This is a genomic window from Pectinatus haikarae (genome assembly GCF_015732185.1).
Lineage (GTDB): Bacteria > Bacillota > Negativicutes > Selenomonadales > Selenomonadaceae > Pectinatus > Pectinatus haikarae.
The window spans coordinates 461,371-519,041 of record NZ_WIQM01000008.1 but is presented as its reverse complement, the minus strand read 5'-3'; the positions used below and the strand labels follow the sequence as shown (position 1 = coordinate 519,041).

Annotated in this window: 58 protein-coding genes, 1 tRNA gene, 1 riboswitch and 2 other annotated features (2 of these 62 only partly in view); of the genes, 44 read left to right on the top strand and 15 right to left on the bottom strand. The window is 41.5% G+C overall.

From position 1 onward, the window contains the following. The 11 genes from I6758_RS06665 to I6758_RS06620 form a co-directional block, all read left to right on the top strand. Positions 1-123 carry the 3' portion of an energy-coupling factor transporter transmembrane component T gene (locus tag I6758_RS06665; protein ID WP_196604406.1) on the top strand. Its footprint begins 720 nt before the window's first position, so the window shows 123 of its 843 coding nt (coding positions 721-843); the start codon falls outside the window, past its left edge; the stop codon is at positions 121-123. After that, positions 120-794, top strand: a complete 675-nt coding sequence (locus I6758_RS06660) for an energy-coupling factor ABC transporter ATP-binding protein (RefSeq protein ID WP_196604405.1) — start codon at positions 120-122, stop codon at positions 792-794. Before I6758_RS06665 ends, I6758_RS06660 begins: the two co-directional genes overlap by 4 nt. A 50-nt stretch (positions 795-844) precedes the next feature. Then, positions 845-1,060 (top strand): hypothetical protein, encoded by a 216-nt coding sequence (locus I6758_RS06655; protein WP_196604404.1) that lies wholly within the window; start codon positions 845-847, stop codon positions 1,058-1,060. A gap of 165 nt (positions 1,061-1,225) precedes the next feature. Then, on the top strand, positions 1,226-2,836 hold the full coding sequence (gene dcuS / locus I6758_RS06650) for a DcuS/MalK family sensor histidine kinase (protein WP_196604403.1): 1,611 nt from the start codon (positions 1,226-1,228) through the stop codon (positions 2,834-2,836). After that, on the top strand, positions 2,829-3,539 hold the full coding sequence (locus tag I6758_RS06645; protein WP_196604402.1) for a response regulator: 711 nt from the start codon (positions 2,829-2,831) through the stop codon (positions 3,537-3,539). The genes dcuS and I6758_RS06645 overlap by 8 nt, the downstream gene beginning before the upstream one ends. Positions 3,540-3,869: 330 nt before the next feature. Beyond that, positions 3,870-4,127: a hypothetical protein gene (locus I6758_RS06640; protein WP_196604401.1), complete on the top strand. Its 258-nt coding sequence runs from the start codon at positions 3,870-3,872 to the stop codon at positions 4,125-4,127. 7 nt (positions 4,128-4,134) lie between these two features. Continuing rightward, complete coding sequence (locus tag I6758_RS06635; protein WP_196604400.1) at positions 4,135-4,524, top strand: biotin/lipoyl-containing protein; 390 nt, start codon at positions 4,135-4,137, stop codon at positions 4,522-4,524. A 23-nt stretch (positions 4,525-4,547) separates the two neighbouring features. Next, positions 4,548-5,705, top strand: a complete 1,158-nt coding sequence (locus I6758_RS06630) for a sodium ion-translocating decarboxylase subunit beta (protein ID WP_196604399.1) — start codon at positions 4,548-4,550, stop codon at positions 5,703-5,705. Positions 5,706-5,717: 12 nt separating this feature from the next. Continuing rightward, a complete protein-coding gene (locus I6758_RS15055) occupies positions 5,718-5,852 on the top strand; it encodes a hypothetical protein (protein ID WP_269140332.1) in 135 nt (44 codons plus the stop codon). A 58-nt stretch (positions 5,853-5,910) separates the two neighbouring features. Further along, entirely contained in the window at positions 5,911-7,287 is a 1,377-nt protein-coding gene (locus I6758_RS06625; protein ID WP_196604398.1) for an SLC13 family permease, read from the top strand. A 74-nt stretch (positions 7,288-7,361) separates the two neighbouring features. Continuing rightward, positions 7,362-7,904, top strand: coding sequence for a hypothetical protein (locus I6758_RS06620; protein ID WP_196604397.1), 543 nt, complete (start codon positions 7,362-7,364; stop codon positions 7,902-7,904). A 116-nt stretch (positions 7,905-8,020) separates the two neighbouring features. Here the strand turns inward: I6758_RS06620 and I6758_RS06615 are convergent, their stop codons facing one another. The 7 genes from I6758_RS06615 to fucO form a co-directional block, all read right to left on the bottom strand. Beyond that, positions 8,021-8,740, bottom strand: a complete 720-nt coding sequence (locus tag I6758_RS06615) for a phosphatase (RefSeq protein ID WP_196604396.1) — start codon at positions 8,738-8,740, stop codon at positions 8,021-8,023. Between the two features lie 18 nt (positions 8,741-8,758). Then, positions 8,759-9,427: a 4'-phosphopantetheinyl transferase family protein gene (locus I6758_RS06610; RefSeq protein ID WP_231038570.1), complete on the bottom strand. Its 669-nt coding sequence runs from the start codon at positions 9,425-9,427 to the stop codon at positions 8,759-8,761. Beyond that, entirely contained in the window at positions 9,420-10,253 is an 834-nt protein-coding gene (locus I6758_RS06605) for an Mrp/NBP35 family ATP-binding protein (protein ID WP_196604394.1), read from the bottom strand. Before I6758_RS06605 ends, I6758_RS06610 begins: the two co-directional genes overlap by 8 nt. Before the next feature lie 411 nt (positions 10,254-10,664). Next, the gene (gene ilvD, locus I6758_RS06600; protein WP_196604393.1) at positions 10,665-12,317 is read right to left on the bottom strand and encodes a dihydroxy-acid dehydratase; all 1,653 of its coding nucleotides are present in this window, start codon (positions 12,315-12,317) and stop codon (positions 10,665-10,667) included. Between the two features lie 56 nt (positions 12,318-12,373). Then, positions 12,374-13,351, bottom strand: coding sequence for a bile acid:sodium symporter family protein (locus tag I6758_RS06595; protein WP_196604500.1), 978 nt, complete (start codon positions 13,349-13,351; stop codon positions 12,374-12,376). A gap of 105 nt (positions 13,352-13,456) precedes the next feature. Beyond that, positions 13,457-13,692, bottom strand: a binding site (T-box leader). Positions 13,693-13,935: 243 nt separating this feature from the next. Then, positions 13,936-15,594: a 2-isopropylmalate synthase gene (locus tag I6758_RS06590; protein WP_196604499.1), complete on the bottom strand. Its 1,659-nt coding sequence runs from the start codon at positions 15,592-15,594 to the stop codon at positions 13,936-13,938. Between the two features lie 255 nt (positions 15,595-15,849). After that, positions 15,850-16,115, bottom strand: a binding site (T-box leader). Positions 16,116-16,282: 167 nt separating this feature from the next. Next, positions 16,283-17,434, bottom strand: coding sequence for a lactaldehyde reductase (fucO, locus tag I6758_RS06585; RefSeq protein WP_196604392.1), 1,152 nt, complete (start codon positions 17,432-17,434; stop codon positions 16,283-16,285). Positions 17,435-17,705: 271 nt separating this feature from the next. Between fucO and nadA the strand changes: the two genes are divergently transcribed. The 13 genes from nadA to I6758_RS06520 all read left to right on the top strand — a co-directional run bounded on the left by nadA (position 17,706) and on the right by I6758_RS06520 (position 29,802). After that, the gene (gene nadA / locus I6758_RS06580; RefSeq protein ID WP_196604391.1) at positions 17,706-18,608 is read left to right on the top strand and encodes a quinolinate synthase NadA; all 903 of its coding nucleotides are present in this window, start codon (positions 17,706-17,708) and stop codon (positions 18,606-18,608) included. Between the two features lie 14 nt (positions 18,609-18,622). Beyond that, a complete protein-coding gene (locus I6758_RS06575) occupies positions 18,623-19,807 on the top strand; it encodes an L-aspartate oxidase (RefSeq protein WP_196604390.1) in 1,185 nt (394 codons plus the stop codon). Continuing rightward, entirely contained in the window at positions 19,807-20,658 is an 852-nt protein-coding gene (gene nadC / locus I6758_RS06570) for a carboxylating nicotinate-nucleotide diphosphorylase (RefSeq protein WP_196604389.1), read from the top strand. Before I6758_RS06575 ends, nadC begins: the two co-directional genes overlap by 1 nt. A gap of 60 nt (positions 20,659-20,718) precedes the next feature. Next, positions 20,719-21,246, top strand: coding sequence for a transcription repressor NadR (locus I6758_RS06565; protein ID WP_196604388.1), 528 nt, complete (start codon positions 20,719-20,721; stop codon positions 21,244-21,246). 360 nt (positions 21,247-21,606) lie between these two features. Beyond that, positions 21,607-22,344 carry an amino acid ABC transporter ATP-binding protein gene (locus tag I6758_RS06560; protein WP_196604387.1) on the top strand — a complete coding sequence of 246 codons (738 nt, stop codon included), beginning with the start codon at positions 21,607-21,609 and terminating at the stop codon, positions 22,342-22,344. After that, a complete protein-coding gene (locus I6758_RS06555; RefSeq protein ID WP_196604386.1) occupies positions 22,337-23,050 on the top strand; it encodes an amino acid ABC transporter permease in 714 nt (237 codons plus the stop codon). The genes I6758_RS06560 and I6758_RS06555 overlap by 8 nt, the downstream gene beginning before the upstream one ends. Before the next feature lie 43 nt (positions 23,051-23,093). Beyond that, on the top strand, positions 23,094-23,990 hold the full coding sequence (locus I6758_RS06550) for an ABC transporter substrate-binding protein (RefSeq protein WP_196604385.1): 897 nt from the start codon (positions 23,094-23,096) through the stop codon (positions 23,988-23,990). Positions 23,991-24,239: 249 nt separating this feature from the next. Further along, positions 24,240-24,917 carry an amino acid ABC transporter permease gene (locus I6758_RS06545; protein ID WP_196604384.1) on the top strand — a complete coding sequence of 226 codons (678 nt, stop codon included), beginning with the start codon at positions 24,240-24,242 and terminating at the stop codon, positions 24,915-24,917. Next, positions 24,886-25,563, top strand: a complete 678-nt coding sequence (locus I6758_RS06540) for an amino acid ABC transporter permease (protein ID WP_196604383.1) — start codon at positions 24,886-24,888, stop codon at positions 25,561-25,563. Before I6758_RS06545 ends, I6758_RS06540 begins: the two co-directional genes overlap by 32 nt. Positions 25,564-25,579: 16 nt before the next feature. Then, positions 25,580-26,323: an amino acid ABC transporter ATP-binding protein gene (locus I6758_RS06535; RefSeq protein ID WP_231038569.1), complete on the top strand. Its 744-nt coding sequence runs from the start codon at positions 25,580-25,582 to the stop codon at positions 26,321-26,323. A 37-nt stretch (positions 26,324-26,360) separates the two neighbouring features. After that, positions 26,361-27,242, top strand: a complete 882-nt coding sequence (locus I6758_RS06530) for a cysteine ABC transporter substrate-binding protein (RefSeq protein WP_196604381.1) — start codon at positions 26,361-26,363, stop codon at positions 27,240-27,242. 60 nt (positions 27,243-27,302) lie between these two features. Next, positions 27,303-27,402, top strand: a riboswitch (SAM riboswitch). 66 nt (positions 27,403-27,468) lie between these two features. Further along, complete coding sequence (locus tag I6758_RS06525) at positions 27,469-28,602, top strand: trans-sulfuration enzyme family protein (protein WP_196604380.1); 1,134 nt, start codon at positions 27,469-27,471, stop codon at positions 28,600-28,602. Between the two features lie 18 nt (positions 28,603-28,620). After that, complete coding sequence (locus I6758_RS06520; RefSeq protein WP_196604379.1) at positions 28,621-29,802, top strand: MalY/PatB family protein; 1,182 nt, start codon at positions 28,621-28,623, stop codon at positions 29,800-29,802. 141 nt (positions 29,803-29,943) lie between these two features. On the opposite strand, the gene I6758_RS06515 is transcribed toward I6758_RS06520, so the two are convergent. The 4 genes from I6758_RS06515 to I6758_RS06500 form a co-directional block, all read right to left on the bottom strand. Next, positions 29,944-31,203 (bottom strand): aminotransferase class I/II-fold pyridoxal phosphate-dependent enzyme, encoded by a 1,260-nt coding sequence (locus I6758_RS06515; protein WP_196604378.1) that lies wholly within the window; start codon positions 31,201-31,203, stop codon positions 29,944-29,946. A gap of 39 nt (positions 31,204-31,242) precedes the next feature. After that, a complete protein-coding gene (locus I6758_RS06510) occupies positions 31,243-31,569 on the bottom strand; it encodes a DMT family transporter (protein ID WP_196604377.1) in 327 nt (108 codons plus the stop codon). Between the two features lie 244 nt (positions 31,570-31,813). Beyond that, the gene (locus tag I6758_RS06505) at positions 31,814-32,929 is read right to left on the bottom strand and encodes a 4-hydroxybutyrate dehydrogenase (protein WP_196604376.1); all 1,116 of its coding nucleotides are present in this window, start codon (positions 32,927-32,929) and stop codon (positions 31,814-31,816) included. 93 nt (positions 32,930-33,022) lie between these two features. Further along, entirely contained in the window at positions 33,023-34,402 is a 1,380-nt protein-coding gene (locus tag I6758_RS06500; protein WP_196604375.1) for an aspartate aminotransferase family protein, read from the bottom strand. A gap of 246 nt (positions 34,403-34,648) precedes the next feature. Here I6758_RS06500 and I6758_RS06495 point away from each other — a divergent pair, with 246 nt between their 5' ends. From I6758_RS06495 to I6758_RS06460, 8 genes are all read left to right on the top strand, one after another. After that, positions 34,649-35,821, top strand: a complete 1,173-nt coding sequence (locus I6758_RS06495; protein WP_196604374.1) for a PucR family transcriptional regulator — start codon at positions 34,649-34,651, stop codon at positions 35,819-35,821. Between the two features lie 229 nt (positions 35,822-36,050). Then, positions 36,051-37,310 (top strand): 3-isopropylmalate dehydratase large subunit, encoded by a 1,260-nt coding sequence (gene leuC, locus I6758_RS06490; RefSeq protein ID WP_196604373.1) that lies wholly within the window; start codon positions 36,051-36,053, stop codon positions 37,308-37,310. Between the two features lie 75 nt (positions 37,311-37,385). Further along, complete coding sequence (locus I6758_RS06485; protein ID WP_196604498.1) at positions 37,386-37,883, top strand: 3-isopropylmalate dehydratase small subunit; 498 nt, start codon at positions 37,386-37,388, stop codon at positions 37,881-37,883. Next, positions 37,876-38,946 (top strand): 3-isopropylmalate dehydrogenase, encoded by a 1,071-nt coding sequence (gene leuB, locus I6758_RS06480; protein WP_196604372.1) that lies wholly within the window; start codon positions 37,876-37,878, stop codon positions 38,944-38,946. Before I6758_RS06485 ends, leuB begins: the two co-directional genes overlap by 8 nt. A 243-nt stretch (positions 38,947-39,189) precedes the next feature. Beyond that, positions 39,190-39,549: an ArsR/SmtB family transcription factor gene (locus I6758_RS06475; protein ID WP_196604371.1), complete on the top strand. Its 360-nt coding sequence runs from the start codon at positions 39,190-39,192 to the stop codon at positions 39,547-39,549. After that, positions 39,550-39,915, top strand: coding sequence for an arsenite efflux transporter metallochaperone ArsD (gene arsD / locus I6758_RS06470; protein ID WP_196604370.1), 366 nt, complete (start codon positions 39,550-39,552; stop codon positions 39,913-39,915). Between the two features lie 13 nt (positions 39,916-39,928). Next, positions 39,929-41,662, top strand: a complete 1,734-nt coding sequence (arsA, locus tag I6758_RS06465; protein WP_196604497.1) for an arsenical pump-driving ATPase — start codon at positions 39,929-39,931, stop codon at positions 41,660-41,662. Between the two features lie 23 nt (positions 41,663-41,685). Beyond that, positions 41,686-41,871, top strand: coding sequence for a hypothetical protein (locus I6758_RS06460; protein WP_196604369.1), 186 nt, complete (start codon positions 41,686-41,688; stop codon positions 41,869-41,871). Positions 41,872-42,131: 260 nt separating this feature from the next. Here I6758_RS06460 and I6758_RS06455 read toward each other — a convergent pair whose 3' ends face one another. The 4 genes from I6758_RS06455 to alr form a co-directional block, all read right to left on the bottom strand. Next, the gene (locus I6758_RS06455) at positions 42,132-42,539 is read right to left on the bottom strand and encodes an ExbD/TolR family protein (RefSeq protein ID WP_196604368.1); all 408 of its coding nucleotides are present in this window, start codon (positions 42,537-42,539) and stop codon (positions 42,132-42,134) included. Then, positions 42,526-43,155 carry a MotA/TolQ/ExbB proton channel family protein gene (locus I6758_RS06450; RefSeq protein ID WP_196604367.1) on the bottom strand — a complete coding sequence of 210 codons (630 nt, stop codon included), beginning with the start codon at positions 43,153-43,155 and terminating at the stop codon, positions 42,526-42,528. The genes I6758_RS06455 and I6758_RS06450 overlap by 14 nt, the downstream gene beginning before the upstream one ends. A 42-nt stretch (positions 43,156-43,197) precedes the next feature. Next, positions 43,198-43,968 carry an energy transducer TonB gene (locus I6758_RS06445; RefSeq protein ID WP_196604366.1) on the bottom strand — a complete coding sequence of 257 codons (771 nt, stop codon included), beginning with the start codon at positions 43,966-43,968 and terminating at the stop codon, positions 43,198-43,200. A 316-nt stretch (positions 43,969-44,284) separates the two neighbouring features. Next, positions 44,285-45,454 (bottom strand): alanine racemase, encoded by a 1,170-nt coding sequence (gene alr / locus I6758_RS06440; RefSeq protein WP_307223657.1) that lies wholly within the window; start codon positions 45,452-45,454, stop codon positions 44,285-44,287. A gap of 153 nt (positions 45,455-45,607) precedes the next feature. Between alr and I6758_RS06435 the strand changes: the two genes are divergently transcribed. The 12 genes from I6758_RS06435 to I6758_RS06380 all read left to right on the top strand — a co-directional run. Beyond that, positions 45,608-45,684: transfer RNA gene (locus I6758_RS06435), tRNA-Val, on the top strand. Positions 45,685-45,900: 216 nt separating this feature from the next. Beyond that, on the top strand, positions 45,901-47,790 hold the full coding sequence (locus tag I6758_RS06430; protein ID WP_231038537.1) for an ABC-F family ATP-binding cassette domain-containing protein: 1,890 nt from the start codon (positions 45,901-45,903) through the stop codon (positions 47,788-47,790). A gap of 196 nt (positions 47,791-47,986) precedes the next feature. Next, positions 47,987-48,316 (top strand): PTS lactose/cellobiose transporter subunit IIA, encoded by a 330-nt coding sequence (locus tag I6758_RS06425; protein ID WP_196604365.1) that lies wholly within the window; start codon positions 47,987-47,989, stop codon positions 48,314-48,316. A gap of 206 nt (positions 48,317-48,522) precedes the next feature. After that, complete coding sequence (locus I6758_RS06420; protein ID WP_196604364.1) at positions 48,523-50,442, top strand: BglG family transcription antiterminator; 1,920 nt, start codon at positions 48,523-48,525, stop codon at positions 50,440-50,442. 35 nt (positions 50,443-50,477) lie between these two features. Further along, entirely contained in the window at positions 50,478-50,924 is a 447-nt protein-coding gene (locus I6758_RS06415) for a PTS sugar transporter subunit IIA (RefSeq protein WP_196604363.1), read from the top strand. Between the two features lie 141 nt (positions 50,925-51,065). Further along, a complete protein-coding gene (locus I6758_RS06410) occupies positions 51,066-51,368 on the top strand; it encodes a PTS sugar transporter subunit IIB (protein ID WP_196604362.1) in 303 nt (100 codons plus the stop codon). Positions 51,369-51,382: 14 nt separating this feature from the next. Next, positions 51,383-52,804 carry a PTS galactitol transporter subunit IIC gene (locus tag I6758_RS06405; RefSeq protein ID WP_196604361.1) on the top strand — a complete coding sequence of 474 codons (1,422 nt, stop codon included), beginning with the start codon at positions 51,383-51,385 and terminating at the stop codon, positions 52,802-52,804. Positions 52,805-52,837: 33 nt separating this feature from the next. Then, on the top strand, positions 52,838-54,187 hold the full coding sequence (locus I6758_RS06400; protein ID WP_196604360.1) for a sn-glycerol-1-phosphate dehydrogenase: 1,350 nt from the start codon (positions 52,838-52,840) through the stop codon (positions 54,185-54,187). An 86-nt stretch (positions 54,188-54,273) separates the two neighbouring features. Next, the gene (locus I6758_RS06395) at positions 54,274-55,320 is read left to right on the top strand and encodes a 2-hydroxyacid dehydrogenase (protein ID WP_196604359.1); all 1,047 of its coding nucleotides are present in this window, start codon (positions 54,274-54,276) and stop codon (positions 55,318-55,320) included. A gap of 59 nt (positions 55,321-55,379) precedes the next feature. After that, on the top strand, positions 55,380-56,078 hold the full coding sequence (araD, locus tag I6758_RS06390; RefSeq protein ID WP_196604358.1) for an L-ribulose-5-phosphate 4-epimerase: 699 nt from the start codon (positions 55,380-55,382) through the stop codon (positions 56,076-56,078). 235 nt (positions 56,079-56,313) lie between these two features. Then, on the top strand, positions 56,314-57,408 hold the full coding sequence (locus I6758_RS06385; RefSeq protein WP_196604357.1) for a GntR family transcriptional regulator: 1,095 nt from the start codon (positions 56,314-56,316) through the stop codon (positions 57,406-57,408). A 239-nt stretch (positions 57,409-57,647) separates the two neighbouring features. Continuing rightward, positions 57,648-57,671: the start of a xylulokinase gene (locus I6758_RS06380; protein ID WP_196604356.1), read on the top strand. The gene runs 1,596 nt beyond the window's last position; only the first 24 of its 1,620 coding nucleotides appear in the window; its start codon is at positions 57,648-57,650; its stop codon lies off the right edge, out of view.

The following is a 57,671-nucleotide window of genomic DNA, read 5'->3' as shown; positions in this document are numbered from 1 at the left end:
AGATGCTTTACAGGTGATTATCATGTATCGCAGAAGCATCGGCTGGAATCGCGGTATTTTATTTATATGGCAATTATATTGACAATGATCGTTGTGTTTTTATATGCAGAGGAGTATTTATGAATACGCTGGTGGAACTATCTTCAGTCAGTTATAAATATGATAATATCATAGCACTTGAAAATATCTCGCTCACAATAAAAGAGGGAGAATTGATCTTGCTGACGGGACCCAACGGCTGCGGCAAATCAACGTTATTTAAGCTGCTCAATGGACTTGTTTTTCCTTCTTCCGGAAAATATTTTTTTGCGGGTCAGGAAATTACCCCAAAATTACTAAAAGATAATTTGTCCGCCAAAAAATTTCATCAGCAAATAGGGTACGTATTTCAAAATCCTGATTTGCAGCTTTTTAACCCTACTGTTTACGATGAAATAGCTTTCGGTCCGAGACAGATGCAATTTGACGAAGACAAGATCAGGGAAAGAACTGACTCACTGCTTTGTTTTTTACATATAGAACATTTGCGCGACAGAGTACCTTATCATCTTAGCGGCGGTGAGAAGAAAAAAGTTTCCATTGCCGCTGTTTTAGCTCTCAATCCAGATATCATAATGATGGATGAACCGCTGAATGGTCTTGATAAAAAAGCGAGAAAATGGGTAGAGAACTTTATAATTGATTTTTCAGCAGCCGGAAAAACAATGCTCATAGCCAGTCATGAAGAAGAAATATTCACTATGCAAAATCGCAGAACAGTACAGCTTGACGAAAATCATCAATTAGTTTTATAATATATTTTCAGGTTACAGAAAAATATATCATATGAAGGGAACGTGAAAGCATGGAAAGAGTTTTAAAATATGCGGCGGTTCAGCCGCATCCGGGGTTTATTCCGGAAAAAGCTCGGCGCATTCAGCAAAGAGCTGAAGAGCTGCTTAATATGCAGACATTTTCCTGCACAGCAAGTGAGCTGCATCCCGCAAAACCGGCATTGGCCTATTCTGATACGGGAAAACTGCAAAAATTTATAACCTGGTATAAAAATAGAAATAGCTGAATCTAAAATTCCCCCCTACAGATTTTTTTAGGGGGATTTTTTTTATTTAAGGATTTAATATTAAATGATAAACACTCAGAAACAGTATATGTTTATTTTGATAGGAAATTATTTGTAAATATAGAATATTAATATAATAAAAAATCATGAGAGGGAGCATATAATATGCGGAAGAGAAAAAGCCTCATGAGCCTGCAAATGACAATAGCTGTTTTCGCCTGCATGATAGTAGCGGCCGCGCTGATGTTTACTGATCTCATGATCGGTAATAATTTATCTGAGCGGGCAGAAAATGACGCCAAAGAGGAATCTCTGGAAATAGCCCGTGTCGTGGCCAATACACCACTGATAATTGCTGCACTAAATGGCAGCGAAGATCAAAATGACATTCAGCCATTCATTGAAAAAATTTTGCAGGTAAGCAATGTACGCTTTATCACAGTGCTCGATATGCACCGCATCAGAAAATCACATCCCAACAGAGAAATGATAAATACCTATTATGAGGAAAATGATATAGCTCCATCATTAGAAGGAAAAGAAACTGTTTCTGTCAATAAGGGGTCTCTGGGCACTTCTTTACGGGTATTTGTTCCTGTATTTACTGCTGATCAGCGGCAGGTAGGCGCAGTAATGGTAGGGATAATGATCGAGCATGTGCAAGAAGAGATCGCAAACAGCAGAGCCGGTATTTATGCGGGAGTGGGCGTCGGTATGTTGGTCGGGATACTTGGTTCTCTGGTTCTAGCCAGAAAAATCAAGAAAATTTTGTTTGGGTTGGAGCCTGAAGAGATCGCAAAACTATATGAAGAACGCAGTGCAATGCTCCATTCGGTGAGGGAAGGCATCTTAGCGGTTGATAAAGATTCATATGTAACAATGGTAAATGATGAAGCACTGAGACTGTTTGGTCAAGCCGGTATTTACGGTGAACCAGAAGGCTTAAAGGTAGATGAATATATTCCGAATACAAGGCTGCAGAATGTTCTCGATACGGGAAATGCCGAATTGGATCAGGAACAAGATATCAATGGCATTATCATTTTGACCAATCGTGTACCGGTAATAGTAAACAATCGAATTGTCGGCGCTATCGCTACCTTTCGCGATAAAACAGAAATGAAAAATATGGCTGAAAAGATAATAGGTGTCAGTATTTATGCTGAAGCACTCCGGGCACAAACACATGAATTCATGAATAAACTGCATGTCATTCAGGGAATGGTATGTATGAAATATTATGATCAATTGAGCCATTATATAAATGAGGTAGCAAAAAATTATCAGTCTGAAGTCGGTGCGGTTATCCGCAAAATAAGAGATCCTGTATTGGCCGGCTTTATCTTTGGCAAGCTCAGTATGGCAAGAGCAGCCGGAGTAACAATGACGATCAAGCAGGACAGCTTTTTACCGGAGGCCGCCGAAGATGAAGCAGTTCATGAATTGATCACGATTATAGGCAACTTATTGAATAACGCTTTGGAAGCATTGAAGGATTCTTCCATAAAGGAAATAAAGCTGGGAATTTTTTGGGAAAATGATATTTTGACCGTAGAAGTCAATGATACAGGACCCGGAATAGAAAAGGAAAGACAGGCAGACATATTTTTACGAGGTTATTCCACAAAAGGCCTTGAAAGAGGTATGGGGCTTTTTTTGGTAAAACAGAATCTGGAACGATTGGGCGGACAGATAGCGGTAATTTCTGAAAAAGGAAACGGTACATTATTCCGTGTGATCGTTCCTTACTGGAGCAAGGAGGAAAATTTTGATTAAAGTTATGATAGTGGAAGATGACCCTATGGTCGCGGAAATCAATCGCCGTTATGTGGAAATGGTCGGCGGATTCAGCGTGATGGCGATGGCTCATTGCTCAGATGAAGCATTTTCCTTATTGCGGAAAGATGAATTTGATCTTATTCTGCTTGATATTTTTATGCCTGGAATGAATGGCATTGAATTGTTAATGCGCCTGAGACGAATAGGCAAAGGTGCTGATGTTATTATTATTTCTGCGGCATGTGACAGACAGAACATAAAAAAAGCTCTTCAATTCGGGGCTGTGGATTATATAATAAAACCTTTTGAATTTGAAAGATTGAATACAGCACTTTTAGCATACAAAGGATTAGCAGGATTAATGGACGGCCAGGATCACCTCAGTCAGGCTGAATTGGACAAATGTATATTACGCAAAAAGGAACCTGTGTCAGCGCATTTGCCGAAGGGGATTGATAAGAATACATTGAAAAAAGTGTGCGATCAGATAAATACATTGGATCAAAAACTTTTTTCCACAGAAGAAATGGCCGGGTACATAGGCATTTCCAGAGTGTCCATGAGAAAATATTTAGAATTTCTCAGACAAAAAAACTTCTTGAAGCTGGAATTGATCTACGGAGCGGTGGGCAGACCCGTATACAAATACCGCTGTAATAGTGCTGAAAGCAAAATCATCAGGCAATACCTGGATCAATAGGTAATTGACCGGCAGCGGCCAACATATTTATCCGATGATTTAGTCGCTCTACTACTATTGAGGCGGCGTCAAAATGCCATCTGAATTAAGTCTCCATTTATATCTGAAAATGCTTTCTTAAAGCTGTTTCCCATAAGCTGGATTTTATCTTAACTTATGGGGAACAGCTTATTTATGTTCGATCTTATCGATTCATTCTTTAGATTACTTTAGTTACATAACCTTTTTTAAAATTACATAAACTGGATATTTACATGATTATTCCGTATTATATCATTAATCAAATAATTATACAGCTGTACTTCTTTATTCCAGCAGGGAGGTGTGAAAATGGGATTATTTTCATTTCTTTTTGGCTTTAAAAAACCAAAAAAAACAGAAAAATTTTTTAAGCCAGAGGACTCTGTACCAGTGAACAGAATATCTCCGAATGTTGTAGCTGCCATCACTGCGGTCATTTATACAGTGATGAGGGAAAGAAACCCTAACGGATATTTTAAAATCACACATATCAGCAAAATATGGACTGCAGCAGGTCGGGAAAATCTTGCAAACTCCGGTGATTTATCGGCAAAAAAGAAAAGGTGATTTATTTATGGATGATATATATCTAAAAATCACTGTAAACGGTCTGCCCTATGCCGTGAAAATCGAAGAAATGGTTTATGGAAAAAATACCGTTAAAAAAGATATTCCCCCAAAAAAGGAGGTTATATATTCAGAAAAAAAACCTGTACCGGTAAAAGCCAGTGACACAATCATCAAAGCATGTGTCCAGGGCATATTGATCTCGATAATGAAAAGGGAAGGAGATAATGTGCGAGAGGGAGATTTGCTGCTGACAATTAAAACTATGAAAGAGAGAAAAGAAATTGCTGTTCCTGTTGACGGACGAATAAAAATGATCACCGGCAGTATCGGCGATAAGATAATTTGGCATCAGGTATTGGCAATAATAGGTACTGAAGAGGAAGAGTATTTATAGAGAAAATATGAGGAGGAATAATAATGGAATCTTTATTCTTGCAATATCCATGGCTGGATGAACTTTTAATGGGATTTATCGGATTGAGCTGGAAAAATATTGTTATGTGGGGAATAAGTGCTGTCCTTATTTATCTTGCCGTGAAAAAGGACTATGAGCCTGCACTTTTGCTGCCGATAGGGTTTGGCGCATTATTAGCAAATATTCCCCATTCTTCAGCCATTTCCCAGGTTGTCGGAGAAGAAGGTTTTTTATGGGTCTTATATAAAGCGGGCATTTCCAATGAATTGTTTCCCGTGCTGATTTTTATTGCTATAGGCGCTATGTGTGATTTTACACCTCTTATTCGCCGCCCTTCTGTCATGCTGTTTGCAGCGGCAGCTCAGTTCGGTATTTTTGCCACAGCTGTTTTTGCGACAATGCTGGGATTTTCTTTTGAGCAGGCAGCATCTATAGGTATCATCGGTGCTGCCGACGGCCCCACAACAATTTATGTGGCAAGCAGATTTGCCCAGGACCTGCTTGGACCTCTGTCCGTGGCGGCTTACTCCTATATGTCACTGGTACCTGTAATACAGCCGCCGGTGATCAAGGCTATCACCACTAAAGCCGAACGCAGAATAAAAATGGGTTATGAAAATGAAGAACCTGTTTCAAAAACGACGTTATTTCTGTTTCCTGTGATGGTCGTCATTATTTCCGGTATAGTCGCACCGATTTCTGTGGCCCTTATAGGCAGTCTGATGTTTGGAAACTTATTGAGAGTATGCGGCGTAGTGGACAATCTTTCAAATTGTGCGCAAAATGAACTGGCAAACTTAGTGACCCTTCTGCTTGGCATTACAATAGGCGGCACAATGTCTGCCGAATCTTTCCTGACATCTCAGGTTGCAATGATCATGCTTTTGGGCGCCATTGCCTTTGTATTTGATACAGCAGGCGGTGTTCTTTTCGCCAAGATCCTGAATTTATTCAGCAAGAAAAAAATAAATCCAATGATAGGTGCATGCGGCATATCGGCTTTTCCCATGTCCGGCAGAGTAATAGCCAAGATGGCCCTGAAAGAAGATCCGTCGAATTTTATAATTCAGCATGCTATAGGTGTAAATGTGGCCGGCCAAGTGGCTTCGGTAGTAGCAGGAGGCCTGGTGCTGGCGCTCATTCCGGCACTCGCCAAATAAGGAGGAAATAAAATGGACGCAACAGTAATGAAAGCTCTCACGATGATGTTGATCGCTCTGCCGACAATGTTCTTTGTCATAGCGGTTTTTATAGCCGCCACAAAACTGCTGCACAAAACATTCCCCGGCTCACAAGAGGATGAATAGACTGGCAATACAAAAATCATATCTGTATTAAAAAATAATAATGCAAGGAGGGAGTCATATGTTTGAAATGTCTGCTGCAGCTGTTGCTTCGCTGGTTGGTGTTGTTGTTGTAGTCGGAATATCCATGTACAATGAAGATATAAATGTCGGCATTATAGCAATTGCCTTTGCAATCGGAGTAGGTGCATTATTTGCAAACTTATCGGCGGTGGATATCATGCGGGCATGGCCGATAGACCTGTTTATGGTTTTGACAGGAGTTACTTTTCTTTTTGGTATAGCGACGACAAACGGAACAATGGAAAAATTGACGGCAAATGCTATCAGACTGGCGAAGGGAAACACTGCATTAATTCCCTTTATAATTTTTATGCTGATCACAATAATAACCACTATCGGTCCCGGTAACATAGCTACAGTAACACTTATGGCACCGGTGGTCATGGCTATCGCCAGCCGTATAGGCATGAGCGCCTTTCTGATGACACTGCTTGTTGTCGGTGCGGCAAACGGCGCGGCCTTTTCACCTATTTCACCGACGGGAATCATTGCCAATTCTTTAGTAGCAAAAATGGTGCCGCAGTTGGAAGCTCTGGGGCAGCATGTGGGGGATCTGAATATTTTAGCCTGGAGAATTCATTTGAATTCTGAAATTGCACAGCTTGCCGGCAATATAGGCGGTTTTTTACTGCTGGGAGGCTGGTCTTGGATAAAAAATCAACGTCATTCCACTTTGAGTATCGATGATATTGCGCCGAAGCCGGAACCCCTGAATAAAAATCAATGGCTGACAATAGCCTGTATAGGCATACTGGTACTGCTCGTTATTCTGCCAAGTCTTTCTATTACGAAAGATTTTTTCCCGCACGAAATCATGAATCTTATCGGTACGGGAAAAACGGCGAATGTCGGAGCTATAGCCTTCTTATTATCAAGTGTTTTACTTATTGCCAATGCTGGCGACAGTAAGGCAGCCGTTGAGTCAATACCATGGACTGTCATCATCATGGTCGGCGGTATGGGCGTTTTGATAGATGTTATGGACAAAGCAGGCGGGCTTAATGCCCTTGTTGGATTGATTGCCTCAATATCAAATCCTGTAAGCGTCAACGGAATATTGGCTCTGGTAACAGGTGTAATCTCTGCTTATTCAAGCTCATCAGGTGTTGTCATGCCTATGTTCCTACCGTTGGTGCCGGGATTGATCGATCAGCTTGGCGGCGGCAACGCTTTATCAATGATTTCATCTATCAATGTTGGTTCACACATGGTGGATACATCGCCGCTGTCCCTGTTTGGCGCTATCTGTATTGCGTGCGCCGATGACAAAGAGGACAAAGGAAAATTATTTCGCCGCTTGCTTATATGGGGATTTTCAATGTCAGTTGTTGGCGCGATACTCTGCTATATATTTTTTGGGCTGCTCGGTTTATGAACTGTCAGCGGCAAAACAACGCATCATCTACAGGATTCAGTTTTGAATGATTTGCTTTGCGGAGGTGAAACATTATGGAAAAAATAAGCACAGAAACTATTGTAATGAAAAAAAATATGCTGATCATGTTTGCAAGTATAATTTTTTTCACTTTCCTCTTGGCTTTGGATATTATCAAATTCTGGAAGCTGCACATATTTAGTACGACCGGTATTGCCGTAGATATAGGATTTCTTGTTGTCCTATTTAGTCGGATACAGGCAAAATATACCTGCTGTCTTAGTGAAAAACTGTTGATTTTTCAGTGTACTGGTTTATTGGGAAAAAAGAGTTGCAGTATCCCCCTGGCTTCCATCATGGGAGTTTATCATTATCAGCCTGAGCTGGTGGGAATTATGCGTTTCAGACACAGCAGCAGATTTCATTCGGCACTCGACGGCAGAGATGTCTGGACCGTTGCCTATGTGCAAATAAATAAAAAAGGGAAGGAGGAAAACTGCCGCATATTTTTTAAACCCGATGCGTCATTTCTCAAAGAACTGAACCGGCTTCTTCCCGGAAAAGTAACTATGGATAATAAAAAAGTGATTCTTGCCAATATGAGAAAAGCGAATTAATTATACGGCAGAATTCACCGTCCGCAGTTTAAGCAATAAAAAATGTTCCTGTCATTGCATTTTCAGTACAATGACAGGAACTATAAAAAAAGTCATTTCATAAAAGCGTTTACAATCTATCCGCGGACCAGAGAAAATATATGCTTCACTTTATCGACTGAAGTATTAACGACCAGTTCTTCAGGAAAATCGGCCTGTTCCAAGATATCATATATGTACTTGTGATTTCCCACATCTGCATCGATATGAGCATCACTGTCCAGTATGACGGACACTCTGCACTTTTTACACCAAGCCAGCATCAGCAACGCATTTTCTCTTGATTTTATTCGTCCGCTCTGAGGAGCATAGGAGCTGTTATTAAGTTCCAGTAAAACATTATATTGTCTGGCAGCTTTTACTACTGCCTCAAAATCAACAGGATAAGCGCCGTTGTCAGGATGGCCGATTATTTTTATATAGGGGTTTTCCATCGCCTTGATAAGTGCGGTGGTATTTTCTCGCTCACTGCCGGGTGCTATACATTGATCATGCAGGCTTGCTATTGCATAGTCAAGCTTTTTTAATGTATTTTCAGGCATATCAAGGACACCGTTATAATCCATTATATTTACCTCGGCACCCATCATTAATTCAATATTCCCGGGATGACGATCAATAACTTTAAAATTGTGAAAATACATGTCATGGCACGTACCCGGCAACGCAGGTGCGTGTTCTGTTACACCTATCAGATGAAGTTTCCCGCTCTTTCCCGCTGCTATCATTTCGGACAGAGTACTGTAGGCATGACCGCTGACAATGGTATGCATATGCATATCCAGAATATCCTTCATATATATCGCCTCGTATTATTATTTGGCAAAATCGACCCACTGGATTGATCCCGCAGAATAAGCGGCTTTACTGCATACAGCTGCAAAGTAACCGTTGATATCATATTCTGTAAAAGTATATGGCAAAGCGTTCCCGTTTGCGCGGGCAGCAACAGTCTGTTCTGATATATCAATAGAAAAAGAAGAAAGTTCCCTTGCCAGGCTGCTGCCGAGCATTTTTACACAGCTTTCCTTAAATGTCCACAGGCGGAAAAATTCTCTTGATTGTTGGCTCTGTGGTAAGGAAAAGATATAAGCCTGTTCCTCCTGATGAAAAAATCTTTTGATTATATGCGCATTATAACGGACATTTTTTTGAATATCGGCACCGACTTCTTCACTGCCGGCTGCACAAAAAACATAATGGCCGGAGTGAGATAAACTAAAATATATATTATAATCAGACAAAAAAGGCTTGCCATATTCATTATGCCAAAATTTCACCATTCTTCCATTGATTCCGTACTTTTGCAAAGCATGATTCAGCAGAAGACCTGCCCCGACAGACAGGCGGCGGTTCTGGACTGCGGCAGCAGCGGCAGACTTTCTTCTTCTTTCTGCAGACAAACGGAGAAGGCTCGCAGCAAACAATCTTTCATTTTCCAAGCAGCGTATATCCGCCGCATAAACATCGATCGATTCAGGCATTTTGCTCAATATAAGCAGCCAAAAGATTAAGATAATCATTGCTGAATGATTCTATACCATCTTTATCGCATTCGGCGGAAAGTTTTGGATCAAGCGGTATCTGAGCCATTTCCCTGATATTGTAAAAACCAGCCAGTGAAGCTATATTGCTTTCACCGAAAATACTGTGTTTCTCTTTGCAGCTAGGACACTGAAAATAAGCCATATTTTCGACTATTCCCAATACCGGCTTATTCATCATCGCTGCCATTTTTACAGCTTTTTCCACAATCATGGACACCAGATCCTGAGGCGAAGTAACGACAACAAGACCATTGACAGGCAAAGATTGGAATACTGTCAACGGCACATCACCTGTACCCGGAGGCATATCCACAAACATATAATCAAGATCGCCCCATTCCACTTCATTCCAGAACTGTTTTACAACACCGCTTATAACAGGTCCGCGCCAAACAACAGGGTCGGTGTCATTTTCCAGCAGAAGATTCACTGACATAAGCCTTATCCCCGTTTTTGTGATAACGGGCAGAATACTGCCTTCTGCATTGCAGTCAGCCTTATCTGTAATACCAAAGGTTTTTGGAATAGAAGGCCCGGTTATGTCAGCGTCAAGCACACCGACGTTGAATCCCCTTCTTTTCATTATGACTGCCAGCATAGAGGTAACGAGTGTTTTGCCAACGCCGCCCTTACCGCTGACAACGGCTATTACTTTCTTTATATGAGAATTGGCGTTCCCTTTTTCTATAGCAATTTGCGGTGCGCGCTGACCGCAGTCCGAGCTGGAGCAGCTGCCGCATGCATGTGAACATTCTTCACTCATGATATTTCATCCTTTCAAATGCGTATATTATATTTCTATATGAGAGATAATGAATAGTAACCGTTAAATAAAAGGAAATTGAATCAATTGTCTTTTATCGCCTTCATTATATCATAATATGTTGCAATATGCATTGGACTTATATATGCCTGCAGTCTAAGTACAAACAATAAATAATCCTCTTTTATCCGATGACTAACCCGCTCTGATACTCCCGCTTCTGCAAGCGGTGAGTAAAGAACGGCTAAGTCCCCGGATGATTTCGACTACTATTCAGGCGGCGTCAAAACGCCGTCTGAATTACGTCTCCATTTATATCATCAATCAGCTATATAAAAAACCGGGGAAACTCACTATGAGATTTTCCCCGGGTTTTTATTACATTGTATAAGATAAAATGATATTTATATATCAGGCAAGAACTGCACCTGTACTTGCTGAAGTCGTAAGTTTGGCATAGCGTGACAAATAGCCTGTTTTTACTTTTGGCTCTGGTTTTGTCCATGCGGCCTTGCGCTTGTCCATTTCAGCATCATCAATGAGCAGCTCTAATTTACGTCCGGGGATATCAATGCTGATCGTGTCACCATCTTTGACCATGGCTATAGGCCCTCCAGCCATGGCTTCCGGTGATACATGCCCTATACATGCGCCACGTGTAGCCCCGGAAAATCTGCCGTCGGTGATCAGAGCAACCTTCAGCCCCATACCGGTGATAACAGCTGTAGGATTAAGCATTTCACGCATTCCCGGACCACCTTTCGGTCCTTCGTAACGGATGACTACAACATCGCCGTTTTTAATCTTTTTACCGATTATAGCTGCTATGGCGTCCTCTTCCGAATTGAATACTCTTGCTGTTCCTTTATAATGAAGCATATCCTCGGTAACCGCACTTTCCTTGACAACTGCATAGTCCGGTGCCAGATTTCCCTTTAAAATAGCAATACCGCCCGTTTTACGATAAGGAGCATCCACTGTTTTTATGACATCCTGCCGCTTTATGCAAGCATTTTTAATCCTGCTGCCGATAGTGCCGTCAACAGTCAAAGCATCGAGATGAAGAATATTCTTTTTGGCCAATTCATTCATTACGGCGCATATTCCGCCGGCTTCGTTAAGATCCTGCATATGATGCGTGCCGCCCGGGCTCAGCTTCGTTATATATGGCGTATGTGCGCTTATTTCATCAAAGAGCGGTGCCGGCAGCGTAATACCGGCTTCATGTGCGATGGCGGTAATATGCAGCACAGTATTTGATGAACCGCCTATCCCCATATCTACGGTTATGGCATTTTCAAAAGCTTTTTTTGTCATTATATCGCGCGGTTTGATATCTTTTTTCACCAAATCAAGAATGATTTCTCCCGCTCTTTTTGCCAAAAGACGGCGCTGTCCGAAATATGCGGCGGGAACCGTGCCGTTTCCCGGAAGACCCATACCAAGAACCTCTGTCAGGCAATTCATCGTATTTGCTGTAAAAAGACCGGAACAGGAACCGCAGCCGGGACAGGCATCAGCCTCCAGAGAAGCCATTTCGGCAGCATCCATTTTACCCGCGGCAAATTTACCGGCAGCTTCAAAGGTAGTACTGACACTGACGTCCTGCCCATTGTGGCGTCCTGCGAGCATAGGTCCTCCGCTTACGACAACACAGGGGATATTCAGTCTGGCTGCCGCCATCAGCATTCCCGGAACTACTTTATCACAGTTGGGGATCATCACAAGTCCGTCGAAAGCATGTCCGGATGCCACAGCCTCGATGGAATCAGCGATCAATTCACGGCTGGCAAGCGAAAATTTCATTCCCTGGTGTCCCATTGCTATACCGTCACAAACAGCAATTGCAGGAAACTCCACAGGCATGCCGCCGGCCGCCGCAACTCCCAGCTTTGCCGCTTCGGCAATAGTGCGCAAATGAATATGTCCGGGAACGATTTCATTGAATGAATTGACGATGCCGATCATCGGTTTCTTTAAATCCTCCGGACCATACCCCATAGCGTAGAATAATGCTCTGTGTGCTGCACGTTCAGGTCCTTTTTTTGCTAAATCACTTCTCATAAACTTAACTCTCCTTTACAATTCCAAATAATATATATATATTCAGACGATGACGATCATGCGTTAATAGTGTTTTTTCGCGCTTTGGAAATATCCGTTTTTACTTCGTCTTCCGCCTTTGAGGCCAAACGATTTGCCAGCAGTGAGCCGGAAATATTATGCCATACACTGAAAATGGCACCCGGGATCGCCGCTGCTGCACTGAAATGCATAAGAGCCAAGGAAGTTGCCAACCCGCTGTTTTGCATACCGACTTCAAACATAACGGCTTTCTGTTTTGCAAAATCGAAACCGGCGATTCTGGCGGCGCAATAACCGAGTGTATAACCGCATAAGTTATGAATTATTACAATGCCTATGATCAACAGTCCCGTTTGAATGATTTTTTGTGCACTCACAGCAACAACAGCGCCAACTATCAGCATAATAGCCAGTACAGAAATAAGCGGCAGCACTTTCACTGCGTTCTGCACGAATCCGCCGAAAAGCCTGTTGACTACAATACCCAATGCGATAGGTACGACAACTACCTGAAAAATGGACAAAAACATAGCACCGAGAGAAATAGATACCCATGCACCTACAAGATACCACGTAAGCAGCGGAGTAATAAATGGCGCCAAGACCGTCGTGGCAATACCTATGGCCACAGACAGCGCAACGTCCCCCCTCGCAAGAAAAGTCATTACATTCGAAGATGTGCCGCTCGGACAGGTCCCGACCAGAATGACACCGACAGCCAGTTCCGGCGGAAGCCCAAAAGCTTTGGCAAGACCCCAGGCCAGCGCCGGCATTATGGTAAAATGAGCCAGCGAGCCTATAAAAACATCCCGCGGACGCTTAAAAACCAAAGAAAAATCCTCCCAGCGCAGTGTCATCCCCATACCGAACATTACGATTCCTAAAAGATATGTCACATATTGGGCAGCCCATTTAAATGTCCAAGGCTGCAGTAATGCTATAATGGCAATGAGCAGAACAAGCGCTGACATATATTTAGTCATAAAATTGCTGAACAAACTGAAAGCCTTCATTATTATAGTCCCCCTAAAATTATATGGATGATCCAAAAGAACAGAAAAACCGATATCAACTGCCGCTGCGTTTACTTTCCTATACAACAAAATCCGTCCCCCAAAGAAAGGGACGGATTTTTCCGCGATACCACCCTGATTCATTTATCACTGACGATAAATGCACTCACAACGTACTGACATACGCGTTCCCTGTAACGTGGGAAAGACGTCTTTGCTTACTTTTTTCAGCATTGCTTTTCAGAGATGATTTTCTGTAAAAATTCGTTTATCAGCTTGCACCGGCCGCTGACTCTCTGGGAAACGAATGAGCACATACTCTTTCTCTTCATAAAATTTATTGTGGATATATTTTATTGTTCTATAAGCACTAAAATGCTATATCATTCATTCTATTATTTTAAAAATAATTTGTCAAGATGCATTTTTAAATAATTAAAAGAATATGCTCTTAGTTTTATAGTAAACCGCATGTAAAATTGTAATCCGAAAATTATAATAACAAGCAGTATATGATGTCCAATAAAATATGTTATTTGGAAAAATATCCCTTAGAATAAAAATTTAACTGCACAATTTTCCGCTTACAGCAATTTATTGACTGCGCTTATCAGCGCTTTGACTGACGCTGTTATTATGTCAGTATCCATACCTGCACCCCATACATTTTTGCCGTTTTCTCCAGTTATGCCTATATACGCCATTGCCCTTGAACTTGAACCGATCTCCATGGCATGCTCACTGTAGATCAAATTGCTGTAATTGATTTTAAGCTCTTTCTGTAAGGCGTTGCTGACAGCATCAAGCCTGCCGTTGCCTTGCGCAGACAGACATTTTTCATTGCCGTTGATATATAAGTGTACTGTTCCGTTCCGCATTCCATCCGCTGTTTTATTGAGTTTAAAATCAATAAGAGAAAGCGGGGCTTCGATGTTAACGTAAAAATCATGAAATATTTTATAAATTTCATCCGGCAGAAGCTCCTTATGCTTTCGATCCGAAATATCCTTAACACAGTAACCGAAATCCTCGCGCATCTTTTTCGGCATATCAAGACCGTACTTCTGTTCCATTATATAAGCCACGCCGCCTTTACCGGACTGACTATTGATCCGGATAACATCTCCGTCGTATTCCCTGCCGATATCTTTTGGATCTATCAGCAGATAAGGAACCGTCCAATGAGCCGGTTTTTCTTTTTCCCGCCATTTCATTCCCTTGGCTATGGCATCCTGATGTGAACCGGAAAATGCGGCAAAAACAAGACTCCCTGAATAAGGCTGCCGGTCATATACGTGCATGCGTGTCACGCTTTCATACAGATTTATTATTTCCGGCATATTGCTGAAATCAAGCTGCGGATCTATCCCCAGCGCCGCCATATTCATCGCAATGGTGACAATATCGGCATTGCCGGTGCGTTCACCATTGCCGAAAAGCGTACCTTCTATTCTGTCAGCACCCGCCAAAAGTCCCATTTCCGAATCCGCCACACCGGTGCCTCGGTCATTATGCGGATGCAGAGATAAAACTACATTATCACGATATTTAAGATTTTGTGACATATAAGCGATCTGAGCCGCATAAATATGAGGCATGGACATTTGCACAGTAGACGGAAGATTTATGATGGATTTTTTGTCAGCTGTGGGCTGCCATATATCTAAAACAGCATTGCAGACCTCGCAGGCATAATCCACTTCCGTTCCTGTGAAACTTTCGGGAGAGTATTCAAAGCGATAGCTCTGTCCCGCTGCTTCAGTAAGTTCTTTAAGCATTACAGCACCATTGACAGCTATTTTTTTTATATTTTCTCTGGATTTCTTAAAAACTTGTTCCCGCTGAGCCACGGAGGTAGAATTATAAACATGAACAACGGCATTCTTCACACCATCCAATGCCTCAAAAGTCCTCTTTATTATATGCTCGCGTGCCTGTGTCAATACTTGCACTGTGACATCGTCGGGGATAAGGTCTTTTTCGACAAGTGTACGAAGAAATTCATACTCTGTTTCTGAAGCCGCAGGAAAACCTACTTCAATTTCCTTAAATCCAATTTTTAAAAGCATTTTGTAAAATTCTATCTTTTCATCAAGACTCATAGGAATCACAAGTGCCTGATTGCCATCGCGCAAATCAACACTGCACCAGACAGGTGCCTTGCCGGGATGTTCTTTAAAAGCCCAGCTCATATCAATTTGCGGAGGCATAAAATAGTTTTTTGTATACTTTTCGACGTTCATTTTCGACATGATTAGATCCTCCTAAAATATTTCTGAAAAATGCACCGTCTTGTGATTCCAGCAGGAATTTATTACGAAAAATTTCTGATCAACAGGTGCAGACAGGCATTTGAATACACGGATGCTACACCTCTGGCGGGGGTGTATATGCATATGCAAAACAGGCTTGGCTAAAGTTGTGCAGCGATGGTGAGGTTTCGGCTGCACTCTTTGGCAAAAGAAATTTTTACAAATAAAAAAGCCTTTCGTCTCTTTGCAAGAGACGAAAGGCTATGCTTTCGCGGTACCACTCAAATTCACACCGTAAAAAAACGGTATGCACTTTTACAGATACGCATCACTAAAAACGTGATGTTATATCTTTCCGTTTTAACGGCCGGATCCCCGTCTGCACCTACTCTGTATCATTTCAGCCAGCTGCTTCAAGGCGAGTTCATACCTGGTCAGACTATTGCTTTTCACCGCACAGCAACTCTCTGGTAGTTTTTGCAGGTATTACTATTCCTTTGCAACGCATTTTTCGTATGCTTTATACAATAGCACATGAAAATAACTTTGGCAAGTAATTTTGTATACAAAATTACAAAAAAAATCCATTTATATGCGTATCTTAAAATTAAAAACAATTTAAAACTTTTTATGATATTATTTCTAAAGCTTTTTTTAAATGTTGTTTTATGATCGAAAATTACAATATTGATCTATATAGATTTTCTATTTCTTTAAGTGAAGCGTCCCGAGGATTGCCTGGTGTACAGGCATCCGCCATTGCCGATTCTGCAAGGAACTTTATGTCTTTCTCCTTGATTCCCAGCTCACTCAGTTTTTGCGGGATACCGACATCGGCGCTGAGTTTTTCCACTGCGGCGATACACTCTTTGCGGGCCTCTTTTATACTCATATCCTTCGTTTTTTTCACGCCCATAGCTTTCGCCACTGTACGATATTTTTCACCGGTCGCCTCAGCATTGAATTTAAGAACAGGTGTGAGCAGCATCGCACAGGCAACACCATGCGGTGTATCGTAAACAGCACTCAGGGGGTGGGCCATCGAGTGCACTATCCCGAGTCCGACATTGGAAAAACCCATGCCTGCTATATATTGGCCAAGTGCCATATCCGCCCGTCCTTTTGGTTCACCTTTTACTGAGCCGCGCAGAGAGCGGGAAATTATTTCAATGGCTTTTAAATGCATCATGTCAGTAAGTTCCCAAGCTCCTTTTGTTATATAACCCTCGATAGCATGCACCAGAGCATCCATGCCCGTTGCAGCGCAAAGCTTTGCAGGCATGGATGCTGTCATATCCGGATCTATTATGGCAACAACTGGAATATCATGGGGATCGGTACAGACAAATTTACGATTTTTTTCCTCATCTGTGATAACATAATTTATCGTTACTTCAGCGGCTGTTCCTGAAGTTGTGGAAACAGCTATAATAGGCAGGCACTTATGTTTCGTAGGAGAAGCTCCCTCAAGACTTCTGACATCGGCGAATTCAGGATTTTTTATAATAACAGCAACCGCTTTGCTCGTATCTATTGCACTGCCGCCGCCCACAGCCACAATGGCATCCGCCCTGCAGTCTCTGCAAAATTCAACACCTTCAGTAACGTTTTTGATAGTCGGGTTTGCCTTTATCTTATCATATATTTCATATGCGATATCTGCATCATCCATAACAGAGCATACTTTAGTGGCAACTTTGAATTCCAGCAGATCCTTATCAGTAACAAGCATGATTTTTTTCAAGCCGCGGCTCTTTATTTCATCGGCTATTTTTGTTATAGCACCCTCCCCGAAATAAGACGTTTCATTTAATATTGTTCTGCATATCATTACAAGTTCTCCTCTCTAAAATAAAAAAATATACAATTTTCTTAAAAATCTTAATACAACATAAAAAAATATAAATAAAGTTTAATTAAAGATAGTATAACGCAAATAAATTTACTTATCAAGCTAATAAATGAATTTAAGAAACTCCGGTATTTCTTCTTTTTATCTGTCTTGTCACATGTAAAATTATCTGTTATACTGCATGTTAATATCTGAAAAGCAGATAAATAATTTCTGCCAAACTTTTGACAGGCAAATTGGAGAGAAGCCGATGATTAATGATGAAGATCTAACAGCACTGAAAAAACAAAGGAACGCCGTTATCCTGGCACATTATTATGCAGCACCCGAAGTGCAGGATGTGGCCGATTATGTTGGTGATTCCTTTTACCTAAGCAAAATTGCCGCCGGTATAAAATGCAGCACGATAGTCTTCGCCGGCGTAAAATTCATGGGTGAATGCGCCAAAATACTTAATCCGCAAAAAGACGTACTGATGCCGGACGATCGTGCCGACTGTTTTATGGCACATATGATTGACAATGAATTTATAAAAGAGTGCAGGAATAAATTTGAAGATCTTGCTGTCGTCTGCTATATCAACTCGACAACAGAGACAAAAGTATGCTCTGATGTATGCGTCACTTCATCCAATGCCGTAAATATAGTACAAAAATTGCCAAATAAAAATATTTTATTTATTCCTGATAAAAATCTTGGCCGTCATGTAGCAATGCAGGTACCAGAAAAAAACTTTATCTTCAATGACGGATTTTGTCCGATCCATGAACATATGCGTATACAGGAAATCCTTGCCCTGAAAAAAGCTCATCCGAATGCAGCTGTGCTTGCACATCCCGAGTGCAACGAAGAAATTATAAACACTGCCGATTATATAGGTTCGACAAGCGGCATTTTAAATTATGCGGCGCAGAACCATAACACGGAATTTATTATAGCCACAGAGATCGGCATAATGCATAAACTGAAACTGGCAAATGCGAAAAAAAACTATTACTTTCCCGACACCGTTCCCAAATGCCTGAACATGAAACTAAATACTTTGGACAGTGTTGTCAAAGTGTTAAAAAACGGCAGTAATTCTGTTCATGTCGCTGAAGAGCTGATCGAACCAGCACGCAGGACATTGGTCAGAATGCTGGAATTGGCATAAGGAGAAAAACAACAATGAAAAAAACAGCATATGATGTTGCAATAGCAGGCTGCGGTGTTGGCGGACTTTATACTGCCTTAAACATGCCGCACAATAAAAATATACTTATAATAACAAAAAGTGATGTTGCGAGCAGTGATTCGATGCTTGCACAGGGCGGCATATGCGTTCTTCATGACGAAAATGATTATGATGCTTATTTTGAAGATACGATGAAGGCCGGACATTATGAAAACCGTAAAGAAAGTGTCGGTATTATGATCAGCTCAAGCCGAAGCATCATCAATGATCTGCTGGAACTTGGCGTGCGTTTCGAAAAAAACAATGACGGCTCGCTCAAGTATACTCGCGAGGGTGCTCATTCACGTCCGCGTATTTGCTTTCATGAAGATGTCACCGGCAAAGAAATCACTACGGTCCTTTTAGAAAAGGTAAAAGAGCTGCCCAACGTGGATATTCTTGAATACACTACTATGACCGATATTCAGGAAAAAAAGGGCATATGTACCGGCATAAAAGCCATGCAGGATGATGAAGAACTTATTATATCCTCTCCATATGTAGTCATGGCCACAGGAGGGATAGGCGGCCTTTATGAACATTCGACCAATTTTCCTCACCTGACAGGAGACGGCTGCCGTATAGCAAAAGAGCACGGCGTTGCGCTCGAGCATATGGATTATGTACAGATACATCCGACCAGTTTGTATAGTAAAAACAACGGACGCAGTTTTCTTATATCCGAATCGGCACGTGGGGAAAATGCTGTATTGCTCAACAGCCGCGGTGAACGTTTCGTAGATGAGCTTCTGCCCCGTGATGTGGTTTCGGCAGCGATTTACAAGGAAATGCAAAAAGAAGGTTCCCAGCATGTCTGGATGTCCTTTGCAAAAGTACCGGAAAAAGTGATCAAAGAACACTTTCCGCATATTTATGAAAAATGTCTGGAAGAAGGCTATAACATCCTGAAAGAGCCTATCCCCATAGTGCCCGCCCAGCACTATTTCATGGGTGGCGTGCATGTAGACAGCAACTCTGAAACAACTATGCCAAATCTTTTTGCAGTGGGAGAAACAAGCTGCAACGGAGTGCATGGGAAAAACAGACTGGCGAGCAACAGCCTGCTTGAAAGTCTTGTTTTTGCCAAACGTGCCGCTAAGGAAATCAGTCATAGAATAAACCAGGGGAAATGTATATAATGAATGATATTACAATGCGTACCGTTGCCGACAAATATATAAAATTAGCGCTGGAAGAAGACATAAGCAGCGAAGATGTATCTACCAACGCAGTCATGCCCGTATACAAAAAAGCTTCTGCACAATTGATTTGCAAAGAGGACGGTATACTCGCGGGGCTTTGTGTTTTTGAACGTGTTTTTCATTTGCTTGATCCGTTGACACAAATAATTTTTTATGCAGAAGACGGCTGCCGTGCAGTCAAGGGAAGTAAAATCGCCGATATAACCGGTGATGCGCGTGTGCTCCTTTCCGGTGAAAGAACAGCCCTTAATTATCTCCAGCGAATGAGCGGCATTGCCACATATACGGCTTCAGTGGCTGCCCTTTTTAAAGGAAGCCGGACAAAACTGCTGGATACGAGAAAAACTACACCGTGTATGCGTATCTTTGAAAAATACGCTGTCAGAGTGGGCGGCGGCTTCAATCACCGTTATAATTTATCGGACGGTGTTCTGATCAAGGATAACCATATAGGCGCAGCCGGCAGTGTATCCGCTGCTGTTGCCGCGGCAAGAAAATACGCGCCGTTTGTCCGTAAGATAGAAATAGAGACGGAAAATATGGAAATGGTAAAAGAAGCGGTAAGGGCGGGAGCCGACATAATAATGCTTGATAATATGCCCGCCGAGGAAATGAAAAAAGCTGTAGATTTTATCGCAGGACGGGCCGAAACGGAATGTTCGGGCAACATAACAAGAGAAAATATTGAAAAAATACTGTCTGTTGGTGTAGACTATATATCAAGCGGCGCGCTGACGCATTCCGCCCCCATTTTAGATTTGAGCTTGAAAAATCTGCACATTCTTTGAAACTTTCGGATCGTCAGCCTATGCTTGCGTAATTCACTGATCAAAGAGGGAGGAAAAATAATGACTGGAGAAGAACGCAGAAAAATCATTATAGATGCTATCAAAAATTCCAATGAACCTTTGTCCGGAGGTGCGCTGGGCAAGCTGACCGGTGTCAGCAGACAAGTAGTCGTACAGGATATTGCTCTTTTAAGAGCACAGGAATATCCTGTGCTGGCAACAAACAGAGGGTATATCTTCAGCACTGCACACAAGTTCACACGTATTCTAAAAATGCAGCACAGCAATGAGCAGACCGAGGACGAGCTGAAAACCATAGTTGATCTGGGCGGAACCGTAGTTGATGTTATTATCAACCACAGAGTATACGGTAAAATGCTCGCCCGGCTTAATATCCACAGCCGGCGTGACGTGAATAATTTCATGCAGGATATAAAGATGGGAAAATCCACACCGCTGATGAATATAACCTCAGGATATCACTTTCACACTGTATCTGCAGATTCACAGGAAGCGCTGGCAGAAATAGAATCAGCTCTGCACAAAAAAGGATATCTGGCGGAAATACTTCCCTATGAACAGATATGATCATCGGCATTGCCGCTCTGTCTGTGAAACATTTTTACAAAATATATATAAAAATCCTGCTGTCAGTATTTCCTCAAAAACAATTTAGCATTTAAAAATTATATTTATTATATATTAATGGCATATCAGCTAAATATATTAGTTTATTGTGCTAGAATACCAAAATTTTATTCAAAAATTGTGCTTATATACATTGACTTGTTTAGGCGGCACATGATAGAATAGACCCAATAATTGAGAATATACAGAGCAAGGGCGCTCATTCCCTGTACCAGGGGATGAGTGCTCTTTTTTTATAAATTTCAGGCTGCTGCCGAAATATGATTCTGTCTATCTCCTATTGTAAAGAGGTGGTTGTTTATGTTCAATATATTTGATCTAAAAAAGAACTATGGCAAGACAGAAGTGTTGAAAAGCATAACAATGCGGATTGATGACGGTGAAGTAATTTGCATCATCGGCCCATCCGGTTCCGGCAAAAGCACCTTTTTACGCTGCCTGAATCTGTTGGAAGAACCCACAGGAGGACAGATTTACTATAATGGAACTATACTTGACAATAAGCTTGACAGCAAACGCCTGCGCAGAGAAGTCGGCATGGTTTTTCAGAAATTCAATCTGTTTCCCATGTTTACCGTTCTAAAGAATGTTATGTATGCACCGATGCATGTCAAACATACGGCGCGGAAAGATGCTGAAGAGATCGCACGTAATCTTTTAGAAAAAGTCGGACTTGCCGACAAAGCAGACTCTTATCCATCGCAGCTTTCCGGCGGGCAGCAGCAGCGTGTGGCCATAGCCAGAGCGCTCGCCATGCAGCCAAAGATGCTGCTTTTCGATGAGCCTACATCCGCCCTTGATCCGGAGCTTGTCAGCGAGGTGCTTACCGTAATGAAAAATCTTAGAAAAGACGGTATGTCTATGGTCGTGGTAACGCATGAAATGGGCTTTGCAAGAGATGTCTCAGACAGAGTCGTATTCATGGATAAGGGATATATTGTTGAAGAAGGACTTCCTGCCGAGATATTCAACCATCCCAAGCAGGAACGTACACAGCAATTTTTAAACAGAGTACTTGGAGGTGTAAGCTATGAATAACTTACTTTCGCAGCTGCATTTTGCTGCAGCGGCAGAATATCTTGTACCATCACTGATTCACGGTATCGGTGTTGTTTTGGAAGCTACGATCTTCGGTTTTATACTGGCCACTATTGTCGGTATTTTCATTGCTATCGGCCGCCTTTTTGCCTGGAAGCCGGTAAAAGCCTTTTTGTATGTTTTTCTGGAAATTATACGCGGTACCCCTTTGCTTGTGCAGCTCGTATATATTTATTATGTAGTCCCGCTTATTATCAATCTTCTTGCCGCCATGCTGGGTTATAAAACAGATGTCCAAATAGATCCGCTCACTGCCGGCATAGCAGGGCTGGCTGTCAATTATGGCTGCTACATGTCGGAAGTTATACGTGCCGGTATAGTATCCATCGACAAGGGACAGACAGAAGCCGCTCTCGTTTTGGGTTTTGGACGTTATGAAGCTCTGTTCCGCATAATAATGCCGCAGGCTCTGCGCAGCATAATACCCTCACTGGGAAATTATCTTGTCATGATGATCAAGGATACTTCGCTGCTGGCCTATGTCGCCGTGAATGAACTGCTGCTGCGTACACAGACTTTTGCCTCGCAAACCTTTTATACTATCGAAGCATACACTTATCTGGCATTGTTCTATCTTATTTTAAGTGTTCCGTTGTCACATTGTGTAAAATTCATTGAGTACAAACTGTCTTCTTCAAACAGGTAGTTATTATTTAATCATTTAAATGAATATGAAAGGCTGGTTTATCATGAAAAATTCCTGTAAAAAGCTTTTTATCCTTACTGTCCTGGTATTATCTTCACTTTTCCTTCTCGCAGGCTGCGGTTCCGAAGATGCAAAGCCTGCTCCCGGCTCATCCGCCTCAAGTTCTTCCGGAGACGGGAACACACTTGCCAAAATACGCGAAAAAGGCGTATTGGTAGTGGGTTCCTCCAATGATGCACCATTTGCTTACATGGATACTAAAACAAATAAGTTTTCCGGTGTAGACTCTGAAATAATCGAAGAAATAGCAAAGAGACTAAACATCCCAAAGGTAGAAATGAAACAGGTTCCTTTTGAAAATCTGCTGGTGGAACTTGACAACGGCTCTATAGATATGGTTACTGATGCCATGTATATCAAACCCGAACGTCTGCAGAAAGCATCGTTCACCAATATCTGGTATACAGAAGGCGAAGCTGTCGTTATAAAAAAAGATTCGCCGATAAAAAGCAAGGCTGATCTTAAAGACAAAGTTATAGGCGGACAAAAGGGCGTGACATTCCTTGAACTTGCCAACAAATGGAAAGATGCCGGCGAGGTCAAAGATGTTAAAGTATTCAACAGTCAAGCTGAATTGATGATGGCAGTTAATACAGGCAAAATCGATGCATGCATAACGGACGGTATAGTTGCCGGTTATACACTCAAGCAAAACGCATCACTTGATTTGCAGATCTTGAGTCCATATACACCGGAAGCATCAGGGAAAATCGGTGCTGCAATACGTTTCGGCGATAAGGATCTGCTTGATGCCGTGAACGGTGAACTGGAAAAAATGCGCAGTGACGGCACGCTCAAAACAATTCTTGAAAAATACGGACTTCCCGAAAATTATATGGTACTGTCAGCCGATGAAGCTAAAACACAGAACGTAAAATAATAGGGAATAAACCGTACAAATAAAAACACGCTTGCGATCATTCAGAAAAAATCCTGTATTATTAAAGAGAATATAGAACTATAATTAAAATATCATCAACCGATGATATTTTGATTGACAATATATTAACTGCGTGATAATATGTTGTCAATCAAAAGCATATATGTCGGCTGATCAAAAAAATTGAAGGCCGGACACGGTATTTACTTATCGTGTCCGGCCTTTTTTATTGAATACGGAAAGAAGTTGATGCATTTGGATTTATTGTTTATCCAAAAATTTGCTCCCATGTATGCCAAGGCAGCCGTCATTACAGTACAGCTGGCCTGTACGGGAATAGTAATGGCAATACTGACCGGTCTTTTAGTCAGTATTGTACGTTACAGAAAAATCCCGGTACTATCTCAGCTGTTTTTTGCTTATGTGCAACTCTTTCGCAACACACCTCTTCTGGTTCAACTGTTTTTCCTCTATTTCGGTCTGCCTAAGCTGGGGATTCATATTTCCGGTCCCGCATGTGCCATTGCAGGTCTCACCCTTTTGGGAGGCAGCTATATGGCCGAAGCATTCAGAGCAGGTCTGAGTTCCGTTTCTAAAAGCCAGATAGAGGCAGCAGAGGCGCTGGGCTTTTCCCATATGCAGATAATGCGTTATGTAATAGTGCCGCAGGCATTGGCTGTATCGATCCCGCCGCTGTGCGCCAACGTGATTTTTCTTATCAAGGAAACTTCTGTTTTCAGTGTTGTGGCTCTGTCAGACCTTGTCTATGTAGCAAAAGATCTTATCGGGTTGTACTATAAAACAGATGAAGCCCTTTTGCTGCTGGTTATTTCTTATTTGATTATTTTACTGCCCGTTTCCTTGCTGGCATCGTTACTGGAAAGGAGAATCCGTTATGCAGGATTTGGGAATACGGGTATTGTTTGAAGGTGAAAACGGCATTCGTCTTCTGCTGGGGCTGCTGGTCACCATAAAACTATCAGTCATTACTATCATTGCTTCCTGCATATTGGGAACTATTATGGGAATGCTTATGACCCTGCGCCACCCTGCCGTCCATTTTATTACCCGCATTTATTTGGAATTTATCCGCATTATGCCTCAGCTGGTTCTCTTATTTATAGCCTATTTCGGCTTGACGAGAGCAGCCGGCATAAACTTATCAGGCTTTACAGCAGCTGTGATCGTATTTATTCTGTGGGGTACCGCGGAAATGGGAGATCTGGTACGCAGCGCACTTATTTCTATACCCAGGAATCAATACGAAAGCGGTGCGGCACTGGGATTTTCCAAAATTCAACTGTATCGATTCATTATCCTGCCGCAGGCACTGCGCCGTCTGATACCGCCGGCGATGAATCTGGCTACACGCATGATCATGACTACCTCTCTTGTTGTATTGATCGGTGTTGTCGAGATGCTTAAGGTGGGCCAGCAGATCATTGAAGCAAACCGCTATACCGCACCGACAGCAGCTCTTTGGATTTACGGCGCAATATTTTTTTTGTACTTTTTTTCCTGCTGGCCGCTGACACTGGCGGCAAACTGCCTGGAAAAAAGGTGGAAGGAGTAATATGGAAAATAAAACGCTGCTGAGAATAGAGCACCTGAAAAAGACATTCGGTGATCATACCATCTTAAAGGATATTTCCATGGAAGTGAAAAAAGGGGAGGTTATCGTGATCATCGGCCCTTCCGGCTGCGGCAAGTCAACTTTTCTGCGATGTCTCAACCATCTGGAAACAATTGACGGCGGCGCCGTTTATTTTAAAGACGAATGCATCAGCGGCAAAAATATATCAAGAGCGGTCATCTGCCAGCATATCGGTATGGTTTTTCAGAGCTATGATCTTTTTAATCATCTGACGGTCATAGACAATATTACTTTGGCTGCCATACAGGTGCAGCACAGGAAGAAAGCCGAAGTAGAACAGGCTGCACGCAGGCTGCTGGCAAGAGTAGGACTCGCGGATAAGGAAACTGCCTACCCCCGTCAGCTGTCCGGCGGCCAAAAACAGCGTATTGCCATGATCCGGGCACTTATTCTCAATCCCGAAGTAATGCTTTTTGATGAAGTAACCGCATCACTGGATCCAGAAATGGTGCGTGAAGTCCTTGATGTGATAATCGGGCTTACCAGACAGGGAATGACAATGCTGATCGTCACACATGAAATGTCATTTGCCCGTGCGGTAGCAGACCGTATTTTTTTCTTTGACGACGGTCAAATCATAGAGGAAAATGTTCCGGAACGGTTTTTCGATAAACCGGGAACCGAACGGGCCGGCCAATTTTTAAATAGCTTTAAGTTTAATTCTGTAAAGGTAAAATAGGTATTTACAATAGACAAAGGAAAAGAGGTAAATTAACATGAGAATCAGGAAATTATATCTACTGCTGGCCGCACTTGCAATTATTGCCGCTGCTGTTTTTGCGGGCGGCTGCAAGAATGAAGCTGCCACAGACAGTCAGCAGAGTACGGGTTCGGGAGAAACTGCATTCCGTTCGCTGGACGAAATCAAGAAAAGCGGTGAGGTCATTGTCGGCGTATTCAGCGATAAAGCTCCTTTCGGTTATATCGACAAAGAGGGGAATTATCAGGGCTATGACGTATATTTCGGCAACAGGCTGGCAAAGGATCTGGGAGTAAAGGTCAAGTATGTCTCCGTCGAACCGGCTAATCGTGTCGAGTATCTGAAGACCGGCAAAGTGGACATAATCCTGGCTAACTTCACGGTTACGCCGGAACGTGCCGAACAGGTAGATTTTGCACTGCCATATATGAAAGTGGCTCTTGGTGTGGTATCGCCTGACGGCGCACTTATAACCAGTCCTGACCAGCTTAAAGGAAAGACACTTATTGTCGCCAAGGGAACTACTGCCGAAACTTATTTCACAAAACATTATCCTGATGTGAATCTCCTGAAATTTGACCAATATACCGAAACCTACAATGCACTTGTCGATGGACGCGGTGACGCATTTTCGACCGATAATACAGAAGTTCTGGCCTGGGCTTTAAAAAACAAGGGCTTTACTGTTGGCATAACATCGCTGGGTGACACCGATACCATAGCTGCGGCTGTGCATAAGGGTAATAAAGAACTGCTTGATTTTATCAATGACGACATCAAAAAACTGGCCGGTGAAAATTTCTTCCACAAGGATTATGAAGAAACACTGGCTCCGGTGTACGGTACTGCGGTCAGCCCCGATGATCTTGTTGTTGAAGGCGGAGAAGTAAAAAAATAATTTTCATAAATAATAAAATTTACATTTAATCGTTTTTGCTTTATAATAAACATATATTATCTCTTATTTAGAGTGGTGGAGGGACTGGCCCGATGACACCCAGCAACCGGCGTTTACGCAAGGTGCTAATTCCTGCAGGAGAAATCCTGAAAAATGAGAGGATGCGTCGAAAAGACCCTTCTTCTTTTGGAAGGGTCTTTTTTAGTATATTTTAGGAGGGTTATACATGGATTTAGAATCCAAAATTGTCCATATAGGAATAAATTCTGACGAAAAAACCGGAGCGATAAGCACACCTATCTACAATACTGCTTCTTTTGCCCATCCGGCTCTGGGAAAAAGTACGGGTTTTGACTACACCAGAAGCAAAAATCCAACGCGTCAAGTAGCAGAGGACGGACTGGCCCTTTTAGAAAACGGCAGTGACGGATTTGCTTTTTCTTCCGGAATGGCTGCTGCCACAGCTGTATTGATGCTATATAAGCCAGGCGATCACATTATCCTGACAGATGACTGCTATGGCGGGACATACAGACTATTCAGCCAGATTTTTATCAATTACGGTATAAGTTTTTCCATAGCCGATACCAGTTCACAGCAATCGGTAATGTCAGCAATAAAGGAAAATACAAAAGCCATATTCATAGAAACGCCTACTAATCCGATGATGAAAATCACAGATATAGCTTCACTTGCGGCTATATGCCAAAAACGTGGAATACAGCTTATCGTAGACAATACTTTTTTGACACCGTATTTTCAACGTCCTATTGAACTTGGCGCAGATATTGTCCTTCACAGCGGGACCAAATATCTGGCCGGACATAATGACCTTTTGTGCGGGATAGTCGTAACACGTGAAAAAACTATCGGTGAAAAAATACGTTTTATCCAGAATGCTACAGGGAATATACTCAGTCCAAGTGACAGCTGGCTTCTGATAAGAGGCTTGAAAACCTTAGGTCTGCGTATGGAAAAACACAATGAAAATGCGAAAAAAATAGCCTATTGGCTTAACGGTCAACCGCATATAGAACATGTATATTACCCCGGACTGGAAGATCATCCGGGAAGGGAAATCCATAATAAACAAGCTTCAGGCTGCGGCGGAATAATTTCTTTTGCAGTCGATAATCCTGATCTGGTACCCAGAATACTAAGCAGTGTCAAATTCATTCAATTTGCGGAAAGCCTGGGCGGTGTGGAAAGTCTGATAACATTTCCTTCATGTCAAACCCATACGGATATTCCTGAGGAAATACGTCATAAACTGGGCATTACGGATAAGTTGCTGCGGCTTTCAGTCGGAATAGAAAATTATCAGGATATAATCAGCGACCTGGAACAAGCGTTAGAATAAAAACGGAGAGACAAATATATGAATTTTGATGAAATAATAGATAGAAAAAATAATTTTGCAGCAAAATATGACGAACTTAAACAAAAATTCGGGCGCAGTGATTTAATACCGCTTTGGATAGCCGATATGGATTTCAGAACAGCAGAGCCAATCATTGAAGCGATAAAGCAACGTGCGGACCAGGGCATATTCGGTTATACGTCACGACCTGATTCATATTATGAAGCAGTTTGCGACTGGCTCGAAAAATATCATGGTTGGCGACCGGAAAAGCAGCTCATGCTGCACAATCTTGGTGTGGTTGTCTCGCTCAGTATGCTTATTCAGAATTTTACGCAGCCGGGCGATAAGATAATTATTCAGACACCCGTTTATTATCCGTTTTTTGATGTTATCAAAAATAATGATCGCAAATTAGTGGAAAATCCGCTCAAACAAGTAAACGGACATTATGAAATGGATTACGCTGATTTTGAGCAGCAGGCCCAAAACGGTGCTAAATGGTTTTTGCTGTGCAGTCCGCATAATCCCGTAGGCAGAGTTTGGACCAGAGAAGAACTTCAGCGCATAGGCGAAATATGCCTGAAATACAAGGTACGCATTATAGCCGATGAAATACATGCAGACATTGTATTTCCCGGGCATAAGCATGTGCCTATCGCAAGCATCTCACCTCTGTTGTCTCGGATTACGATTACCTGCCTGGCACCGAGCAAAACATTCAATTTGGCAGGACTGCAGGCTTCAATAATAATTTTCCCTACCAAAGAAGAACGTGATAAATTTGATGACATTCTCGGTGTGCTGGACATAAAAAGAAACAGCTGCTTTAATCTCGTGGCCGTTGAGGCAGCCTACAGACAGGGAAGAGCCTGGCTCGAAAATGTTTTAAAATATATTGAGGGCAATTTTAAATATATAAACGATTATTGCAAAAATAATATTCCGGCTATAAAACCTAATTATCCGGAGGGGACATATCTTGTTCTTCTGGATTGCAGGCAATTAGGTCTTGATCAAAAACAGCTGCATGATTTTATGGTAAATAAGGCCCGAGTGGCACTTGATGATGGTTTTTGGTTCAGTAATACACTTGAACAATACATGCGCCTCAATGCAGCTTGTCCCCGGCATACGCTGCAAAAAGCGCTGCAGCAGATAGCAGAAGCTGTACACACACTGCAAACTGAAAATATATAAATATAAAAACACCATAAAGAAGCTAAACGGCCTCTCTCAAGTCAGTTCTAAAGCACTGACTTAAGAGAGGCCATTTCTATACTCTGCCCTTTTTTAGTATGCTGCGTATCTTAAACTAAGCAGCAATTCCTGAGCAAAAAATTAAAAATCATATTTTTTCTGCAGCCGCTTGAGAACATCAACCAGGCGGTCAATTTGATCCTGCGTATGATGAGCATTCAGCATGATTCGTATAAGTGCATGATCAGGTTTCACTGCGGGATAACGGAACATCGGTACGATCATTTTTTCTTGCAGAAATTCATTATATACACTCACGGCTTTTTCATCATTGCCGATAATAACGGAAATAATATAAGATGATGCATCATTCAAGACAAATTGGAGCTTGGTCAGCCGTTTACGCAGATCCAATGACCGTTCAAGATAACTGTCCATAATTGACGGACATGCCGATAATTTATCCATTATATAACAAATAGTACTGGCTGTAGGCGGCTGAATGGCAGCAGTAAATAAAGAAGTGCCCGAAAGAACTTCAAAAGCATGTATATAATTTTCCGGTCCGGCAATAGCGCCGCCTTCCATTCCAACAGCCTTGGAAAAAGACACCATGACGAAAGTAGCACGTCTGAGCTGCGCAAATTCCTCCGCAAAAAGACGGTTTTGAGGACCGTATATCATAAAACCGTTCGCGTCATCAACATAGCTCAGCGCATGATAACGTTCGCACACATCAAACAATTCCCGCATAGGTGCAACAGACCCATCGGCAGAATATACACTTTCAAATATCACAATTATTTTAGTGTGTGAAACCGACAATTTTCTCAATAATTTATCCAGATCTTGCGGATTATTATGTCGAAAAGAAAAAAGCTGCTTTCCGAATTTTAAATGCGATGCTGCCTTCCACAAGCTCCAGTGACAATCACGGTCCAATATAAAAACTGCATCGCTGTTACTGATATTGCAGCTTTCACTGAAGTGAAAATTACAAGACATAGCATTAATAAATCCTACATTTGCCAACAGTCCGCTGGCAAATGAAATGGCGCGCTGCTTTCCCACATACCGACAAAGTTTTGTTTCCATCTCTTTGTGTGCTTTGCAGACACCCTGTGTAACGCGCGAACCGCCTGTTGTCAGTCCATAAGTATCAGCAGCCTCATGAAAATGCCCAAGCACATCTTTTTCCTGATGCAAATCAAGAATATTGATACTGGCAAAATTAATGAAATCTTTATTGTCATATGTTATTGTCGGACCTACCGGTCTGGTTGTCGTTAAAATATCATGAAAAAAACCTTCCTGTAAGGCAGACGTTGTAAAACTTTCAAACCCCCATGAATCTTCCTGCTTTTGAAATATCTTCTTCGCGGGTACAGCCATTTTTTCCATAAGCACCATCCTTAAACATTAGTAATATATAAGCGGTGTTCAGCCGCCAATGTTGATTTTAAGTCCCACAACTCCTGCAATGATAAGGAAAATACAAAAAAACCGCCATAGTTCATGAGATTCTCCAAATAGAATAATTCCCGCCACAGCAGTACCCGCTGCACCGATCCCTGTCCATACGGCATAGGCAGTACCTATGGGAATCTCCTTCGTGGCCAGATCAAGCAGATACACACTGCCCAGCATCGCCGCTGCCGTAAACAGCGACGGCAGCAGAACAGTAAAACCGGCTGTATATTTAAGCGATACCGCCCAAGATATTTCTAAAAAACCAGCTGTTATGAGATAGATCCATTCTAATTGCATACATATTCCCTCTGAAATGTATTCGTGAATATTACTATTATATTCTGTTAAAATGAAATTAATATGAAAAAAAAATTTTTTAACAAAAAGATAAAATGTATTAAAATCCAAATAAATTCATGTTGCAAAATTCATGAAACAAAAATTTCTTATACCAAAGCTGACTGCACGAAAACATACAGTCAGCTTTGGTATAAGAAAAAATTTTCTGAAAAACACGTTGCAAATTAAAATAGACATACTTTTAAAAAAGTTTTTGATAGATACCCAATACTTTATCCCTATTGAGCGGCACATAATTATTAGACATAAGACGTCCCTGCTTTTCCATGACAATACCAGTATAACGCGGCAGCTCTTCTTCTATTACACCGTATTCATGCAAAGTTTTTCGTTGGATGATATTTTCCAGCAATGTTTCCAGCTCCGCCAAAACATTATTCGGCGTACAGGCAAGCAGTTTTGCCAAAAATTGTTTTAAAAGCTCAAAGGAACCATCCTGACGAATACTGGCATAAGTCTTATATACTTCAATAAAAAACGCGTAGTTTGCCTCGCCGTGCGGTACGTGCCGCGCCGCCCCCAACGGGTAAGAAAGCGCATGTACCGCAGCGCAGCCGGCATTGCCAAAAGCAATGCCGGCGTAAGTGCTGGCCGTGAGAAAATCCCTGAGCAGCGATGGGATCACTTTTTTACCCTCAGAGGTAATTAATTTGTAGCCCGATATTATTTTCTCTATAGCCGCAGCAGAAAAAATACGTGTAAATTCGGTGGCTTTAGGTGAAGTATAAGATTCTACCGCATGAATGAGCGCGTCCATGGAACTGGCAGCGAAAAATTTGTACGGAAGATTTTGCAGCAGCTCAGGAATAAGAATCGCTTCATCAGCAAAAAGCGCTTCATTGGCAAGACCCAGTTTCGTCTTATTTTTAGTTAGTTCCAAAATCGATATGTCAGTCACTTCGCTGCCTGTACCGCAGGTGGTAGGTATGAGAAAAAGTTTTTTATCCTTTTGCGGCAATATTTCCCCATTAAATAATTTGTCCACAGGAATATTTTGCTTTAACGCAAAAAGTTTGGCGGCGTCAAGAATCGTACCGCCCCCTATGGCAAAAATCCTGCTGATTTTTTGACTGCCTATGATCCTGCTGATGTCTTCGATCATTATGTCAGTTGGTTCACCAATGACATATTTTCTGTAGTCTACTACCAATGCACCTGCAAAAGCGTTGGCAAAGTTTCGTCGGCGGGTACCTTCACTCACAAAAACAAGATCTCCGCTGCCTATATTATAAGAAAGGCAAAATTCTTCTGCGGAAGTACAGACAGTAATTTTGGGCCTGATAAAAAAATTATTCATTTTCGCTCCAAAGAATTTATCCGATGCTTGTTTCTCATATCAATGAAATAAGCATCGGATAATTATTTTCAATCATTATAGTTCAAACAGCCTCTAACAAGCCTGACTGGTTATTTTACTTCCCGTGCATTTTTTTATAGCTGATTCGAATATATCAAGCCCCGCATCCAGCTGCCGGTCACTTATTACCAGCGGAGCAAGAAAACGAATAACATTTCCATGAATGCCGGCATTTTCCAATAACAGCCCATGTTGTGCGGCTTCAGCTATAAGCTGGCCCACAAGCTGCGCATCTGGTTCTTTTGTCGTTCTGTCCTTGACAAATTCGATACCGATCATGCCGCCCATACCGCGTGCATCACCGATGATGGCATACTTTTCCATCCAGTCACGGTAACGTGCCATGACTTTTTTTCCTATTTCGACGGAGCGTTCGGCAAGTTTATCGCGCTGCATTATTTCTATGACCTTCAAAGCTGCCGCACATGCCAGCGGATTACCGCAGTAGGTACCGCCAATAACTCCTCCGGGTACGGACTGCATTATTTCGTCACGCGCCGTGATTCCGCTGAGCGGCACACCGCCCGCGATAGATTTTGCCATTGTTATGATATCCGGCTGCACGCCGGCATCCTGCCAATATTCTGTGGCAAACATACGTCCTGTACGGCAAAAACCGCATTGCACTTCATCCGCTATCAACAAAATCCCATGTGCATCACAAATTTTGCGGACAGCCTTTACCCATTCAAGAGGTGCCGGTATAAAACCGCCTTCGCCCTGCAGTGGTTCAACAACAATTGCTGCCACATGTTCAGGGTCAGAACAGTCATTGAATGTTTCGTAAAGCTTTTCTATGTAATAGCCTATCGCTTTTTCCTCCGGCATACCTTCCGGTCTGCGGTATGTATAGGGGAATTCGGCGCGATACACTCCGTCCGGAAAAGGCCCCATCCCTTTGGCATAAGCTTTTTTTGCTGTCATAGACATAGTCAAAAGTGTCCGCCCATGAAATGCACCCGAAAAAACAATGATATTGGGGCGTTTTGTAAATGCCTTAGCAATCTTTACAGCATTTTCGTCTGCTTCTGCGCCGCTGTTCGCAAAAAATGTACGTTTTTTATCGCCTTTGACAGGAGCAAGGGCGTTGATAGTTTCTGCCAGCTTCACATAGCCTTCATGCGTGACAACATTGAACATACCATGAAAATATTTATCGGCCTGCGCCTTCACAGCTTCCACCACTTCAGGATGGCTAAAACCGATATTCAGAACACCCACACCGCCAATGAAATCCAAAAACCGATTACCGTCAAGATCTTCAATAACAGCACCTGCGCCTTGTTTTATAACCACGGGATAACCGCAGCGTATAGCACTCGGAACAGCTTCATTTCTTCTCTTTATAACCTGCGCCGATTTTGGGCCCGGCAAACAATTTGTAATTATTTCAGGCATTGCATCTTTCAACATAGACGTACCCTCCTTGAAAAACCAGCATAGTAAAAAACTGCACGCATCAAAGCACATTATTATCCGGTCAGCTTAACTGCGGATAAACAGGCTTCATTGCCGTACAGTTACATGTTTGATATACCTATATAGTAGTCCAGAGACAAGGGCTGTGCAACGGTATGAGAAACTAATTTTTCGCCGATCATTTGTACTTTACGCACAAATGATTTTACTGTATCATGTAAATAAAAACGGAGGATAAAAATGTCCATTCAATTAAAAAAACTTTTTGATGAAACGGCTGAAGTCTATCAACTGAAGCTGCTTGCAGGTTATTTGGGACTGGACAGTGAAATAGTGTGGGTACAATATACAGAGGATATAGCCACCTCTAATTTTCTAAGAGGCAGTGAATTGATCATCACAACGGGACTTTGCAGCAATGATAAAACATGGGTGGGCAGCTTTATCGAAGAACTTATAGCGAGAAGAGCGGCAGGCCTTATTATCAATACAGGAAAATATATTCAACCGCAGGAACTTGACGAAAAAATAATCAATATGTGCAATAAAAATAATTTTCCTCTATTTATAATGCCATGGCGTATACATCTTGCTGATATTATGCAGGATTATTTGAACAGATTATTTTTGGCTACTCAGGAAGAAAATGATATAACTGAACTTGTCCGCATGGCTGTTTTTGAACCAGAAAAAGTCAAACGCTGCGAAAAAGAATTTGAACTGCATGATTTACTGGGAAAACCTTTTTATATGTCTGTATTCAATTTTGAAAATACTGCCCTGGCTAAAAGAATAAAGATCTCGCTTCTCCTGCAAACTAAGAATATGTTAAATCAAATGAAATTGGATTACATTATTTTTTGGCAAAAAAATATGCTTATAATGGTAATCTTTTCAGTGGAAAAGAACGAACTGCAAAAAATAATAACACAAAATATTGCTCTCTATGATAAATCCGTCACTCAGGACAAAGCTCATTGCGGCATCAGCTCATATTATGAAGATGTTCTCAAAATTTATAATGCTTTTCGCGAAGCGGCAATGGCTGCTGCCGTACCTGAAACTGTCCTGCAAAAAAGGACAGCTTTTTTTGATGAACTCGGAGCTTATAGACTGCTTTTCGCTGCCTCGGACAAAGAATTGCTGAAAAAAATACATGACTCGCTGCTCGCTTCGCTTCTTGAATATGATAAAAAACATCACTCCCAATTATACGACACACTTCACATATATCTTTTCCATAATAATAGCTTGAAAATAACTGCCGATATTGCCTTTACTCATAGAAACACAATAAATTATCGTATGGCGAAGGTGCGCAGAATACTCGAATGCGATCTCGGCGATGCCGTTACATGCTTTAATTTAATGATGGCTTTCTATATTGCTGATTATCTGAAAATAATGGCCTAGAAATATAAGGAAAAAGTTACATTCGCTGCTATTAATGCAGCATGCAATCTTGACAAAACGATTATCAATGTACTATCATAGCATACAGGCTTGTTTACATTTTTACAAAAAATACTCTGGCGAAAAGTATTGGTAAAATTATATCTTTTGATGATTTTCATAAAATATGAAACAGAAAATATATTGGTGAGGACAATAGAATATTGCAGAAATAATTGGAGGAATATTTATGGGAATGAATATGACGGAAAAAATTCTTGCCGCGCATGCAGGATTGAAAGAAGCATCCGCCGGACAATTGGTGACATGTAAACTTGATATGGTTCTGGCGAATGATGTTACCGCGCCGCCCTCTTTCAAAGAATTTGAAAAAATAGGCGGACCCGTTTTTGATAATACCAAAATTGCTCTTGTACCGGATCACTTCACACCAAATAAGGATATCAAATCAGCCGGTCTTTCCAAGGCAGTGCGTGATTTTGCCAATAAATATAATATCATAAATTATTTTGAAGTAGGCAGAGGCGGAATCGAACATGTTATTCTGCCGGAAAAAGGTATTGTCGCACCGGGTATGCTCACAATCGGTGCCGACTCACATACCTGCACATATGGTGCTCTTGGCGGTTTCTCCACAGGAGTGGGAACGACGGATCTGGCTGTGGCACTTGCCACGGGAGAAGCATGGTTCAAAGTTCCTGAGGCAATAAAGGTCGAATTGACGGGCGATAAACCTGCCGATATAACCGGCAAGGACGTAATGCTTACTTTGATCGGTATGATCGGCGTGGACGGAGCCCTATACAAAACATTGGAATTTTCCGGTGAAGGAGTGCATTCCCTTTCCATGGATGATCGTTTTACCATTGCCAATATGGCTATAGAAGCCGGCGGCAAAAATGGGATATTCCCCGTTGACGAACTGACAATGGAATATATCAAAGACAGAGTAAAAAAACCGTATACCATAGTTGAAGCTGATGCAGATGCAAAATATTGCGATACAGTAAAAATAAATTTAAATGACCTTGTACCCGTTGTCGCTTTTCCTCATCTGCCCGGCAATACAAAAAAAGTGGCTGAAATAGACGATATAAAAATAGATCAGGTCGTTATCGGCTCCTGTACAAACGGACGTATTGAGGATATGCGGATTGCCGCACAGGTAATGAAAGGACATACGGTGCATAAAGATGTACGATGCATCGTTATTCCGGGCAGTCAGCAGGTATATAAGGAAGCTGTCAAAAGCGGCTATATAGATATTTTTATCGACGCGGGCGCATCCGTCAGCACACCTACCTGCGGACCATGTCTCGGCGCACATATGGGCATCCTTGCCTCCGGCGAACGCTGCGTTTCAACAACGAACCGCAATTTCCGGGGCAGAATGGGACACGTAGACAGCGAAGTCTATCTGGCTGGCCCACAGGTCGCTGCCGCAAGTGCCATATTGGGAAAAATAGCTCAGCCCGGAGATCTGCGCTGAAATATCAGTAATAGCCGATCGGCAGGATAACTAAAAAAACGGGGTTTATATATATAAGAGAAAGGTTCGATGAATATGGCATTAACAGGGAAAGTATGGCGGTACGGCGATAATATAGATACAGATGTAATAATACCGGCACGTTATCTGATTTCATTTGATCCTCAGGAACTGGCATCGCATTGCATGGTGGATATAGACGAAAGTTTTGCCCAAAACGTAAAAGCGGGAGACATTATGGTGGGCGGCAGAAATTTTGGCTGCGGCTCTTCACGCGAACATGCTCCCGTCGCCATAAAAGCGAGTGGAATACCCGTAGTAATAGCAGCAAGTTTTGCGCGTATCTTTTACCGCAATGGCATCAATATAGGCCTGCCGCTGTTGGAAATAGGCGATGATGTAGAAAAAATAAGCGCAGGTGACCGGCTTAGTGCAGATACTTCCACAGGAGAAATCAAAAACCTCACGACGGGAGATATTTTTCATGCACGGCCTCTGCCGGGTTTTGTTGAGGATATAGCAAAAGCGGGCGGACTTATTAACTACATCAAGGAGAAAAAGATAAATGCCTAAAAATATTGTCGTTATACCGGGAGACGGGATAGGTAAAGAAATAACCGACGCTGCCGTTGACGTTTTAAAAAAAATAGACAAAAAATACGGGATTGATCTGACCTTTTCCTTTTATGATGCAGGCGGTACCGCCTATGATAAATTTGGGGTTCCACTGCCGGATGATACGCTGAACGCAGCTAAAGCCGCGGATGCAGTACTTTTCGGCGCAGTCGGCGGCGACAAATGGGATAATGTCGAACCTCAGCTGAGGCCGGAAAGAGCTATTCTCGGTCTCAGAAAGGGCCTGGGGTTATACGCTAACCTCAGGCCGGTGCAGACGATGGATGAACTCATTGATTATTCACCGCTGCGGCCTGATATTGTCCGCGGCACAGATGTTCTGATCGTCAGAGAGCTTATCGGCGGCATTTATTTTGGCGACAAATGCGAACGGGAAGAATATAACGGCACAATAAGAGCATGGGATTTAGAAAATTACAGTATTCCTGAAGTGGAAAGAATCGTTGAACTTGCCATGCAAGCTGCTTTAAAACGCAAAGGCAGCGTAACTTCCGTTGATAAATCCAATGTTTTAGCCACTTCACGTCTTTGGCGAAAAACAGCCGCTAAAGTAGCGGAAAAATATCCTGAAGTAAAGCTGGATCATATGTATGTCGACAATTGTGCAATGCAGCTGGCTATAAAGCCTACGCGCTTCGACGTTATCGTCACCGGGAATCTGTTCGGCGACATTTTAAGCGATGAAGCTGCCGTTTTAGGAGGCTCCATCGGTCTTATGCCGTCAGCAAGTATCGGTGAGAAGACCAGTCTTTATGAACCTATCCACGGATCAGCGCCTGACATTGCGGGTAAGGGCATCGCCAATCCATTAGGGACCATCTTATCAGCGGCATTACTTTTGCGTTATTCACTCGACGCATCAGCCGCAGCTGACGATATAGAAAGTGCCGTCAAAAAAACTTTGTCAGATGGGTACCGGACAGCCGACCTTTTCAGTGCCGGTTCTAAAAAAGTCGATACCGCCGGAATGACAGAAGCCGTTTTAGCAAATATCAAATAAATTATTTCTATCCCAAAACCACATAACTGCGAAAAGGACCTGCCGTCAGCGGCAGGTTCCAGAGTGTAGACAATTCCTAAATCCACCCCCGTATGTTGAAATCATATGGGGGTGGATTTTTTGATACATGTTTTGTAAACGGAAAATAAATTAGTTGTTCAGCTTGTATTTTTACATTAATAATGGTAACATAATCACATAATCGTTTAAGCGATTATGTGATTATGAAAGGAAGATGCATACATGGAAAAGCTGGTAGAGGTTTTAAAAGCGCTGTCGGATGAAACTCGGCTAAGAATACTAAATCTATTATATGAGCGGGAATTATGCGTTTGCGATGTTATGGAAACTTTACAGATTACGCAGGCAAAAGCATCCAGACATTTGATTTACATGAAAAATGCCGGACTGGTAAAAGATAGAAGGCAAGCACAATGGTCATATTACACTACGCAAAAAGGTAAACATTTGAATTTCATTGACAGTCTGGTTTATGACAATTTGAGAGGTATGAAATTATATCAGGGCGATTTGGAAAATTTAAATAAATGGCTAGAACAAAAAAACAGTTATTGTGATGAAAATGTAGAGGAGAGATTCTAAATGAAAAAAATGGAAATTTTTGATCCGGCGATGTGTTGTTCTACCGGTGTATGTGGTCCGTCGATTGATTCGGAGCTTCTGCGGATGGCAACGGTAATTAATTCATTAAAAGAAAAAGACATATTTATCAAGAGGCATGGTCTGTCTGGCGAACCGCAGGATTTTGTTGACAACAAGGTAATCAATGACATTCTTCAAAAAGAAGGAGCCGACGTTTTGCCGGTAACGCTTATTGATGGTGAGATTGCTAAAACGAAGGAATATCCTACAAATAAGGAATTATCTGCGTGGCTTGGGGTAGAAGTTGAGACAAAGCAGCCAGAAAAGACAGGCGGATGCTGCTGTGATTCTGATGGGTGTTGCTGATATGATAAATCTTATATACGAACCATTTGCATTAGACAAAATAAATCTCACGAAGTATTTGTTTTTCACCGGTAAAGGTGGTGTCGGAAAAACCTCTACGGCCTGTGCTGTTGCTGTGAATTTAGCGGATCAGGGCAAAAAGGTTCTTTTGGTCAGTACCGATCCGGCATCCAATCTGCAGGATGTTTTTCATACCGAGCTTGACGGCAAGGGCGTTGCGATTGACGGTGTTCCGGAACTTCTTGTTGCCAATCTGAATCCAGAGGAAGCAGCAAGAGCATACAGGGAGTCAGTCATTGGGCCTTATCGGGGAAAATTGCCGGAAAGCGTTCTTATTAATATGGAGGAACAGCTTTCCGGGTCCTGTACCGTCGAGATTGCTGCATTTGACCAATTTTCACATTTCATCACGGATAAGGCAGCTGCCAGTCAGTATGATCATATCATCTTTGATACAGCACCGACCGGGCATACGCTGCGCATGCTGCAACTTCCTTCGGCCTGGAGTGATTTTATCAGTGAAAGTACACACGGGGCTTCTTGTTTAGGGCAATTGGCAGGTCTTGAAGAGAAAAAAGGCATGTATAAGGATGCAGTCAGCAATTTGTCCGATTCAACGAAAACAACGCTGCTTTTAGTTTCACGGCCAGAAAAAACACCACTTCTGGAAGCAGAGCGTTCCAGTATTGAATTGCGTGAACTGGGAATATGCAATCAGCTTTTACTTATCAATGGTGTCTTAGGGGAAGCTTCGGACGATGTTTCGCAAAAAATCCTGAATAAACAGCGTGCAGCCATGGAAAATATACCGCATGGTCTGAAACAACTTAGAACCTTTTCTCTGCCGCTGCGCTCCTATAATATTTTAGGGCTGGATAAGATTCGGGCCTTTTTTCAGAGTGATGCATATGAAAAGATTGCCTCAAAGATAAAAGCAGAAGAGTATCTTTCCATAGATACGTTAATTGAAGATTTGCACAGAACGGGGAAAAAAGTTATCTTCACGATGGGCAAGGGAGGCGTTGGCAAAACAGCGATGGCTGCCGTGCTTGCTTTAGCTCTTGCCGAAAAAGGGGCAAAGGTACATTTAACCTCAACCGATCCAGCTGATCATCTACGCTATATCATTGCGGGAAAAGAAAATATCACACTCAGCCACATTGATGAGGCGCAGGAACTACAGAACTACCAAGATGAAGTATTGCGTAAAGCGCGCGAAACCATGACGGATGAGGATATCGCTTATATTGAAGAGGATTTAAGATCACCCTGTACGCAGGAAATTGCGATATTTAGAGCGTTTGCAGAGATTGTCGATAAAGCAGAAAATGAAGTCGTGGTAATTGATACCGCTCCCACGGGCCACACGCTTTTATTATTAGATTCAACGCAGAGCTATCATAGGGAAGTACAGAGAACAAAAGGTGAAACGCCGATTTCTGTCCAGCGTCTTTTACCGAGACTTCGTGATGCACAGCAGACGGAAGTCATTATTGTTACACTGCCGGAGGCAACGCCGGTCTTTGAAGCGGCAAGATTGCGTGATGATTTATTGCGAGCGGGCATCCAAAACAAATGGTGGGTGGTCAATCAATGTCTTTCTATGACAAAAACGGAGAATCCGATGCTGATGGCACGTGCCAATACGGAAAAACAGTGGCTGGAGAAAGTAAGTGAAATCAGCAGTGGCAATCTTGTTGCGATTCCCTGGCTGCAAGAGGCATCAATTGAAAATATCCGCAAATGATTTAAGTCAGGAGGTGAAAAGCAATGCCAATTCAAGTAACCTTGAGTTTAAATTCGAGTAATCCGCAGATGCAAACGAATATGCCTGATATCTATGCTTGTGGCGATTGCATAGAACAATACCACCTTATTACTGGTAAACCGGTGTATCGACCGCTGGGATCAACGGCACAGTCACCGGAGGAAACTTATATTTTAAGGGGATTTTAGAAATCGATATTTTTAAGATTTTCGAGCTGACAGTAGCGTAACCCGGGTTATCGGAGCGCGAGGCAATTAGTCAAGGCTATGAAGATCGTTGTTTCTAACAATATCAAATAAAAAGACTTGTTATGAGGAAAATGCCATTATTGTTTTTGATGGGAAAAATTTTTCTGGATAATTATAGCAAAAGCACCTGCTACATAGATACAGGTGCTTTTGTCTTCGAGCCGGAATCTACCGTCAGCGGCAGGTCCTTTTCGCAGTTATTATTTTTTATCATCAGAAGCAAGGCCGAACCGTGTTATCCCCGCACCCTTCAGTTTATCCAGAAATGACATCAGCTGCGCATAGTCGATATCTTTATCAGCACGTATAACGACTGCAAAATTTGGATTTCTTTTGTTTTCTGCCTGTGCCTGAGTCAGCAGTGTCCCTTCGTCAATCGCCTTATCTTCCAGATACAAGGTACCATCTCTGCGCATGGATACCAGATAATTAACCCGTGCCTGCATTTGGGCATTTTGTGTTTTAGGCATATTTACGGGAATTGTTTTAATGTTTACCATATATAAGGTGCTGAGCATAAAAAATACAAGGAGAAAAAACATGATATCTATCATCGGAATAATCATTACTTCCGGTTTTTGAAAAGAACGGCGGTCACGCAGACGCATTAGTATCACCTCTGCTGTCGCTGCTTTCTATCAGGGAAAAAGTCTGCTCCATATCAGTCACTATATTATCTATTCGCTGCATAAAATAAGCGTGTATGGCAAGTGCCGCGATCGCAACGCATAATCCCATGGCAGTGGCAATAAGAGCTTCTCCCACACCGCCTGTTATCGTGCTGGCCTGGCCTTCCTGCAGATTAAAGACACTGAAAGAGGATATCATGCCGCTGATCGTGCCCAAAAGACCGAGTAGTGGTGCCATCGTTACAATCACGCTGAGATAATAAAGACGGGCGCGCAATTTAGATAATGCAATGCCGGATTGTATTTCAAAAAAGTGCACAGGACTTATGCCTTTACGCATTTTATCCATACCAAGATGCAACAGCAGTGCAAGATCTCCTTTAGTCTGAGCGGTAAGAGTTTTTGCTTCGTCTGTTTTTCCGTTGGACATAAGATGATAAAATTTTTCGGTAAATTTACGCCCCGAATCTGCCTTAGAGAAATAAAGAGCACGTTCTATACCTATAGAAACAACAAAAACAGAGCATAAGAGCAAAATATACATTACAAAACCGCCCTTATGAAAATACTCCAGACCTTGTGCGACGAAATCCATAGAAGCTCCTCCTAATTACTGCCAGATGAACACTGGGTTTTATTAATCATAAAGATTGAAATGAAAATTTTGTTTGATGGTACAGCGTACCGCCCTCCCGTGGGCATTGCGGGCCGGAGAAAAGGTCCACTGACGCGCTGCGGACAACGCCGCCTGATCAAAAGCAGCCTGTCCTGAAGACGCATCTACAGACACATCTTCAATATTGCCTCCGGCATCTATCGAAAAAAGCACTCTGACAGATCCTTCTGCACCGGATGATCTCATGCTGCCCGGATACGACGGATAAGGAGCATTTAACGCAGACGGCGGTATAACGGCAACAAGCGCATCAGCATCTTCATCTGCGCTGTCAGATGTGCTTCCAGCGTTATTGCCGCTACTGCCGCCCACACCGCCGCTGCCACCATTTTTTGTGACAGCAGAGCCTGATGATCTATTACTATCGTCAGTACCGCTTCCCGACTGCCCTTTCGGTGCAGCCTGACTTGAACCTTTCTCTTTATACTCGGCAGTATCATACTTGAAGCTGCCATTCTGCAACGGCGATGTTTTGTAATTCAAGCGTTCACTGTCCTCACCGGTGAGTACAATATCACTCACCGCCGGTGCCGTTTGGTCCGAAGCGCTCCCTGACTCCCCTTCTGAACCGCTGTTGCTGTCAGCAACATAAACAACGTTGGCAATATCATTTTGCTGTGGATCATAGACGCGGGAGAAAAATCCAGTAAAGATCAAAAGCAAAAACAAGATAAAATGAAGAAGCATGGAAAGAAACCATCCGGTCCTGCGATAGGATGATGACAGTAACATTATTCCTCCTATATAAAACACATTATTATTTCATTAAAGAACAAAAGCTATAATACATGATATAAAGCTTTGTTTTTTTTGTCAAGGAGAGAAATTTATACTGACTTTTCATACATAAAAGTATTGCATTAGTAAAAGTAATACATAAGCGGCACTATCATATGTATCATTTCTGAAAGCTTTCAGCCTGTAAAAGCATATGTTTCCCTTCTGCCGGTCCTGTTTTTATATAAAACACTTATCCGAGAATAAAGAGAAAATCAATTAGCTGTACAAAAGAAGAAAAAAGATCTAAGCAGAATAATTTTATTTTCTTTCAATATAAATAGTTTCTGTAGAAAGAAGCTATGCCGTTTTGAACATACACACGCGGCAGGCGGCGGGCCATCATGCATACTATTTCATAGTTGATGGTACCCAGTTTCCGGGCAAGTTCATCAGCGGAAATGGCACTGCTTCCCTGTGAACCGAAAAGCACCGCTTCATCGCCTTTTTTCACATTTTGGATTTGGCTGATATCAACCATGCACTGATCCATGCATATGTTCCCCACTACGCTTGCCCGCTGCCCCCCTATCAGCACCTGTGCTTTACCGGAAAGCATACGTGTATATCCGTCGGCATAGCCCACAGGCAAGGTGGCAATAGTGCATTCCCTGTCAGCTATAAATTTACGTCCATAACTTACACTATCACCTTTTTGCAGTTTTTTTATGTGCGTTATCCTGCACTTAAAAGCCATTGCCGGTTTCAGCGCCGTCCCTGCAATATCCACTTCGCCTGATGGAGCCAGTCCATAAAGAATTACACCGGCCCGGACCATATCCCAATGGTATTCAGGCAGATCCAAAATTGCGGCGCTGTTGGCACAATGATGTGTGCGGACAGTTACCTTTTCCTCTTCAAGCCGCGCGCATACATAACTGAAACGCTTATATTGTTCTCTCGCGAAACTTTTATCAGTACAGTCGGCCGTAGCAAAATGAGTAAAAATACCTTCCATGACAACATTAGGCAGTTTACTGATTTTTTTTATTTCGGCAATGCTCTCCTCGGCAGGACGATAACCTATCCGCCCCATTCCGCTGTCTATTTTTATATGTAAACGCACATCACGCCGCTGCCGTACCGCCTCATCGGAAAAGGCTTTCGCTGTATTATAATCAAATATAGGTACATCTATCCCATAAAGGACAGCGGGGCGGGCCTGTTCGGCAAACAGCGGCCCCAATACGAGAATAGGTGCAGTAATATCGGCACGACGCAGCTCGATTGCTTCATCGAGTTCCGCTACAGCAAAACGATCAGCACCGTTTTGCAGCAGCAGCTCTGCTACCGCACAAGAACCATGTCCGTAAGCATTGGCTTTAATAACGGCGGTTATTTCCGCATTCTTATCTGTCAGACGGCGGATTTCCCGCATGTTGTTCGCAAGTATATCAAGATCTACCTCCACCCATGCCGGACGTATTTTAGTGATATCCACAAGGATCCCTTCTTCATTTATATTTTCAAGCTACAATTTGAGCAGTACAAAAATCTGATTTGTACTGCTCAAATTGTAGCAGATATGCTGACAAAACAAAAGATTGACAAACAAACAAATTTATAATATATTATTAAGGCAACAATTATTAACGGGGTTATAGCTCAGTTGGTTAGAGTGTTACGTTGACATCGTAAAGGTCACAGATTCGAATTCTGTTAACCCCACCAGTAATTCATGACTTCGCTCCTGCGGAGTCTTTTTTTGTTCAGCCGGATGATCATGAAGCAGCAAACCGTCAGCGATATTTTTCTGACGGTTTTTTTTATTGCTTTTGTTGTTAAATAAACGATATATCCCCATAACATCCCGGTGCCCACTTCTCATGTCATGAACCGAAAAGAAATATGCTATAATTAAGAAAAAAGATAGCAGGATGATTAATTATGATTTTAACAGCGGAAAATTTGGCAAAAAGCTACGGAGAAAAAATATTATTTGAAAATGTCAGTTTCTCTGTGGACACGGGAGACAAAATCGGCATAGTAGGAATAAACGGAACAGGGAAATCCACGCTCATGCGTACTATTGCCAAACTTGTGCAGACAGACAGCGGAAATTTCATCACCATGAAAAACATCCGTATAGAATATCTAGATCAAGACAAAAATCTCAATTTGGAAAACACCGTTCTTACGGAAGCTTTTCATGGTTCTCAGGATATAATGAAGGCTCTCCGTGAATATGAAATGACTCTTTGCGCCCCGGAAAGCACATCTGAAGAAACGCAGCAAAAATTAGTGCGTTTCTCAGAAAAGATTGATGAACTTGACGGCTGGCAGCTTGAAAGCGATGCCAAAGCCATTCTCACCAAACTCGGCATCACTGATTTTTCTAAAAAAGCAGGTGAACTTTCGGGTGGTCAGCAAAAACGCCTTGCGCTGGCAGCTGCGTTAATACAGCCATGTGATCTGCTGTTATTAGACGAACCTACCAATCATCTCGACATGGAAACTATCGAATGGCTTGAAACCTATTTATCGGGGCTGAAATGTGCAGTTATATTGATTACTCATGATCGTTATTTTCTTGATTCGTCTGTTTCTAAGATACTGGAGCTTGACAGAGGCAGCGCATATATCTACACGGGAAACTACAGTGATTTTCTGGAACAAAAAATCGCACGGACAGAACGGGAAAATGCTTCTGAGCAAAAAAGACAGAATTTCCTGCGCAATGAATTGAAATGGATACGCCGTGGTGCGCAGGCCAGATCGACCAAGCAAAAAGCACGGCTTCAGCATTTTGAACAAGTCAATGCCCAGGAAACTGTTTCTCAGAACGATAAAGTTCAAATTGCTCTGGGAACCAGCCGTCTGGGGAGAAAAATCATCGAATTAGACAATATTTCTTACCAAAGAAATGGCAATATAATACTGAAGAATTTCTCATACACAATACTGCGTAGTGACCGAGTCGGAATTTTAGGTCCAAATGGTTCCGGCAAATCCACTCTGCTTAATCTTATTTCCGGAAAACTCACTCCTCAAACCGGCAGTATAAAAATCGGACAAACTGTAAAAATAGGTTATTTTACCCAAAAAAATACTGAAATGGACGAAGATCTGCGTGCCATAGAATATATAAAACAAGCCGCTAATTATATCACGCTTATAGACAACACACGTATAACTGCATCTCAGCTTATGGAATTATTCTTATTTGACGGGAATTTGCAGTGGACGCCTATCGCCCGACTGTCAGGCGGAGAAAAGAGGAGGCTGTATCTGCTGCGCATATTGATGACAGCACCCAATGTGCTGTTGCTGGATGAGCCGACAAATGATCTTGATCTGCAGACTATGGCCATTTTAGAATCATTTATCGATAAATTCAATGGAGCGATAATTTTCGTCTCCCATGACCGTTTTTTTGTTGACCGACTTGCTGATAAAGTTTTCGCATATGAAGAAGATGGTTCTTTACGGCAATATGCAGGCGGATATTCTTATTACTCAAGAATAAAACTGCAGGAAGACGAAAAAAAAGAAATGAAACTTGAACCGGAAAACAAAACTGCCTTCGTGAAGAAAGAGAAGCCCGTTTTAGTCCAAAAAAAATTCACTTATAAAGAAAAATGCGAATATGAACAGATCGAAAATATTATCGCACAGACAGAGATCGAATTAAAGGCTGTAGAAAAACAAATGCAGGCAAATGCGGCTGATTATGCGCAAATAAGAGAACTGAATATACAGTTGGACGGCTTGAAAGATAAATTGGATAAATTGCTTGCCCGTTGGGCATATCTGGAAGAAATAGCTGAAAACAGCTGAACTGATTGACCAATATTAAATTTATCCGTCGATTTATTTTTTGTCCACGAATAAAAACAAAGGAGTAAAGAATCTTCAAGGCGAAGTTATACAATAAAAGTCAGGTGCTTTTTTTAAGTGTAAAATGTTTATATGGCTCACAGAAACATTACCGCCGGGAAAATGGCACATAAATCATTTGTTGGGAGGAGTTTTTTTGAAACAGAAAAAGACTGTGGATAATGAAAACGTATGCCTTGAAATCGTAAAAATGGCCAATAGTGCCAAAACAGGCTATTTGCAGAGTATCCAGCTGGCAAAACAGAAAGAATTTGAAAAGGCTGTCGAAAAAATCAACGAATCTGATGAATATTTCAATCAGGCTCATGATGTTCATACACAGATGCTGCAATCTGAAGCTGATGGCGGGAAAACAGATATTGACCTGCTGCTTGTACATGCCGAAGACATAATGATGAATGCGGAAATGAGTAAAATATTCGCTATGGAGATAATGGATTTATATTTGAGATTGTCTGAGAAATAAGTAAAATAATTATAGCGTTTATAAAAAAGCTTATGCAAAATTTGCATAGGTTTTTTTTTGGCAAATTTTCCGCAATGAATTTTGTTTTGCGGAAAATTTATTTAATAAAGAATTTTTGTTAAATATTTTAGGTGTTATAAGGAAAAAACTTAAACTATGTAAAACCATGTCCATTTGTTAGAATTGGTTCATAAAGGAGAGAAAAAATGGATAAGCAAAAAAGGTTGAGAAAAGTATTCGAAATACTGCGAGCATATCCTGACGGTGTCAGCGGAGAAGTAATTTCCGGTCAATTAGGTGTATCTTCAAGAACTATACGCTCTGATATGAAGATACTGGAGAAAATGATACAAGGATATCCAATTTTCATAAATTCTGCGCCGCGTAAAGGATATATGATGGTGTGCGAACAAGCTTTTTTTGCTGATAAGTTTATCAACGATACTTTGGGCCGGAATGCAGTAAATATAAAATGCAGCCATGAACCGGCTGATTATATTGTATGCCGGCTGCTGACCAACAGTTACACCGATACGACCGTGACGCAAACATATCTGGCAGATGAAATGTATATAAGCCTGTCCTCATTAAAATCAAATTTTATTGAATGCAAACAAATCTTAAGCAAATACAATATAAAAATAATGCATTACAAAAAAGATGGCATCCAAATAGACGGAGATGAAAATCAGGTAAGAAACTGCATATTTGACTATATTGACAAAAGCGATTGCTTCGCTGAAAAAATATTTGCAGAAACAGATATGATCTCTATTGATGAAGTGATAAGCAAGGTCTTGAGAGAAAGAGAAATGCAGATTCCCGACACAGACAAGACAAGCCTGTGTATCCACGTGGCAATAGCAATTACACGAGCCCAATGCGGAAAAAGCATTTCTTATCCGATCAGTACAGTGAAAAAAATTGATCAGACCTTTGAATATAATGTCGCAAAGGATATTTTAGAATATTTATACGCCGTACTGGCAATAGATGTTGCTTATAGCGAAGTTTATTACATCACGCAATGTCTTTTGGCAAGCAAGAAATTTTTCAACACAGCTACCTCCGGAGAAAACCTGGAAGCAAAAAAAATTGTATATGCTGTATTGGAAAAAATCAAGCAAGAACTCCTCATTGATTTTATTGATGATGAATATTTAATAGACGGTCTTGTCCTTCATTTGAACATAGCTATAAATCGCATCCAGTTTCATATGAATATACGCAATGAACTCTTGGAAACAATAAAAAATGATTACCCCTTGGCATTTCAAATGGGCGTTATAGCCAGTAAAGTAGTCAAAAATTTAAATAAAATAGATGTGAATGAAAATGAAATTGGCTACATTGCTCTGCACTTTGGGGCGGCGTTAAGCAGAAAAGGAATAAATGAAAAGATCTGCTCTGCCAAAAAAATCATCATAGCCTGCGCGGCAGGGCTGAGTATAGCAGTCCTGTTAAAAGCAAAAATAAAAGAGCATTTTCAAAACCGTTTGGATATATTGGAAGTCATGCCCACCTACAGCATTACCACAGAAATTTTAAAAAAGGTAGATTATATATTTACTACGGTACCAATAGACAATATAAAATCCCCTAAGATAATCACCATAAACAACATATTGCAGGATGACGACATTGCGAAAATAGAAAAAATTGTTTTCGATAACACAAGCATAAATAAAGCATACTTGCAGGAATTTTTAAAGCCGCGGAATTTTTTTACGGATAAAGAATTTGCCAGTAAAGAAGATTGTATCGGTTTCTTGACCGAAAATGCCATCCAAAAAGGATTAATGAGTGAAAAGACAAGAGCCTCTGTCTATGAAAGAGAGGACATATCTTCCACTGCCATAGGAAATATGGTCGCCGTTCCGCATCCTATATATAACGATATGGAAGTTTCTTTCATATCGGTCCTGATTCTCAACAAACCTATACAATGGGGGAATTTTCTTGTTCAGGTGGTGTTTTTGTTAAGTATAAAAAAAGGCGACAACAAATTGTGGGAAACAATCTTCCTCAAGCTGAATGATTATATAAGATCTAAAAATGGCGTTGAGTCAATGCTGAAAAATAAATCATATGACATATTTTTGCATGAATTCAGCAGTATGTTTTGACGCCGTATTTATAAATAAAGGAGCAATATGAAAAAATGGATGTGGATTTAATAAAAATCAATTTGGATTCTGTGACCGACAAGGAAGTCATAAAAGAACTCGGCAGTTTAATGAAAAAGAAGAACTATGTAAAGCAAAGTTATATCGATGCCGTGCTGCACAGAGAAGAATCACTTCCCACAGGATTGAATATAGGGGATACATGTGTGGCCATACCGCATACTGATCCTATACATGTCAACATGCCGGCTATAGCGGTGGGCTGCCTGAAAAATCCTGTAAAATTCCGCAGCATGATCGATCCTGAGCGTAAACTCGATGTCAGGGTTGTTTTCCTGCTGGCAGTAAAGGATCCCAAAAAACAAGTAGAACTGCTCACTAAATTAATGGATCTTTTTAAAAACGTAGAAATATTAAAAGAAATAGAAACAGCAGACAAAACAGAAAGCATAGCTCAAATTATGGACAAAGCCATCTCCTGACAGACGGTACATTAAAGCTTTATAAAAAGCTGTCCCATTCAGACAATATTAAAAATATGTCTGAATATAATATAGCCCCCGTCTTATGCTTTTAATCTTGCAGGATTAATATATTATAATTTATGATTTGGAGGAATTATTATGAAAAAAGTAAGTATTTTATCAGTCTGTGGTTCCGGAACAGTTACATCTTCTATGGTAGCTGGTAAATTAAAAGAAAAATTAAAGGAAAAAGGCTACATCGTATCCACAACTGAATCAAGACCAACCGAAGCATTGAATTTAGCAAAATCAGGCCGATTTAATCTAATCACATTCACCAGTCCGCTGACCCCCGGTGATTACGGAATACCTGCGATAAATGCATTTGCCTGCCTGACAGGAATAGGCGAGGATGAATTTTTAGCAGAAGTTTTAAAAACAATTGAAAATATGCAGAAATAAAGGAGCAATAAATTATGGATGCTGTATTAGTTTTTATGAAGTCTATTATTGACACATTCGGTTCAGCCATAATAGTGCCGGTAATAATTTTTATAATTGCCAAAATATTTAAAGTATCTACACAAAAATCTTTTCTCTCCGCGGTTTACGCAGGTGTCGGTTTGCAGGGATTCACGCTGCTTTTAAATTCATTTACACCTATCATCACCCCCGTAATAAATCAAATGGTCAATTCATCGGGGGTTCATTTACCTGTATTTGATGTTGGCTGGCAGGCAACCGCACTCGTTGCTTTTTCCACCAGCGCAGGCATGATATATCTGGGACTGGGCATAGCGCTCCAAACGATACTTTTTCTGATAAAATGGACAAAAATCTTCCAGCCCTCCGACTTATGGAATAATTATTCTTATATGGTTTGGGGTGCAATGGTCATCGGTGTCACAGGAAGCTTTACTCTTGGCATTGCCTGTATGGTTCTGCTCAATCTGTATTCTCTGCTGATTTCTGAACTGGTAGCTAAGAGATGGTCCACCTATTATCAATACCCTAATTGCACTATTATTGCCATGCATAATGTCGAAGCCAGTATTTTTGCGGTAGTTGCAGACCCGATATACAATATGTTCGGTCTCAACAAAATCAAATTGAACCCTGTTTATTTACAGCAAAAATTCGGATTTTTAGGTGAACCAATGACACTGGGGCTTTTTCTTGGTGGATTCATCGGTATTCTGGGTAACATAAATGATATTTTGACCTTAGCCGCATGGGGCCAGATTTTAAAAGTAGCGGTAGCGACAAGTGCCGTTATGGCTATATTCCCTAAGATAGCCAGTATGTTTGCTCAGGCATTTGCTCCCATTACAGAGGGTGCCCGCAAATTTATGCAAAATAGCGGCAACAGGGAATGGTATATTGCCGTAAATGATGCCGTTGGCTATGGTGAACCGGCAACACTTATTTCAGGACTGCTGCTTATCCCAATAATGCTTGTAATAGCTATAATCCTGCCCGGCAACAGCACCTTGCCGGTGGTTGATCTGCTGGCACTGCCTTATATGGTGCAGGGACTTGTAGCCACGCATAACGGCAATATTGCTAAAATACTGATATCCGGGACTATTTGGTTCGGTCTTGGTCTTTATGTATGCACCTACACAGCACCGCTGTTTACTAATATGGCTCTGGGAGTCGGTGTTGCCATCCCTGCAGGGGCAATGCTCATAACAAGCTTCAATATTTTAGGAAAACCGCTGATGGCTCTCGTATTTTTGGCATTCCTTACAGCCAGCCCTCTTTTTATAGGCGCTGCTGTAATTCTGTACTTTGCCTTATGGATATTGTTCAGAAAAAATAATGACAGAATCAATGATTATCTGCAAAAACAGGCCATGAAAAACGCCGGTGCTGAAGGCAGCGAAGAAGCTGCCTGAATTATACGCTCATAAAATTTAGGAGGCAGATCTATGGACTGGAACAAGTACTTAAACAGGACGATAAACTGCGCATGCGGACATACACACGAATGTGATATACGGCATATTGACATTGGTAAAAATGCAATAACCAAGCTGACCGGATATGTAAAAGAAAAAAGCTATGCCCATATCTGTATCATTGCCGATGTGAATACTGAAAAAATAGCGGGCAAAAAAGTTTATGCCGCATTAGACAATGCTGATCTTGAATATGACAAGTTTATATTTGATGACAAAGACCTTGTCCCCGATGAAACGGCGATAGGCCGGATAATGACACAGGTTTCCGATGATTGTGATCTGATAATAGGCATAGGCTCCGGAACAATAAATGATTTGTGCAGATTCTGCTCGCATAAAATGGGAAAAGATTATTTCATTGTCGCCACAGCGCCTTCCATGGATGGATATGCTTCCGACGTAGCACCGCTCATCGTGAATAACTTAAAGACCACCTATGAAAAAGTTGGCCGACCCAAGGTAATCATAGGAGATACAGATATTTTAAAGGATGCGCCTCTGCGAATGATAACCGCAGGTGCCGGAGATATTTTCGGCAAATATATATGCCTTACTGACTGGCAGCTGTCACATATTGTAAATGACGAATATTATTGTCCTTTTATTGCAGAAATCATGAATGAAGCCGTGACTGCTGTTGCCAAAGCCGCCGATTCAGGTATTGCTCAACGCGATGCCGATGCCATGGGATCAGTCATGGAAGCTCTGGTATTGGCCGGAGTCGGTATGAGTTACAGCGGCAATTCACGCCCGGCCTCCGGCAGTGAACATCACATGTCGCATTATTGGGAAATGAAGTTTTTGCAACGTGGTGAACACGGTATCCTGCACGGCACCAAGGTCGGCGTCGGCACAATTGTAGCTCTGCATTTATACCGATATGCGGCAGAGATTCTGTCTTCAGGCAGCCTAAAAGATTTTCCTGTCCCTGAATTTGACAAGGCAGCTTGGGCTGAAAAAATGTCAGAGATATATGGTCCTGCCGGAAACGGTGTGATCCTGCTGGAAGAAAAGTTTGGCAAAAATAATTGCGCCAACATAAAAAAACGGCGTGAAAAAGTCATTGAAAACAAAGAAAAAATACAGGAATTAATAAAAAAACTGCCGTCTATCACTGAAACGATACAAAGAATGAAAAAAATAGAAGAACCCTACAGACCTGATCAGATAGGAATAACAGATGATATGCTGAAAATAGCAATATTATACGCAAAAGAACTGCGTAATCGTTATGGACTTTTACAGCTTCTTTATGATTTTGGGCAGCTTGAAAAAGCAGCAGAAGCTGTCAGCGGACAGGTCATGAAACTTAATTGAACACGAGAGGTTTGCATATATCTGCGGCAGTCAACATCCGCAGATATATGCAAAATATTTTTGAAGATAAGGAAAGATGACAGCTTATGAAAATTGTAGTTGTGGGCGATGCGCTGGTAAAAAGCGATGATTTGGAAAAAGCTGCCAGAGAGATGAACTTTGGCGAAACGCTTGAAATAAAAAAGCTGGAATGGTTTTCTGATCTACCAAAGGATAAATTTCAAAAGAAGATAATGGAAATAGAAAAAAACGGCCCGGAGAATATAACCCTTCCCGCAGGCATGTCAGATGCCACCAAAGAAGCTCATGCTCTGTTTGTACATTTAGCTCCTGTCAACAGAAAAATAATAGAAGGAGCACCTCACTTGCGTTTGATCGGTGCATGCCGGGGCGGTGTCGAAAATATTGATATTGAAGCGGCAACAGAAGCCAAAATACCTGTTATTCATGTCATAAGGAATGCCGAACCTGTAGCCGACTTCACATTGGCCTTAATGTATACGGAAACGCGCAATATAGCACGAGCCCATCATGCGGTGAAAAATGGTATCTGGCAGAAATCGTTTGCCAACGATCCGTACAAAACAACACTGAAAAGAATGAAAATCGGTTTGGTGGGTGCAGGCTATATAGGCCGGCTAGTATTGAAAAGATTAAATGCCCTGAAAATTGAAAGCGCTTTTTATGATCCCTACGTAAAAAAAAGCGATTTGGCAGAAGAAGGCCTGAACGCCGAATCTTTACCGCTTGAAAAATTATTTGAAACATGCGATATCATATCACTGCATATGCGCGTGACTGAACAGACCGCCGGAATGATAAATAAATCCCTTATATCCTTGATGAAGCCCAGTGCCTATCTTATCAATACGGCACGTGCCGAAATATTGGATCGCAGTGCCGTGGTGGATGCTCTGTCAAATAAAAAAATTGCAGGAGCAGCTTTGGATGTATTTTGGCATGAACCTTTGGAAAAAGACGATATTTTTCTCAAATTGGATAATGTGACGATTACACCGCATATTGCCGGTGATACCATCGATGCAATCACCTATGCGCCTTATTTACTGAAAGATGTGATAAATGATTATTTTACAAAAAAAATAAGTAAGATGCAGGTTAACAAATATTAATAAATGATATATAATGTATTACAATAATAAAATATGTCATACATATAGGAGGTACAGGAATGTTAAGTGAGTTGAAAAAAATTGTTTTTGAAGCAAACCTGTTGTTGCCAAAATATAAAATGGTAACATTCACGTGGGGAAACGTTTCAGGTATTGACCGAGAAAAAGGACTTGTTGTAATAAAGCCATCCGGTGTGGACTACGAGAAAATGAAAGCAGAGGATATGGTGGTAGTCGATTTAGACGGGACCGTGGTTGAAGGAAATTATAACCCTTCTTCTGATACGGATACGCATATAGAATTGTACAAGGCCTGCCCTGATATAGGCGGTATAGTCCACACTCATTCCCGCTATGCCACTTCATGGGCTCAGGCATGTAAGGATATCCCGGCACTTGGTACAACGCACGCTGATGATTTTTATGGTTCCATCCCCTGCACAAGAGCCATGAAAGAAAATGAAATAGCAGGCAGCTATGAAAAAGAAACCGGAAAAGTCATAATAGAAACTTTTAAGGACAGGCAGCTGGATATGATGGCCGTTCCAGGAGTTTTAGTATATTCACACGGCCCATTCGCCTGGGAAAAAGATCCAATGAAGGCTGTAAAAAAAGCAGTCATTCTTGAAGAAATAGCTTTTATGGCATATCATACAACGACCCTGTCAGGAAAAACTTCTTTTATGCAGCAGGAACTTTTAGATAAGCACTATCTGCGAAAACACGGAGCAAATGCTTATTACGGGCAGAAAAAATAAATTTTCGTTAATGCGGCTGGATATTTGATGAGATATCCAGCCGCATTTTTATCTGTCCGATGCTTATATATAATTTTATGCAAGAATACCAAACCCAAATCATACAATACATACACCCTATATTTTTTTCAGCGGAACACAGCCGCAGTAAAATATAAAGCCTAGACAAACTGCTGAAAATCATTCATAATTGTTAATAAATGATTTTGATTATAAAAATGGGGCATTTTACTGTATGAAAAACATTCCTAAATATGTAGAGATAATGAATTGGCTGGAAACAGAAATCGTGAATGGCGATCTGGCCTTTGGCGAAAAAATTCCTTCCGAAAATGAATTGGGGGAAAGATTTTCTATAAGCCGCCAAACTGTACGTCAGGCCACGAGTGTCCTGGAAAGCAAGGGTTTCCTGGAGCGGCGGCGCGGCTCAGGTACATACGTGAAATACTCTGTTGAAAATAAGAATCTTCCTGTTAGTAATGTGCGAACGATTGGCGTTGTAACAACATATCTTAATGAATATATTTTCCCTGCTATTATAAAGGGAATAGATGATGTGTTGATAAAAAAAAATTATTTTGTCCAAATGTCGCTCACATATAACAATATGGAGAGAGAGGCCGAAATTCTTAATAACCTGCTCGCAAAAAACCTCGACGGGCTGGTTATTGAACCTGCAAAAACTGGTTTGCCCAATATAAATCAAACTATATACGAGCAGATAATAAGCAGAAAAATTCCTTGCGTTCTTATAAATGCAATTTATCCAAACATGAGTATTCCCTGTGTAGCTATGGATGATTATGCCTGCGGAAAAGAAGCGGTTGAATGTTTGGTAAAGAACGGACACAGAAAGATCGGCGGTTTGTTCAAACTGGACGATATGCAGGGGAGATTGAGATACGCCGGCTGTGTGGAAGCCTTACGCAGAAACGGTATGAGTTTTGCCGAAGGTAATCTGATCTGGTATACCACAGAAGATAAAAATGAAGCATTTGCCCGGCATTTCAGTGACAGGATTTTAAAAACAGCTGAAAAATGCACAGCCATGATTTGCTACAATGATCAAATGTCCAGAGAGATAACAAGGATTTTATATAAGCACAGCAAAACAATACCAGAAGACATATCGCTGATCAGTTTTGATGATTCCAATCTTGATTTTCAAATGGAATTTGGTTTCAGCCTTACAACCTTCAGGCATCCTAAGGAAAAGCTCGGTCAGGTTGCTGCGGAGACCCTGCTCGATTTAATAAAAGGTGTTACAGCCGGTGATGTGAAATTCCCGCCTGAACTTATCGAAAGAACTTCAGTAAAAAAAATATGCTGAAAAACGGCTTGTCAGTTTCACTGGCAGGTCGTTTTTATTTGGTTTTTTTGTCGATAAGTGTCAATTTATTATCATTGCTTTAAATAATTTGTATTCTGATATGCTTAGAAAAGTGAAAGTGTTTTTAATAGTGAAAAAATTTTTAATAATATTTTCAATTATCTTATTTACATCCTGGTGCATAAGTTGTATTATATAAATAAAGTTGTATGATAATTATAAGGAGGTGTATATCTTCAATGAATTTGATCGAAACTTCTCGT

Coding starts and splice junctions, on each gene's coding strand:
- I6758_RS06660 (WP_196604405.1), top strand. CDS start 120: ATGAATACGCTGGTGGAACTATCTTCAGTCAGTTATAAATATGATAAT.
- I6758_RS06655 (WP_196604404.1), top strand. CDS start 845: ATGGAAAGAGTTTTAAAATATGCGGCGGTTCAGCCGCATCCGGGGTTT.
- dcuS (WP_196604403.1), top strand. CDS start 1,226: ATGCGGAAGAGAAAAAGCCTCATGAGCCTGCAAATGACAATAGCTGTT.
- I6758_RS06640 (WP_196604401.1), top strand. CDS start 3,870: ATGGGATTATTTTCATTTCTTTTTGGCTTTAAAAAACCAAAAAAAACA.
- I6758_RS06635 (WP_196604400.1), top strand. CDS start 4,135: ATGGATGATATATATCTAAAAATCACTGTAAACGGTCTGCCCTATGCC.
- I6758_RS06630 (WP_196604399.1), top strand. CDS start 4,548: ATGGAATCTTTATTCTTGCAATATCCATGGCTGGATGAACTTTTAATG.
- I6758_RS15055 (WP_269140332.1), top strand. CDS start 5,718: ATGGACGCAACAGTAATGAAAGCTCTCACGATGATGTTGATCGCTCTG.
- I6758_RS06625 (WP_196604398.1), top strand. CDS start 5,911: ATGTTTGAAATGTCTGCTGCAGCTGTTGCTTCGCTGGTTGGTGTTGTT.
- I6758_RS06620 (WP_196604397.1), top strand. CDS start 7,362: ATGGAAAAAATAAGCACAGAAACTATTGTAATGAAAAAAAATATGCTG.
- I6758_RS06615 (WP_196604396.1), bottom strand. CDS start 8,740: ATGAAGGATATTCTGGATATGCATATGCATACCATTGTCAGCGGTCAT.
- I6758_RS06610 (WP_231038570.1), bottom strand. CDS start 9,427: ATGCCTGAATCGATCGATGTTTATGCGGCGGATATACGCTGCTTGGAA.
- I6758_RS06605 (WP_196604394.1), bottom strand. CDS start 10,253: ATGAGTGAAGAATGTTCACATGCATGCGGCAGCTGCTCCAGCTCGGAC.
- ilvD (WP_196604393.1), bottom strand. CDS start 12,317: ATGAGAAGTGATTTAGCAAAAAAAGGACCTGAACGTGCAGCACACAGA.
- I6758_RS06595 (WP_196604500.1), bottom strand. CDS start 13,351: ATGAAGGCTTTCAGTTTGTTCAGCAATTTTATGACTAAATATATGTCA.
- I6758_RS06590 (WP_196604499.1), bottom strand. CDS start 15,594: ATGAACGTCGAAAAGTATACAAAAAACTATTTTATGCCTCCGCAAATT.
- fucO (WP_196604392.1), bottom strand. CDS start 17,434: ATGATATGCAGAACAATATTAAATGAAACGTCTTATTTCGGGGAGGGT.
- nadA (WP_196604391.1), top strand. CDS start 17,706: ATGATTAATGATGAAGATCTAACAGCACTGAAAAAACAAAGGAACGCC.
- I6758_RS06575 (WP_196604390.1), top strand. CDS start 18,623: ATGAAAAAAACAGCATATGATGTTGCAATAGCAGGCTGCGGTGTTGGC.
- nadC (WP_196604389.1), top strand. CDS start 19,807: ATGAATGATATTACAATGCGTACCGTTGCCGACAAATATATAAAATTA.
- I6758_RS06565 (WP_196604388.1), top strand. CDS start 20,719: ATGACTGGAGAAGAACGCAGAAAAATCATTATAGATGCTATCAAAAAT.
- I6758_RS06560 (WP_196604387.1), top strand. CDS start 21,607: ATGTTCAATATATTTGATCTAAAAAAGAACTATGGCAAGACAGAAGTG.
- I6758_RS06555 (WP_196604386.1), top strand. CDS start 22,337: ATGAATAACTTACTTTCGCAGCTGCATTTTGCTGCAGCGGCAGAATAT.
- I6758_RS06550 (WP_196604385.1), top strand. CDS start 23,094: ATGAAAAATTCCTGTAAAAAGCTTTTTATCCTTACTGTCCTGGTATTA.
- I6758_RS06545 (WP_196604384.1), top strand. CDS start 24,240: ATGCATTTGGATTTATTGTTTATCCAAAAATTTGCTCCCATGTATGCC.
- I6758_RS06540 (WP_196604383.1), top strand. CDS start 24,886: ATGCAGGATTTGGGAATACGGGTATTGTTTGAAGGTGAAAACGGCATT.
- I6758_RS06530 (WP_196604381.1), top strand. CDS start 26,361: ATGAGAATCAGGAAATTATATCTACTGCTGGCCGCACTTGCAATTATT.
- I6758_RS06525 (WP_196604380.1), top strand. CDS start 27,469: ATGGATTTAGAATCCAAAATTGTCCATATAGGAATAAATTCTGACGAA.
- I6758_RS06520 (WP_196604379.1), top strand. CDS start 28,621: ATGAATTTTGATGAAATAATAGATAGAAAAAATAATTTTGCAGCAAAA.
- I6758_RS06515 (WP_196604378.1), bottom strand. CDS start 31,203: ATGGAAAAAATGGCTGTACCCGCGAAGAAGATATTTCAAAAGCAGGAA.
- I6758_RS06510 (WP_196604377.1), bottom strand. CDS start 31,569: ATGCAATTAGAATGGATCTATCTCATAACAGCTGGTTTTTTAGAAATA.
- I6758_RS06505 (WP_196604376.1), bottom strand. CDS start 32,929: ATGAATAATTTTTTTATCAGGCCCAAAATTACTGTCTGTACTTCCGCA.
- I6758_RS06500 (WP_196604375.1), bottom strand. CDS start 34,402: ATGTTGAAAGATGCAATGCCTGAAATAATTACAAATTGTTTGCCGGGC.
- I6758_RS06495 (WP_196604374.1), top strand. CDS start 34,649: ATGTCCATTCAATTAAAAAAACTTTTTGATGAAACGGCTGAAGTCTAT.
- leuC (WP_196604373.1), top strand. CDS start 36,051: ATGGGAATGAATATGACGGAAAAAATTCTTGCCGCGCATGCAGGATTG.
- I6758_RS06485 (WP_196604498.1), top strand. CDS start 37,386: ATGGCATTAACAGGGAAAGTATGGCGGTACGGCGATAATATAGATACA.
- leuB (WP_196604372.1), top strand. CDS start 37,876: ATGCCTAAAAATATTGTCGTTATACCGGGAGACGGGATAGGTAAAGAA.
- I6758_RS06475 (WP_196604371.1), top strand. CDS start 39,190: ATGGAAAAGCTGGTAGAGGTTTTAAAAGCGCTGTCGGATGAAACTCGG.
- arsD (WP_196604370.1), top strand. CDS start 39,550: ATGAAAAAAATGGAAATTTTTGATCCGGCGATGTGTTGTTCTACCGGT.
- I6758_RS06460 (WP_196604369.1), top strand. CDS start 41,686: ATGCCAATTCAAGTAACCTTGAGTTTAAATTCGAGTAATCCGCAGATG.
- I6758_RS06455 (WP_196604368.1), bottom strand. CDS start 42,539: ATGCGTCTGCGTGACCGCCGTTCTTTTCAAAAACCGGAAGTAATGATT.
- I6758_RS06450 (WP_196604367.1), bottom strand. CDS start 43,155: ATGGATTTCGTCGCACAAGGTCTGGAGTATTTTCATAAGGGCGGTTTT.
- I6758_RS06445 (WP_196604366.1), bottom strand. CDS start 43,968: ATGTTACTGTCATCATCCTATCGCAGGACCGGATGGTTTCTTTCCATG.
- I6758_RS06430 (WP_231038537.1), top strand. CDS start 45,901: ATGATTTTAACAGCGGAAAATTTGGCAAAAAGCTACGGAGAAAAAATA.
- I6758_RS06420 (WP_196604364.1), top strand. CDS start 48,523: ATGGATAAGCAAAAAAGGTTGAGAAAAGTATTCGAAATACTGCGAGCA.
- I6758_RS06415 (WP_196604363.1), top strand. CDS start 50,478: ATGGATGTGGATTTAATAAAAATCAATTTGGATTCTGTGACCGACAAG.
- I6758_RS06410 (WP_196604362.1), top strand. CDS start 51,066: ATGAAAAAAGTAAGTATTTTATCAGTCTGTGGTTCCGGAACAGTTACA.
- I6758_RS06405 (WP_196604361.1), top strand. CDS start 51,383: ATGGATGCTGTATTAGTTTTTATGAAGTCTATTATTGACACATTCGGT.
- I6758_RS06400 (WP_196604360.1), top strand. CDS start 52,838: ATGGACTGGAACAAGTACTTAAACAGGACGATAAACTGCGCATGCGGA.
- I6758_RS06395 (WP_196604359.1), top strand. CDS start 54,274: ATGAAAATTGTAGTTGTGGGCGATGCGCTGGTAAAAAGCGATGATTTG.
- araD (WP_196604358.1), top strand. CDS start 55,380: ATGTTAAGTGAGTTGAAAAAAATTGTTTTTGAAGCAAACCTGTTGTTG.
- I6758_RS06385 (WP_196604357.1), top strand. CDS start 56,314: ATGAAAAACATTCCTAAATATGTAGAGATAATGAATTGGCTGGAAACA.